The organism is Bradyrhizobium sp. UBA2491, assembly GCF_002341725.1.
GTDB lineage: Bacteria > Pseudomonadota > Alphaproteobacteria > Rhizobiales > Xanthobacteraceae > Bradyrhizobium.
Window position 1 is genome coordinate 219111 of record NZ_DDOP01000078.1, and the last position, 55996, is coordinate 275106.

At 65.3% G+C, this 55996-nt stretch carries 52 protein-coding genes and 1 other RNA gene (1 of these 53 running past the window's edge); 23 read left to right on the forward strand and 30 right to left on the reverse strand.

Annotated elements, in window-relative coordinates; translation table 11 throughout:
• A partial coding sequence (locus B2W55_RS26435) for a thioesterase family protein (protein ID WP_291532306.1) occupies positions 1-456 on the forward strand: 456 nt, incomplete at its 5' end.
• 54 nt (positions 457-510) lie between these two features.
• Here B2W55_RS26435 and B2W55_RS26440 read toward each other — a convergent pair.
• Positions 511-684, reverse strand: coding sequence for a DUF1328 domain-containing protein (locus B2W55_RS26440; RefSeq protein ID WP_024580088.1), 174 nt, complete (start codon positions 682-684; stop codon positions 511-513).
• A 281-nt stretch (positions 685-965) separates the two neighbouring features.
• Between B2W55_RS26440 and B2W55_RS26445 the strand changes: the two genes are divergently transcribed.
• From B2W55_RS26445 to B2W55_RS26475, 7 genes are all read left to right on the forward strand, one after another.
• Positions 966-3479, forward strand: coding sequence for an ATP-dependent helicase (locus tag B2W55_RS26445; protein WP_024580087.1), 2514 nt, complete (start codon positions 966-968; stop codon positions 3477-3479).
• Positions 3480-3542: 63 nt separating this feature from the next.
• The gene (locus tag B2W55_RS26450; protein WP_024580086.1) at positions 3543-3956 is read left to right on the forward strand and encodes a hypothetical protein; all 414 of its coding nucleotides are present in this window, start codon (positions 3543-3545) and stop codon (positions 3954-3956) included.
• On the forward strand, positions 3953-4633 hold the full coding sequence (locus tag B2W55_RS26455; protein WP_024580085.1) for an OmpA family protein: 681 nt from the start codon (positions 3953-3955) through the stop codon (positions 4631-4633). Before B2W55_RS26450 ends, B2W55_RS26455 begins: the two co-directional genes overlap by 4 nt.
• A gap of 78 nt (positions 4634-4711) precedes the next feature.
• On the forward strand, positions 4712-4906 hold the full coding sequence (locus B2W55_RS26460) for a type II toxin-antitoxin system HicA family toxin (RefSeq protein WP_024580084.1): 195 nt from the start codon (positions 4712-4714) through the stop codon (positions 4904-4906).
• 8 nt (positions 4907-4914) lie between these two features.
• Complete coding sequence (locus tag B2W55_RS26465) at positions 4915-5205, forward strand: type II toxin-antitoxin system HicB family antitoxin (RefSeq protein ID WP_024580083.1); 291 nt, start codon at positions 4915-4917, stop codon at positions 5203-5205.
• A 126-nt stretch (positions 5206-5331) separates the two neighbouring features.
• Positions 5332-6255, forward strand: coding sequence for an ABC transporter ATP-binding protein (locus tag B2W55_RS26470; protein WP_024580082.1), 924 nt, complete (start codon positions 5332-5334; stop codon positions 6253-6255).
• Positions 6252-7013 carry an ABC transporter permease gene (locus B2W55_RS26475; RefSeq protein WP_024580081.1) on the forward strand — a complete coding sequence of 254 codons (762 nt, stop codon included), beginning with the start codon at positions 6252-6254 and terminating at the stop codon, positions 7011-7013. The genes B2W55_RS26470 and B2W55_RS26475 overlap by 4 nt, the downstream gene beginning before the upstream one ends.
• Before the next feature lie 60 nt (positions 7014-7073).
• Here the strand turns inward: B2W55_RS26475 and B2W55_RS26480 are convergent, their stop codons facing one another.
• Positions 7074-7403 carry a hypothetical protein gene (locus tag B2W55_RS26480; RefSeq protein ID WP_024580080.1) on the reverse strand — a complete coding sequence of 110 codons (330 nt, stop codon included), beginning with the start codon at positions 7401-7403 and terminating at the stop codon, positions 7074-7076.
• A gap of 281 nt (positions 7404-7684) precedes the next feature.
• On the opposite strand from B2W55_RS26480, the gene B2W55_RS26485 reads away from it, so the two are divergent.
• Positions 7685-8464 (forward strand): L,D-transpeptidase, encoded by a 780-nt coding sequence (locus tag B2W55_RS26485; RefSeq protein WP_024580079.1) that lies wholly within the window; start codon positions 7685-7687, stop codon positions 8462-8464.
• Positions 8465-8476: 12 nt separating this feature from the next.
• On the opposite strand, the gene B2W55_RS26490 is transcribed toward B2W55_RS26485, so the two are convergent.
• Entirely contained in the window at positions 8477-9766 is a 1290-nt protein-coding gene (locus B2W55_RS26490; RefSeq protein WP_244442158.1) for a hypothetical protein, read from the reverse strand.
• Between the two features lie 268 nt (positions 9767-10034).
• Between B2W55_RS26490 and B2W55_RS26495 the strand changes: the two genes are divergently transcribed.
• Positions 10035-10871: an alpha/beta fold hydrolase gene (locus B2W55_RS26495; protein WP_024580077.1), complete on the forward strand. Its 837-nt coding sequence runs from the start codon at positions 10035-10037 to the stop codon at positions 10869-10871.
• Between the two features lie 144 nt (positions 10872-11015).
• On the opposite strand, the gene B2W55_RS26500 is transcribed toward B2W55_RS26495, so the two are convergent.
• Positions 11016-11573, reverse strand: a complete 558-nt coding sequence (locus B2W55_RS26500; RefSeq protein WP_024580076.1) for a DUF308 domain-containing protein — start codon at positions 11571-11573, stop codon at positions 11016-11018.
• A gap of 138 nt (positions 11574-11711) precedes the next feature.
• Here B2W55_RS26500 and B2W55_RS26505 point away from each other — a divergent pair, with 138 nt between their 5' ends.
• From B2W55_RS26505 to B2W55_RS26515, 3 genes are all read left to right on the forward strand, one after another.
• A complete protein-coding gene (locus B2W55_RS26505) occupies positions 11712-12290 on the forward strand; it encodes a TetR/AcrR family transcriptional regulator (protein WP_024580075.1) in 579 nt (192 codons plus the stop codon).
• Positions 12291-12381: 91 nt separating this feature from the next.
• Positions 12382-13482: a hypothetical protein gene (locus B2W55_RS26510; protein WP_145987253.1), complete on the forward strand. Its 1101-nt coding sequence runs from the start codon at positions 12382-12384 to the stop codon at positions 13480-13482.
• Positions 13479-14351 carry a M23 family metallopeptidase gene (locus B2W55_RS26515; protein WP_080891116.1) on the forward strand — a complete coding sequence of 291 codons (873 nt, stop codon included), beginning with the start codon at positions 13479-13481 and terminating at the stop codon, positions 14349-14351. Before B2W55_RS26510 ends, B2W55_RS26515 begins: the two co-directional genes overlap by 4 nt.
• A gap of 166 nt (positions 14352-14517) precedes the next feature.
• On the opposite strand, the gene B2W55_RS26520 is transcribed toward B2W55_RS26515, so the two are convergent.
• Positions 14518-16782 (reverse strand): spermidine synthase, encoded by a 2265-nt coding sequence (locus B2W55_RS26520; protein ID WP_024580072.1) that lies wholly within the window; start codon positions 16780-16782, stop codon positions 14518-14520.
• A gap of 177 nt (positions 16783-16959) precedes the next feature.
• On the opposite strand from B2W55_RS26520, the gene B2W55_RS26525 reads away from it, so the two are divergent.
• Entirely contained in the window at positions 16960-18561 is a 1602-nt protein-coding gene (locus B2W55_RS26525; RefSeq protein ID WP_024580071.1) for a phytoene desaturase family protein, read from the forward strand.
• Positions 18562-18817: 256 nt separating this feature from the next.
• Here the strand turns inward: B2W55_RS26525 and B2W55_RS26530 are convergent, their stop codons facing one another.
• Positions 18818-18982 carry a Flp family type IVb pilin gene (locus B2W55_RS26530; protein WP_024580070.1) on the reverse strand — a complete coding sequence of 55 codons (165 nt, stop codon included), beginning with the start codon at positions 18980-18982 and terminating at the stop codon, positions 18818-18820.
• A gap of 168 nt (positions 18983-19150) precedes the next feature.
• Between B2W55_RS26530 and B2W55_RS26535 the strand changes: the two genes are divergently transcribed.
• Positions 19151-20035 (forward strand): 50S ribosomal protein L11 methyltransferase, encoded by an 885-nt coding sequence (locus tag B2W55_RS26535; protein ID WP_024580069.1) that lies wholly within the window; start codon positions 19151-19153, stop codon positions 20033-20035.
• Positions 20032-20538 carry a hypothetical protein gene (locus tag B2W55_RS26540; RefSeq protein WP_024580068.1) on the forward strand — a complete coding sequence of 169 codons (507 nt, stop codon included), beginning with the start codon at positions 20032-20034 and terminating at the stop codon, positions 20536-20538. Before B2W55_RS26535 ends, B2W55_RS26540 begins: the two co-directional genes overlap by 4 nt.
• A gap of 5 nt (positions 20539-20543) precedes the next feature.
• Here the strand turns inward: B2W55_RS26540 and B2W55_RS26545 are convergent, their stop codons facing one another.
• Positions 20544-20732, reverse strand: coding sequence for a hypothetical protein (locus B2W55_RS26545; RefSeq protein WP_024580067.1), 189 nt, complete (start codon positions 20730-20732; stop codon positions 20544-20546).
• A 190-nt stretch (positions 20733-20922) separates the two neighbouring features.
• On the opposite strand from B2W55_RS26545, the gene B2W55_RS26550 reads away from it, so the two are divergent.
• Together B2W55_RS26550 and B2W55_RS26555 are read left to right on the forward strand one after the other, a co-directional pair.
• The gene (locus B2W55_RS26550) at positions 20923-22752 is read left to right on the forward strand and encodes an aminopeptidase P family protein (RefSeq protein ID WP_024580066.1); all 1830 of its coding nucleotides are present in this window, start codon (positions 20923-20925) and stop codon (positions 22750-22752) included.
• 275 nt (positions 22753-23027) lie between these two features.
• A complete protein-coding gene (locus tag B2W55_RS26555; RefSeq protein ID WP_024580065.1) occupies positions 23028-24308 on the forward strand; it encodes a multidrug effflux MFS transporter in 1281 nt (426 codons plus the stop codon).
• A gap of 145 nt (positions 24309-24453) precedes the next feature.
• On the opposite strand, the gene ligA is transcribed toward B2W55_RS26555, so the two are convergent.
• The 9 genes from ligA to murB form a co-directional block, all read right to left on the reverse strand.
• Positions 24454-26607, reverse strand: coding sequence for an NAD-dependent DNA ligase LigA (ligA, locus tag B2W55_RS26560; protein ID WP_024580064.1), 2154 nt, complete (start codon positions 26605-26607; stop codon positions 24454-24456).
• 7 nt (positions 26608-26614) lie between these two features.
• Positions 26615-28285 carry a DNA repair protein RecN gene (recN, locus tag B2W55_RS26565; protein ID WP_024580063.1) on the reverse strand — a complete coding sequence of 557 codons (1671 nt, stop codon included), beginning with the start codon at positions 28283-28285 and terminating at the stop codon, positions 26615-26617.
• A 13-nt stretch (positions 28286-28298) separates the two neighbouring features.
• Positions 28299-29207 (reverse strand): outer membrane protein assembly factor BamD, encoded by a 909-nt coding sequence (locus B2W55_RS26570; RefSeq protein WP_024580062.1) that lies wholly within the window; start codon positions 29205-29207, stop codon positions 28299-28301.
• Between the two features lie 245 nt (positions 29208-29452).
• Entirely contained in the window at positions 29453-30415 is a 963-nt protein-coding gene (gene lpxC, locus B2W55_RS26575) for a UDP-3-O-acyl-N-acetylglucosamine deacetylase (protein ID WP_024580061.1), read from the reverse strand.
• A 350-nt stretch (positions 30416-30765) separates the two neighbouring features.
• Entirely contained in the window at positions 30766-32544 is a 1779-nt protein-coding gene (gene ftsZ / locus B2W55_RS26580) for a cell division protein FtsZ (protein WP_024580060.1), read from the reverse strand.
• Positions 32545-32633: 89 nt separating this feature from the next.
• A complete protein-coding gene (gene ftsA / locus B2W55_RS26585) occupies positions 32634-33950 on the reverse strand; it encodes a cell division protein FtsA (protein ID WP_024580059.1) in 1317 nt (438 codons plus the stop codon).
• Positions 33947-34954 carry a cell division protein FtsQ/DivIB gene (locus B2W55_RS26590; protein ID WP_024580058.1) on the reverse strand — a complete coding sequence of 336 codons (1008 nt, stop codon included), beginning with the start codon at positions 34952-34954 and terminating at the stop codon, positions 33947-33949. The genes ftsA and B2W55_RS26590 overlap by 4 nt, the downstream gene beginning before the upstream one ends.
• Before the next feature lie 333 nt (positions 34955-35287).
• Positions 35288-36274, reverse strand: a complete 987-nt coding sequence (locus tag B2W55_RS26595) for a D-alanine--D-alanine ligase family protein (protein WP_024580057.1) — start codon at positions 36272-36274, stop codon at positions 35288-35290.
• 125 nt (positions 36275-36399) lie between these two features.
• Entirely contained in the window at positions 36400-37320 is a 921-nt protein-coding gene (gene murB / locus B2W55_RS26600) for a UDP-N-acetylmuramate dehydrogenase (RefSeq protein ID WP_024580056.1), read from the reverse strand.
• A 20-nt stretch (positions 37321-37340) separates the two neighbouring features.
• On the opposite strand from murB, the gene B2W55_RS26605 reads away from it, so the two are divergent.
• Positions 37341-37676, forward strand: coding sequence for a GIY-YIG nuclease family protein (locus B2W55_RS26605; RefSeq protein WP_024580055.1), 336 nt, complete (start codon positions 37341-37343; stop codon positions 37674-37676).
• A 56-nt stretch (positions 37677-37732) separates the two neighbouring features.
• Here B2W55_RS26605 and murC read toward each other — a convergent pair whose 3' ends face one another.
• The 12 genes from murC to rsmH all read right to left on the reverse strand — a co-directional run bounded on the left by murC (position 37733) and on the right by rsmH (position 51487).
• Positions 37733-39136, reverse strand: a complete 1404-nt coding sequence (murC, locus tag B2W55_RS26610; RefSeq protein WP_024580054.1) for a UDP-N-acetylmuramate--L-alanine ligase — start codon at positions 39134-39136, stop codon at positions 37733-37735.
• A gap of 16 nt (positions 39137-39152) precedes the next feature.
• Positions 39153-39335 carry a hypothetical protein gene (locus B2W55_RS26615; protein ID WP_145987254.1) on the reverse strand — a complete coding sequence of 61 codons (183 nt, stop codon included), beginning with the start codon at positions 39333-39335 and terminating at the stop codon, positions 39153-39155.
• 18 nt (positions 39336-39353) lie between these two features.
• Positions 39354-40193 carry a class I SAM-dependent methyltransferase gene (locus tag B2W55_RS26620; protein WP_024580053.1) on the reverse strand — a complete coding sequence of 280 codons (840 nt, stop codon included), beginning with the start codon at positions 40191-40193 and terminating at the stop codon, positions 39354-39356.
• Between the two features lie 37 nt (positions 40194-40230).
• Complete coding sequence (gene murG / locus B2W55_RS26625) at positions 40231-41331, reverse strand: undecaprenyldiphospho-muramoylpentapeptide beta-N-acetylglucosaminyltransferase (protein WP_024580052.1); 1101 nt, start codon at positions 41329-41331, stop codon at positions 40231-40233.
• 35 nt (positions 41332-41366) lie between these two features.
• Positions 41367-42518: a putative lipid II flippase FtsW gene (ftsW, locus tag B2W55_RS26630; protein ID WP_024580051.1), complete on the reverse strand. Its 1152-nt coding sequence runs from the start codon at positions 42516-42518 to the stop codon at positions 41367-41369.
• Between the two features lie 246 nt (positions 42519-42764).
• Complete coding sequence (murD, locus tag B2W55_RS26635) at positions 42765-44165, reverse strand: UDP-N-acetylmuramoyl-L-alanine--D-glutamate ligase (protein WP_024580050.1); 1401 nt, start codon at positions 44163-44165, stop codon at positions 42765-42767.
• Between the two features lie 8 nt (positions 44166-44173).
• The gene (gene mraY / locus B2W55_RS26640) at positions 44174-45280 is read right to left on the reverse strand and encodes a phospho-N-acetylmuramoyl-pentapeptide-transferase (RefSeq protein WP_024580049.1); all 1107 of its coding nucleotides are present in this window, start codon (positions 45278-45280) and stop codon (positions 44174-44176) included.
• Positions 45281-45290: 10 nt separating this feature from the next.
• Positions 45291-46721 carry a UDP-N-acetylmuramoylalanyl-D-glutamyl-2,6-diaminopimelate--D-alanyl-D-alanine ligase gene (locus B2W55_RS26645; protein ID WP_024580048.1) on the reverse strand — a complete coding sequence of 477 codons (1431 nt, stop codon included), beginning with the start codon at positions 46719-46721 and terminating at the stop codon, positions 45291-45293.
• Positions 46718-48175: a UDP-N-acetylmuramoyl-L-alanyl-D-glutamate--2,6-diaminopimelate ligase gene (locus tag B2W55_RS26650; protein ID WP_024580047.1), complete on the reverse strand. Its 1458-nt coding sequence runs from the start codon at positions 48173-48175 to the stop codon at positions 46718-46720. The genes B2W55_RS26645 and B2W55_RS26650 overlap by 4 nt, the downstream gene beginning before the upstream one ends.
• Before the next feature lie 92 nt (positions 48176-48267).
• Positions 48268-50043 (reverse strand): peptidoglycan D,D-transpeptidase FtsI family protein, encoded by a 1776-nt coding sequence (locus B2W55_RS26655; protein ID WP_029878919.1) that lies wholly within the window; start codon positions 50041-50043, stop codon positions 48268-48270.
• A complete protein-coding gene (ftsL, locus tag B2W55_RS26660; protein ID WP_024580045.1) occupies positions 50040-50489 on the reverse strand; it encodes a cell division protein FtsL in 450 nt (149 codons plus the stop codon). Before ftsL ends, B2W55_RS26655 begins: the two co-directional genes overlap by 4 nt.
• Before the next feature lie 2 nt (positions 50490-50491).
• Positions 50492-51487, reverse strand: coding sequence for a 16S rRNA (cytosine(1402)-N(4))-methyltransferase RsmH (gene rsmH / locus B2W55_RS26665; RefSeq protein ID WP_024580044.1), 996 nt, complete (start codon positions 51485-51487; stop codon positions 50492-50494).
• Between the two features lie 469 nt (positions 51488-51956).
• On the opposite strand from rsmH, the gene B2W55_RS26670 reads away from it, so the two are divergent.
• On the forward strand, positions 51957-52832 hold the full coding sequence (locus B2W55_RS26670; RefSeq protein ID WP_024580043.1) for an N-acetylmuramoyl-L-alanine amidase: 876 nt from the start codon (positions 51957-51959) through the stop codon (positions 52830-52832).
• Positions 52833-52946: 114 nt separating this feature from the next.
• On the opposite strand, the gene B2W55_RS26675 is transcribed toward B2W55_RS26670, so the two are convergent.
• Both B2W55_RS26675 and B2W55_RS26680 read right to left on the reverse strand, forming a co-directional pair.
• Positions 52947-54182: an RNA polymerase sigma factor gene (locus B2W55_RS26675; protein ID WP_024580042.1), complete on the reverse strand. Its 1236-nt coding sequence runs from the start codon at positions 54180-54182 to the stop codon at positions 52947-52949.
• 69 nt (positions 54183-54251) lie between these two features.
• The gene (locus tag B2W55_RS26680) at positions 54252-54605 is read right to left on the reverse strand and encodes a YciI family protein (protein ID WP_024580041.1); all 354 of its coding nucleotides are present in this window, start codon (positions 54603-54605) and stop codon (positions 54252-54254) included.
• 147 nt (positions 54606-54752) lie between these two features.
• Between B2W55_RS26680 and rnpB the strand changes: the two genes are divergently transcribed.
• From rnpB to B2W55_RS26695, 3 genes are all read left to right on the forward strand, one after another.
• An RNA gene (rnpB, locus tag B2W55_RS26685) (RNase P RNA component class A) lies at positions 54753-55167 on the forward strand.
• 162 nt (positions 55168-55329) lie between these two features.
• Positions 55330-55509, forward strand: a complete 180-nt coding sequence (locus B2W55_RS26690; RefSeq protein WP_024580040.1) for a hypothetical protein — start codon at positions 55330-55332, stop codon at positions 55507-55509.
• A 68-nt stretch (positions 55510-55577) separates the two neighbouring features.
• On the forward strand, positions 55578-55996 hold the 5' portion of the coding sequence (locus tag B2W55_RS26695; RefSeq protein ID WP_024580039.1) for a hypothetical protein. 103 nt of this gene lie beyond the right edge of the window; the window shows 419 of its 522 coding nt (coding positions 1-419); the start codon lies at positions 55578-55580; its stop codon lies off the right edge, out of view.

Here is a 55996-nt window from a genome sequence, read left to right on the forward strand (position 1 = left end):
GTGATGCAGATCGAGCCGCAATGGATCGACTATAACGGCCATCTCAACATGGCCTACTACAATGTGATGTTCGACCGCGCCATCGACGAGATGTGGCTGCAACTCGGCATTGGACCGGCCTACATGAAGGAGCGGAAGTGCTCGACCTTCACGGCCGAATGCCATGTCCGCTACCTGCGGGAAATCCATCTCGGCGATCCCGTGCAGGTTTCGGTGTTCCTGCTCGGCGCCGACGAAAAGCGGCTGCACACGTTCGAGGAGTTGCGCCATGCCGGCGAGGGCTGGCTGTCCGCGACCTCGGAGAACCTGACGCTGCACATCGATATGGAGGCGCGCAAGGTGGCGCCGTTTCCGCCCGATATCCGCGCCCGCACCCGCGCCATCGCGGAGAGTTATGCGGGTGTGCCGCGTCCCGAGGGCATCGGCCGCAACGTGGCGATGCCCTCGGCGAAGTAACATCACGCATTCAGGCGACGTGGCCGCCGGCTCGCGTGATGAAATCGCGCTTCGCTAGACCCGCGTGCGGCCGCGCGCCAGTCCGACCACCGCCGACACCAGGAACAGGATGATGGCGATGAAGAAGATCGCCTTGGCGATCTCGATCGACGCACCGGCGATGCCGCCGAAGCCCAAAACGCCCGCGATCAGCGCGATGACCAGGAAGGTGACGACCCAGCTCAACATGTTCAGAACCTCTGTCTCGTTTCTTCTCGCCGGCTCTCGGCCGACGCCATAACCGAGGAGACAATCCAGCGTGGGAACACAGGTTCCTGAGCGCGAAACCGCGAAATTTTCGCCGATTTCAGGAACCAAACCGGCTTCGGACTGCTGCCAAAACCGTGACGGCGGTCCGGGATAAAACCTGTCAAAACGGCCGATCAGGCCCTATATGGCCTTCAATCCCTGCTAAGAAAGCTCCCCTTCACCGTCCCACGGTGCCATCGTGGGGCCGAGACGATTCGCCAATGACCGAGCCGAGCAAATTGCCCCATCACGGCGTTCCCGAGCACCAGCCCGCGGCTGGCGGCATCGCCGCGCGTGCGCGGGCGGCCGCCGGTCCGCAATATCTCAATGGCCTCAATCCGGAGCAGCGCGAAGCGGTCGAGACGCTCGACGGTCCCGTGCTGGTGCTGGCCGGCGCCGGCACCGGCAAGACGCGGGTCTTGACCACGCGCATCGCGCATATCCTGAGCCAGGGCCGCGCCCGCCCACAGGAAATCCTGTCGGTGACCTTCACCAACAAGGCCGCGCGCGAGATGAAGCTGCGGCTCGGCCAGATGCTCGGCCAGGCGGTCGAGGGCATGCCGTGGCTCGGCACCTTCCACTCGATCGGCGGCCGCATCCTGCGCATCCATGCCGAGCTGGTGCAGCTCAAGTCCAACTTCACGGTGCTCGACGTCGACGACCAGGTGCGGCTGTTGAAGCAGCTCTTGCAGGCCGAGAACATCGACGACAAGCGCTGGCCGGCGCGGATGCTGGCCGGCCTGATCGACAGCTGGAAGAATCGCGGGCTGTCGCCGTCGCAGGTGCCGGCGGGCGAAGCCGCCTCGTTCGGCAACGGCAAGGGCGGCAAGATCTACGCGACCTATCAGGAGCGGCTGAAGATCCTCAACGCCGCCGATTTCGGCGACCTGCTGCTCGAGAACATCCGGCTGTTCCGCGAAAACCCCGACGTGCTGCGGCAATACCAGAGCCGCTTCAAGTTTATCCTGGTCGACGAATATCAGGACACCAACGTCGCGCAATATCTGTGGCTGCGCCTGCTGTCGCAGGCGCCGGCACGGCAGGGTCCTCCGATCTCGGCAATCATTCCCGGCGCGACCGATGCTGAACCGGCGAAGCAAGACGCCGCCGCGCAGCCGGCGCTGGCTCCGCCGTCCGCACCGCCGCGAAACATCTGCTGCGTCGGCGACGACGACCAGTCGATCTATGGTTGGCGCGGCGCCGAGGTCGACAACATCCTGCGCTTCGACCACGATTTCCCCGGCGCCAAGGTGATCCGGCTCGAGCGCAACTACCGCTCCACCGGCCACATCCTGGCCGCGGCCTCGCACCTGATCGCGCACAATGAAGGCCGGCTCGGCAAGACGCTGCGCACCGAGGATGTCGACGGCGAGAAGGTCACCGTCACCGGCTCCTGGGATTCGGAAGAGGAAGCGCGCGCGATCGGCGAGGAGCTCGAGGAGCTGCAACGCGCCGGCGAGAACCTCAACAACGTCGCCATCCTGGTCCGCGCCTCGTTCCAGATGCGCGAGTTCGAAGACCGCTTCGTCACGCTCGGCCTGCCCTACCGCGTGATCGGCGGTCCCCGCTTCTATGAGCGCGCCGAGATCCGCGATGCGCTGGCGTATTTGCGCACCATCAATTCGCCCGCCGACGATCTCGCCTTCGAGCGTATCGTCAACGTGCCCAAACGGGGACTCGGCGACGCCACCGTGCAGCTGCTGCACGACCACGCCCGCAAGCGCCGGATTCCGCTGTTCGAGGCGGCGCGCGCCGTGGTCGAGACCGACGAGCTGAAGCCGAAGGCGCGCGGCAGCTTGCGCGACCTCGTGATGCAGTTCGACCGCTGGCGCGCCCAGCGCGAGGTCACCTCTCACACGGAGCTCGCCGAGATCGTGCTCGACGAGAGCGGCTATACCGAGATGTGGCAGAAGGATCGCTCGGCGGACGCCGCGGGCCGGCTCGACAACCTCAAGGAACTGGTGCGTTCGATGGAGGAATTCGAGAACCTGCAAGGGTTTCTCGAACATATCTCGCTGGTGATGGACCGCGACGGCGAGGCCGGCGACGAGGCGGTGTCGCTGATGACGCTGCATTCGGCCAAGGGCCTGGAGTTCGACAATGTGTTCCTGCCGGGCTGGGAGGAAGGCCTGTTTCCGAGCCAGCGCACGCTGGACGAGCAGGGCCGCGCCGGGCTCGAGGAAGAGCGCCGTCTCGCCCATGTCGGCCTGACCCGCGCCCGCCGCCGCGCCAAGATCTATTTCGCCACCAACCGCCGCATCCATGGCACCTGGTCGACCACGATCCCCTCCCGCTTCCTCGACGAGTTGCCGGCGCACAATGTCGAGATCACCGAATCCAAGGGCGGATCGGGCTGGGGCGGCAGCGGCGGCTACGGTGCCTCGCGCTTCGACAACCTCGAATCATTCGGCTCGAGCTATTCGACCCCGGGCTGGCAGCGCGCCCAGGCCAACCGCAATCGCGGTGGCGGCGGCCGTAGCGGCGGATTCGAGGAGCGGCAGTCGTCGTTTTCCTCGGATAGCTTCAGCCGCAACAAGCGCGGCCCAATGGTGATCGAGGGCGAGCTGGTGGCGAAGTCCACCGGCACGACGTCGGAATTTTCGCTGGACGATCGGGTGTTTCACCAGAAATTCGGCTACGGCCATGTGGTGAAGATCGACGGCAACAAGCTGACCATCGCCTTCGAGAAGGCCGGCGAGAAGAAGGTCGTCGACAGCTTTGTGGAGCGGGCGTGACAGAACAGCCTTCGCTGTTCGTAGCCCTTGACCCCAATTGAATTCACGGGTTGAGATGGCTGCATGGTCCGGGGAGGTTTTTTCCTTTTTGTCATCGCGCTCACTGCGCCGTCGCTGGCGGTCGCGGAGACGATGAGCTTTGGCGATTCCGCGGCCCAGCTCGCCAAGGCCTGCGGCGCCGACATCACCGCCAACTGCCGCGGCGTCAACCTCGACTCCAACCGCCTCAAGGAATGCCTGTCGCGCAACCGCGACGTGATCTCGCCGACCTGTAAGGAGAGCTACTTCTCCACCCTCGATGCGATCCAGAAGCGGATCGCGGCGCGCGTGACCGTTGCCAACGCCTGCACCCGCGAGATCGTCAAGGTGTGCGGCGGCTCGACCAAGGAGACCAGCAAATCGGTGCCCTGCCTGGTCGCCGCCAAGGGCCTCAGCCGCAATTGCAGCCAGGCGATCAATGACGCGGGGTATCAATGATGCGCGCGTCGCCGCGGGGTTTGCGCGATCTCGGCGTGCTCGGCACGCTGGTGCTGCTGGCGATGCCGCTTGCGCCCGCGCGCGCACAGACCGCGATCACGCGCGACGACATCATCGCCAAGCTGGATCACTACGAGACGGATGCAACGGTCGACGTCCCCGCATTGCGCCAGCAAGTGCTCGAACGATCGCGGTTGCGATCGAAGAACGAGCCGCCGCCGCAAAAGCGGCCGCCGATCGCGCCCGACCTGACCAGCCTCCCGACGTTCAATGCCGACATCCAGTTCGACGTCGACACGCCGATCGTGCTGCCGGATTCCTATCAGACCGTCGGACGCATCGCCGACGCGCTGACCCAGTCGTCGCTATTGCCCTACACTTTCCTGATCGTCGGCCACATCGAATCGACCGGCCGGCGTGAAAACAACGCGCTGCTGAGCCAGCGGCGGGCCGACGCGATCCGCGACATCCTGGTCAACACCTTCAAGATCACGCCGAAGCGCCTGCAATCGGTCGGGCTTGGCGAGGAGCAATTGCTCGACCCCGCCCGTCCCAATGCGCCTGCCAACAACCAGTTGCAGATCATGCTGGTCGGCAAGCTCGCCGATACCGCACCGCCCGCACACCCTGCCCCGGCGGCGGCCAAGAAGCCGCCGAAATCAATGAAGAAGCGTTAGACGAAGGCCAATCCGAGCTCACTTAACGCGGTGCTACCCGGGGCATGTTGTCCGGATTGCTTGGTTCTGGAAATCGTCATGTTGACCAACAGCCGCGACATCATCCGACGCTTGGAACGGGAAGGATGGAGCCTCGTTCGGGTTACCGGCTCTCACCACGTCTTCAAGAGTGCCATGTCAGGGGAAACCTTGGTCATTCCGCACCCCAAGAAGGACTTGGGAAAAGGCTTGGTGCGTGCCATTTATAAGGGGGCGGGCTGGAAGCCCGATTGAGGTCCCCTTTGCCCCACTACGTTGCCATCATCGAGGACGCTGGACCGGACTACGCCGTGGGCGTTTGGTTTCCGGATCTTCCCGGCTGTACATCGGCCGGCGATGATATCGACGAAGCTTTGCGCAATGCGCCTGAGGCGCTGGAGCTCTATGCTGAGGGGTTGAAGAGCGATGGGCAGGAACTGCCACCTCCCCGAACATTGACTGAACTGAGGGCCGACCCTGAGGTTGCTGACGACCTGAAGTCCTACATGGTCGCCTTGGTCGAACTGCCCGTCCGAGCGCACGCCGCGGAATAGATTTCTGCCCGGCCGGGTGATTGCAGAACGGAATATGCGTCCCTATCTGCGGTTGACCCCGCATCTGGCCGCCGCCCGGGCCGCAATCCGCGCGCGTGCTCCCTTTTCTCACGCTTCCGATCCTCCATGTCGCCGATCATTTCCGTATCCAATCTTTCGAAGACCTATGGCTCCGGCTTCAAGGCGCTGAAGGGCATCAATCTGGACATCAATCGCGGCGAGATCTTCGCGCTGCTCGGGCCGAACGGCGCCGGCAAGACCACGCTGATCAGCATCATCTGCGGCATCGCCAATCCGAGCCAGGGCACGATCAAGATCGGCGGCCACGACATCATCAGGGATTATCGCGCGGCGCGCTCGATGATCGGACTGGTTCCCCAGGAACTGCACACCGACGCGTTCGAATCGGTGTGGGCCACCGTCAGCTTCAGCCGCGGCCTGTTCGGCAAGCCGAAGAACCCCGCCTATGTCGAGAAGGTGCTGCGCGACCTGTCGCTGTGGGACAAGAAGGACAACAAGATCATCACGCTGTCGGGCGGCATGAAGCGGCGCGTGATGATCGCGAAGGCGCTGTCGCACGAGCCGGAGATCCTGTTCCTCGACGAGCCGACCGCAGGCGTCGACGTCGAATTGCGCAAGGGCATGTGGGAAGTGGTGCGCACGCTACAGGCGTCCGGCGTCACCATCATCCTGACCACGCACTACATCGAGGAAGCCGAGGAGATGGCCGACCGCATCGGCGTCATCAATAAGGGCGAGATCATCCTGATCGAGGACAAGGCGACCTTGATGCAGAAGCTCGGCAAGAAAGAGCTGACGTTGCAATTGCAGAACAAGCTCGACGCCATCCCGGCCGAGCTGGCCGCCTACAACCTCGAACTGTCGGACGATGGCCGCACCGTGACCTATGACTACGACACCAAGGGCGATCGCACCGGGATCACCAGCCTGCTCAACGATCTGCGCAATGCGGGCATCCGCATCTCGGATCTGGATACAAGACAGAGCTCCCTCGAAGACATCTTCGTCAGCATCGTGAGGGCGCCATGAACACCCGCGCAATCCGGGCGATCTATCTGTTCGAAATGGCGCGCACCTGGCGCACGCTGCTACAGAGCATCGTCTCGCCGGTCGTCTCGACGTCGCTGTATTTCGTGGTGTTCGGCGCCGCGATCGGTTCGCGCATCACCGAGGTCGAGGGCGTCAGCTACGGCACCTTCATCGTGCCAGGTCTCGTGATGCTGTCAGTGCTGACGCAGAGCATCTCCAACGCCTCGTTCGGCATCTACTTCCCGAAATTCGCCGGCACGATCTACGAGATCCTGTCGGCGCCGATCTCCTATTTCGAGATCGTGATCGGCTATGTCGGGGCCGCCGCGACCAAGTCGATCATCCTCGGCCTGATCATCCTGGCGACCGCCGGACTGTTCGTGCCGCTACATATCCAGCATCCGATCTGGATGCTGACCTTCCTGGTGCTGACGGCCGTCACCTTCAGCCTGTTCGGCTTCATCATCGGCATCTGGGCCGACGGCTTCGAAAAGCTGCAAATGATCCCGATGCTGGTGGTGACGCCGCTGACCTTCCTCGGCGGCAGCTTCTACTCGGTGAACATGCTGCCGTCAGGCTGGCGCACCATCACCCTGTTCAATCCGGTGGTCTACCTGATCTCCGGCTTCCGCTGGAGCTTCTACGAGATCGCCGACGTCAGCGTCGGGCTCAGCCTCGGCATGACCGCAGCGTTCCTGATCGCCTGCATGGTGATCGTGGCGTGGATCTTCCGAACGGGATATCGGCTAAAGAACTGATTTGCGAAGGCAGGTCATTCCGGGGCGCGCCTGAGCGCGGACCCGGAATGACGATCCCGATCAGTAGCAGTGGAAATGGCCGTGGCGATAATAGCCGCGGCAGCGGTGGCCGCGGCGATAGCCGCGATCCGGGATGCCGAACACGCCCTTGACCGCACCCATGGCGCCACCGACGCCGGCGCCGACGGCGCCGCCAACCACGCCGCCCACCGGGCCGGCGACCCGGTTCCCCTCATAAGCGCCCTCATGGGCTCCGCGGACGATGCCCTGGGCATGGCCGGCGTGGGGAACAGCGGCCAACGCCAATGCGAGGCCAGCGGTCGCAAGCAGGAGCCGCGCGGAGAGGCCGGCTGGGATGACGGCCGCGATCTTAACCTGGGTGTTGTTCATCTTGGTTCCTTCAAGCGCGACGCGGTCGCGTCGCCGGGGCGGGATTGTGAAACGCCCATGCCGCCAAATGGTTGCGTTGTCGGCTGATGCGGACCGCCGTCGCACCCTGCTCGCGAAAAAGTCAGCGCTCCGTGACGGCCCAGCCCGGCTTCGGCCTTGTTTGCGCCGCGCGCGGGATTAACGATGCGTGGGTCCGCGACTGGAACCAAATTCGGATTCCGTGCATATTGGTTGCCGGGGACGGCGAGCCGCTGCGATTGGGCCCGGAGGCCAAAGGTAAAATGCGTTCGTTCCTTATTGCGTTCACTTCCGTGATGCTGTTCGCGGCCGGCGCCGCGCAGGCCAAGGTCGATATCACCGTCGACAAGGATAACCAGCAGATGACCGTCGCGGTCGACGGCGTCGCGCGTTATCACTGGCCGGTCTCGACCGGCATCCCCTCGCGCGAAACGCCGAACGGCAGCTTCCGCGCCTTCCGCATGGAAGAGGATCACTACTCCAAGGAATTCGACGACGCGCCGATGCCGCACTCGATCTTCTTCACCAAGATCGGACACGCGATCCACGGCACCGACTCCGTGGGCCGTCTCGGCACGCCGGCCTCGCATGGCTGCGTGCGGCTGTCGCGCGACAACGCCTCGACGCTCTACGCACTGGTCCAGAAGGAAGGCGTGCTCAACACCACGGTGACGCTGACCGGCTCGTCCCAGGTCGCGTTGGCGCGCAATCCGCGCGGGCGCAACGGCACCGCAGTCGCCCGCCGCGCACCGCAGGACGAGCAGTACGGCACCGCGGCGGCCGGCGACCCCGTCGTCCTGACCCCGCAGCCGCGCGAATATCCGGCGCAGGCTCGCGCCGACGACGGCTACATCTATCCGGCCGACGGCAGCTCGACCGACCGGCGTTATCCGGCGCCGCCGTCGAGCCGCCGCGTCTACGATGCGCAGGGCTACGGCCAGTACGGTAACCAGGGCTACGCGCCGGCCCCGCAGGGCTATTATCAGCCGCGGCCGTACTACCAGCAGCAGCGCAGCTTCTACGGCAACAGCTATCAGGACTGAGTGATCCGACCGTCATGGTGATCCGAACGCGTGCACACCGCGTTCGGAGACCTTGCGCACCGCGTCGACGAAGGCGCGTGCCACCGGCTCGAGTATTTCCGGGCCGGTCGAGGCGAGATCATCGGCCGGCGTATGAAAGCTGTGATGCCGTCCGGCAAGCCCGATGAAGTTCGGATAGCCCGCCGCGCGCACGTCGCGCAATTCGCCGACGGCCTCCTTCTCCGCCACCATCCGCTTCGCCTCGATGGCGCCCATCGTCTCGCCGGCCAGCGCCGCCATTGACGGGCTCAGCACCAGCACGCGTTCGCTGTCGACCCGAGCGGTCTTGACCGTGCCCTGCGCGCCCTCGGTGAAGGCGTAGCATGCGTTCGACGAGCCGAAATGGACCCAGGCCAAAGTGTCTTTGGGCGGCGGCGCACCGTGCTTGAGGAACAGCTCCATGCCGCCATGGCCGATCTCGTGGCCGACGGTCGCCACGAAGACGTACTGGCCCGGCCATTTTTGCGCGGCGACGGTGCGGGCGAGCGCCAGGAAATTGGCGATGCCCGGCCCGCGCTCGCAGACACAATCGTACCAGCCGGTCAGCGGCGTCGAGACCACGATCGCCGGGCCGCTTCCCTCGCCGATCCGCGCCACCACGTTGCGGCCCGAGACGTTGGTGTCATAGCGCCCGCTGACGTCGAAGGTCACCGGGAGACCCGATGCGACCGCGCGCTCGAACAGGTCCCTTTGCTTGCCGGCCACCACCACCGCCGGGACCGGCCAGGGCTTGTCGTCCTGCGTGACGTTGTAGGCGAAGCGCTCTTCGGCGGGATTGTCGATCATCAGGAGGATCGCCGCAGGCCCACGGGCAGCGGCCTGCGCGATTGCCGCGCGATGAGCCTCGCCGAGATAGGCGCCACGATCGAACGGCAGCGTGATCCAGAGGATCTTGCCGGCGGCATCACCGTCACGCACCAGCGGCGCGGTCAGGCGAAAACTGCTGCTCGCCTCCGGCGGCCACCAGAACGGCGTGGCGTCAACCCTTGCGCCGCCGACCTCCGCCGTCGCGCGCTCCACCGCATATTGCCGGCCGAGCACGACCGGCTGGAACTCGACGCGAAACCCCGCGGCTTGCAATTCGCGGGCGATCCAGTCGGTGGTGGCGCGGTCGCCCGGCGAGCCGAAGCGGTGCAGGCCGAACGAGGCATAGCGCGCCACGTCGCGAGCGAGACTGGCGCCGGACAGCACATCCTCTGCCGCGGCCGAATTTTGCAGCGTCATGGCAACCACCATCGCGATCGAGACACGCCATCCCGGCATTGCACAGCCTCCCGGCGGTTTCACCCTAGTGTGTCCCGGCCGGTCATTCATCACCGTTTTGGCAAACCTGCTCACCTGCTTGTGACCGGCTCGACGGGACCGCGCAAGCATGCGCCGTGGCTCGTCGCCGCGCTGTCATCGGATTGTAAAACTAGCCCGATATTCGGCGGCAAAAGCGCCCGCATGGCCTCGGAAGGCCGATTCACGCGGAATGGCCGGTGAAATCAGGCCCAGAGCGCGGGTCACGTACGCAAGATCAGAGGTCGAAATGAAACGGGGCATCATTGTCCTTTGCCTGTGCATGGTGGCGATGGCCGGCTACTTCACCACGGACAGATGGGCCATCAGTCACACGACGCTGACCTTCCACGACGTGCTGCGCGACGATCGCAACGTCACGGTCGAGGTCGCAGTCCGTCGCGACCGGCAAATGCAGGCGGCCGCCGACATGATCGAGCTGCCGGTCGCGATCCTGAGCCACGGCAACACCGTCAGGAACACCGAGTACTCGTTCCTCACCAACGTCTTCGCATCGCGCGGCTACCTCGTGGTCAGCATCCAGCATGATCTCGACACCGACGCGCCGATGGTGACGAAAGTCGGCGAGGAATATGTCGGCCGCCGCATGCAGTACAATCGCGGTGTGTTCAACATCATGTATGCGATCGATGAGCTCAAGAAACGCTATCCCAACGCCAACTACCGCCAGCTGACATTGATCGGCCACTCCAATGGCGGCGACATCTCGATGTTCTTCGCCAAGCAGCATCCCGACCTGGTCAAGAAGGTCGTGACGCTGGACAATCTGCGCGTCCCCTTCATCACCGACGGCAGGATCAAGATCCTCTCGTTCCGTTCCAAGGATCCGGTGTTCAAAGCGGATCCGGGCGTCGTGCCCGACGACGAGACCTGCGCGCGGCTCGGCATCAAGGTGGTCCGGACCGAATTCCACCACAACGATCTCAGCGACCGCGGCCCCGACAGCGCGAAGTCGTCGATCCAGGCCGGCGTCGAGCAGTTCCTCGACGAGGATGAGGGTGACAGAACGCCGACCATGCCACTGCTCGCCGCCTCGGCGAACGCGCAGCCGTCCGAGAAGAAGTAGTTGCCGCATTGAGGGGAGCTGACGCTCCCCGACGCAGGATCGACCAAAGCGAGATGAGACGAGGTTGAATCGTCATCTCGCTTGGCCTTCTTGTTTGCGCATGATCTTTTCGGAAAACCGCTTCGCGCTTTTCCGGATCATGCTTTAGGCGCGTGCGTTGCGATCGGCGAAGGCAACGAGCCAGATCGCGGACAGCAGGAAATAGAACGCGCCGAAGCCCGCATAGGGAGCGACGTCCAGGATCGTCGGCGCAACGGTGCCGATCGATCGGCTGATCATGTAGCCGCCCGCGAGTGCCGACTGCGCGCCACTCAGGATCATCGCCCATTGCGCGCCATAGTCACGCCAGCGCCTGACGCCGGTGACCAGTTGCAGCACGCCCGCAAGGATCGCCCAAACCCCGAACACGGCCAGAACGGCATAGCCGTCGCGGCCGATCGCAACGATCACGGCAAGCGTCGTGATCGTGCTGACCACCACATTGAGGGCCTGGGATGGATTGTCCCACAGCCCTCCGTTCACCCGGGCGTCAGCCAGATTGGCGATGGCATCCCATGCCGGATAGATCACCAGCAAGAACGCCACGGGGGTGGGTTGCGCGCTCAGCAGAACGGCGGCAGCAACCCAGGCGATCGAAAAGACGGCGCGCGAGACGTAGTAGGACCGCAGCCAGGTGGACTGGGCGGCAAGCAGGCTTTGCATTGATTGACTCCTTTATGCCATCTACCTACTAGTAGGTAGATTGCACGGGGTCAATTGGGCGCTCGAACACCTTGTTGTGTCAGCTTGAAGAGCGATGCTTGCCTTGACAGGCTTACCTATCGGAAGGTAGGCGCCGATATGAACTCGACCTCGGAACAGATCCTCGACGTCGCGCAGGCCCTCATCGTCGCGGGCGGCTACAATGGGTTCAGCTATGCCGACATCGCAGATGCCGTCGGCATCCGGAAGGCGAGCATCCATCACCACTTCCCGACCAAGGCCGAGCTGGTGGCCGCACTGGTGGATCGCTACCGGCAGCAGACAGCGTTGGGCTTGAAAGCCCTCCAGGCGCAGTCTCCAGCGCCGGCCGACCACCTGCGGTCTTACGTGAACTTCTGGCAGGCGTGCATCCAGGATGCCACGCTGCCCGTCTGTGTCTGCGCGATGCTTGCCGGCGAGATGCCGATGCTGCCAGAAGAGGTGGCAACTCGCGTCCGCGCCCATTTCCATGATCTCGCGGGATGGCTGACGTCGGTGCTGCAAGCTGGCGCAGAGCAGCGGCTGCTCCGGCTGGACAAGCGGCCGGAAGAGGAGGCCCAGATGCTGATGGCATCGGTCCATGGAGCGATGCTCTCAGCGCGGGCGTTCGACGATCCCGCCGCGTTTGCCGCCATCGTCAAACCGCAGATCGGGAAGCTGCTGGCACCGGACAGCTAGCAGCCAATCAGATCTGCATCTTCAGGGAGCCTTGACATTGTTCTTGATTTGTTCTATTCTGTCTTTCTTCCTTCCGTTGGTGTTGCTTTTGATGCCCGGTTCGTTTCCTCAAGTGCTGCGCGCTGCGTGTCTCGTCGCCTGCTTGACAGTGTTTGTGCCGCCGGCTTCAGCCGATCCTGCCGATGCCCAAGAGAGCCGTCAGTCGCCGCCCCGCGCGCTCGTGCCGACATTTGAATCGCTGCCACACACCCCATTTTCGAAGGCGGTTTTCAACGGCTGGTGCGGCCAACATGACCGATACCTGCTCGACGAAAACGGAGCGGTGAATGCCTATGAGGCCGGCACCAAGATCGCGGCAGTAGCGATTTCGCCTGGCAATCCATACCAATGTAGCAGCGACGGCCGGCAGTTGATCAACATCCATGGACGGCATGTGTTCATGGTTGATATTGCGAGCGGCAACAGTCAATGGATTGCGTCGAATGATCGCGCAATAGCGTTCTCCCCGGATTTTAAGAGCGTCGCGAGCTCCGGTCCGCTCGAACTAAAGCCGCAGGCACCCCAGCTCAGGGTTATTCTGGTCAAGGACAAGCGGACGGTAGGCAAGACGCAGCCGCCTGAGTGGATCAAATGGAGCGCGAATGGCTCAAGGATCGCCGTCGTCTATCCGACGTCCGTCGACATTCTGGACCGCGATGGCGTGAATATCGCCTCGATGACGAAATCAGATATCGGATGGGTCAAGGACGGTTGGTTCGAAGACGATCAACGAACACTGACACTCTTTATGGAAACAGAGCAACCGCCGGGATCCATTCTCAAGTGTAGCATCGCCGGAAAAAAATGCCTCGCGCGGCCGCGAATTGAGTCCATCTCGATCGGTGGGCAAGGAATTGTGGGCACGATCATCCCCTTGGGCAAGCCGCCGGTGCGGGTCGACGACTCGATCCTTCTCTCGAAGGAATACGCCGCCGAGATCAGAAGCGCCGATTCCAGACTTCTCGCGCGTCAGGTGTTTCCGATCAAGACCGGCCGCTGGTCATTTCAGATCGCTGTGTCCCCATCTGGAAAGCGGTCGATCCTGACGTGGGACGATGAAAATCAACCAGAATGCGTATCCAGCGAAGGCAGCGCCAGCACTTATAAATGCAAGCAGGGTATGCTCGTGGATTTAACCAAGGTGATTAAATGACTGATCGATATCGTTCCTACGTTCCTCCAAGGCCGCCGCGACCGTTCAAGCGGAACTCCGATTATGCGCCGCGGATACATCCCGTCACGCACGAGGAAACATTCCACTCTGGCGTCGACTACCGCGCGCCGCGGGGAACGCCCATTCCGGCTCAGACCCCCGGCGAAGTCGTTTATTCGGGATTCAATGCAGGTTACGGAAACACGGTCATCGTGAAGACGACGAACGGCTACGGGCTTTATGCGCACATGGATGAGCCCTCCCAAGCGCGCATGGGCGATCGGATCTGGCCTGGTGACATTATTGGCAATGTCGGCAGCACGGGTAGATTTTCGACGGGAAACCATCTGCACTATTCGATTATTACGTCGATGAGCGAGAAGGAGGAGAAAGCGCTCAGAAGGCGCGGAGGTACCGGGGAAATCGGGTTCAGTGTCAACAAGCCGCGCACCGAAAATCCGGACACGTTCGATACGGCTATCCACTACCCGAATGAGACGCTGGCGGCAGGCCGCGCAATGATCGGACCGAATGATACGAACGACGCCCTGGCTTTCGGTAGCCGCCGTGGTCCGCTCGTTTCCGCTTCTCCGCTGCATCAATTCGGACTGTCTGAACCGGATCGCGGGACGTCGTTCGCCGAACGCTTCGGCGACTGGCGACCGGCGTCGTCCGATGGTCCGGCGACCGCGCCCCGTGGACTGCCTGGCATGATCGAGGATTATCTGCGGCAGCAAGGCGTGCGAGGACCCGGCTCGCCCCAAGGCGCGCCGCCCGCTCCGTATTTGCCCGATGATGAGGCCGGCTCATTCGCGGATCGCTTCGGCGACAGGTCGGAGATTCGACGATTGTCGTCTCGGTGGGACTAGAGCGCTTTTCCGTCTCGATGGAATCGGAGCGTCGCTCCAAATTCTTGGTTGACACGTTTATTCGCCCGGACCGGTATCCGGTTCGTTCGAAAACGCGCTAGCATCACCGCTGCGAAAGCGGCAACGACGTTCGGCGCACGAATTGTGTGCGCCATTGTCGTTCATCCTACTGCTCGCCGTCGCGCAGACGCCGGTAGACCGCGCCCAGCACGTTGGAATAATCGTCGGTCCAGACCCGCTGCTTCTCGTCGACGTCGGTCTCGGTCCAGACATCCGACGACGCGAGCTTGCCGACGTCGGCATCCTCGCGCGCGGAGACCACGACCGAGGTCGAGAAGATGTATTCGTTGTCGCGGCCGGAATCCTCGCTGTAGACCCAGCTCTTCATCTCGTTGGCGTCCGCGATCCCGACCACGACGCTGGCCAATTCGAGATGGCGGTTGGAGACGTGCATCACGACCGCGCCCTGCGGCGCCAGCTTCGCCTTGTAGATCGCCATCGCCTCCTCGGTCGCGAGATGGATCGGGATCGCATCCGACGAATAGGCGTCGACGATGATGAGATCGTAGATCCCGTCCGGCTCCTTGGCGAAGGTGAGCCGCGCGTCGCCGATCACCGGCTTGAGGTCCGGCTCGCAGTTCTGGATGTAGGTGAAATACTTCGGGTCGCGCGCGGTGTCGACCATCGACTGGTCGATCTCGAAGAATTTCCAGTCCTCACCGGGCGCCGACGCGCAGGTCAGCGTGCCGGAGCCGAGCCCGATGACGGCGACTTTCAGCGGCGCGCCCTTGCGCTCGCGGATCGCGGTGATCGCCCGCCCGATCCCGCCATCCTTGTGGTAGTAGCTGATCGGCTCCGGCCGTCCGGTGACCGGCGTACCGTCGTCGTTCTTGAACTTCTCGGCGCCGTGGATCGTGGTGCCGTGCATCAGCACGTGATACTGCCCGTTCGGCGTCACCACGATCTTGTGCACGCCGAAGAAGCTGCGCACGGTTTCGACGCGACCGTCGTCCGACGGATAGGCGCGCAGCACCACCAGCGCGACGACGACGGTTGCGAAGATCTTCCAGCGATTGGCGTTCAGCGCCAGCGCGAGCAGCGCCGAGATCACGCCGACCGCGCCGATCACCCAGACCCGGTGGTCGTCGAACCAGTTGAAGATGTCGCCGGCCGAATAGCTCGGCGCGATCAGCGCCACCGCCAGCACCGCAAGGAACGGCCAGTACCACGCGCTCCAGCGCGGCAGCCGCTCGGCGCCGCCGGGCGGACGGCACAACGCCGCGAGCGCCAGCAGGATCGGATATTCGGCGACCCATGAGAAGGTGAACGGCGCGATCAGCCCTGCGAACAGCCCGCCGACCATGCCGCCGAACGACAGCGCGACGTAGAAGCCGGTGAGATATTTCGCGGCCGGACGGGTGCGCGCGAGCTCGCCATGACAGGCCATCGCGATGATGAAGAAGCAGAGCTGATGGCCGCCGAGCGTCAGCAGCAGGTTCTGCTCGCCGCCGACTGCGAGCAGGATGACGACGCCGGCAATCGCCAGCGGCTGCGCCAGCAGCATCCATTTGTGCGGCAGCAGCGGCCGCGACTGGAACACCAGCACCCAGGTCAAGAGATATAGCGACAGCGGCAGCACCCACAATAGGGGCGCCGCCGCGACGTCGGTCGAGATATGCGCGGTCACTGCGATCAGGAGCCCCGACGGCACCGCGGCCAGGAAGATCCAGCGCGCGCGCACGCCCCAGGTCGGCGCCGGCGCGTCGGCATCGTCGACCTGCATATTCAGTGCGGCGGCACCGGTCGGCGACCGCAACAGCAGCACACCACAGCCCGCGATCAGGATGATCAGGAGACCGTAACCCCCGGTCCAGATCAGGTTCTGGGTGCGCAGGGTGAACATCGGCTCCAGCAGCACCGGATAGGACAGCAGCGCCAGGAAGCTGCCGATGTTGGAGGATGCGTAGAGAAAATACGGATCGGGACCGTTGGGATGGCCGGTCCGCACGAACCAGGCCTGCAACAGCGGATTGTTGGCGGCGAGCGCGAAGAACGGCAGGCCGATCGAGACCGCGAACAGGCCGAGCAGCCAGACCGCATAACCCGAGGTCGGCGGCTCGCCCCAGCCGCTGCGGATCGCCAGCGGCAATGTCAGGATGGCGATGGCCAGCACCACCAGATGCACCACGACCGGCATGACGCGGCTGTTCAGCTTCATCAGGACATGCGCATAGGCGTAGCCTGCGAGCAGCAGCGACTGGAAGAACACCATCGCCACCGACCACACCGCCGGCGAGCCGCCGAGCCGCGGCAGCACCATCTTGGTGAACAGCGGCTGCACCGAGAACAGCAGCAAGGCGCTGACGAAGATCGCGGTCGTGTAGACAACCAGCACCAGCCGGTTTCGCGAGGCGGACGGCTCAGACGTCATGAAGGCTCCGGCAATGGACCCGGCGGGCGCCGGAGGCGGACGGCCCGGCAGCACCGCACCGGTGACTTGAATTGAGCATACGGCAGTATCACGGACAAGAAACCAAGGTCACGTGGACTTGACGACGCGGCGTGTTGGCCCCACAGCACGCTCTAATCACTGCTTGTTGAAGCTGACATGAACGAAGCAGACGTCGTCATCATCGGTGCCGGGCATAACGGCCTCACCTGCGCAGCCTATCTTGCGATGGCGGGGCTGCGGGTGAAGGTCGTCGAGCGCCGCAAAGTGGTCGGCGGCGCCGCCGTCACCGAAGAATTCTGTCCGGGCTTCCGCAATTCGGTCGCCGCCTACACGGTGAGCCTGCTCAACCCGCAAATCATTTCTGACCTGAAACTTGCCGACCACGGCTTGCGGATCGTCGAGCGCCGCGCGCAGAACTTCCTTCCCGCGCCGGACGGCAGTTACCTGCTGACCGGCGAGGGTCGCACCCAGCAGTCGGTCGCGAAACTGAGCCCGCGCGATGCCGCCGCGATCGGCGCGTTCTCGGCGGAACTCGAAGCCATCGCCGACGTGCTGCGCCAGTTCGTGCTGCGCGCGCCGCCGAACCTCGTCGAGGGCTTTGGCCTCGGTGCGATGAGCGAAGCCTTCAACGCGCTTGGCACCGCCAACATCCTGCGGCGGCTGTCGCTGGAGCAGCAGCGCAATCTGCTCGACCTGTTCACGCGCTCGGCCGGCGAGATTCTCGACGAGCGCTTCGAGAGCGATCTCGTCAAGGCGCTGTTCGGCTTCGACGCCATCGTCGGCAATTATGCCAGCCCCTACGCGGCGGGCTCGGCCTATGTGATGCTGCATCATGCGTTCGGCGAGGTGAACGGCAAGAAAGGCGTCTGGGGTCACGCGATCGGCGGCATGGGCGCGATCACCCAGGCGATGGCGCATGCCGCGCGCAGCCACGGCGTCGAGATCGAGACCGATGCCGGCGTCCGCGAGGTGATCGTCGAGAAGGATCGCGCGATCGGTGTCATCCTCGACACCGGCGAGACGGTTCGCGCCAAATATGTCGTCTCCAACGTCAATCCCAAGCTGCTCTACACGCGCCTGGTGCCGGAGGACGCATTGACCGGCGAATTCCGCGCGCGCATCTCACGATGGCAGAACGGCTCCGGCACGTTCAGAATGAACGTCGCGCTTGACACCCTGCCCTCGTTCACCGCGCTGCCCGGTCCCGGCGATCATCTCACCGCGGGCATCATCATCGCGCCAAGTCTCGGCTACATGGATCGCGCCTGGCGCGATGCGCGCGAATTCGGCTGGAGCCGCGCACCTGTGGTCGAGGTGCTGATCCCCTCGACGCTCGACGACAGCCTGAGCCCGCCGGGCCGGCACGTCGCGAGCCTGTTCTGCCAGCACGTCGCACCGCAACTGCCCGACGGCAAATCCTGGGACGAGCATCGCGACGAAGTCGCCGATCTGATGATCGCAACCGTCGACCGCTATGCCCCCGGCTTCGCCGCCAGCGTGGTGGGCCGCCAGATCCTGTCGCCGCTCGACCTCGAGCGGCAGTTCGGCCTCGTCGGCGGTGATATCTTCCACGGCGCGCTGACGCTGAACCAGTTGTTCTCGGCACGGCCGATGCTCGGCCACGCGGATTATCGCGGGCCGCTGCCGGGGCTCTACCATTGCGGTTCCGGAGCCCATCCCGGCGGCGGCGTCACCGGCGCGCCCGGCCACAATGCCGCGCGGGCGATCCTGGCGGATCATCGCAGGCTGTTCGCGTAACCTGGACGTTCGCGGCGCACTGTGGTCAAGCCTGTTGAGAAGCTGTGGATCGGCAGTGGACAGAGTTGGTGCGGGTGGCGTGTAAGCCGGTGGAGATCCGGTGGAGTTGCTGTGCAGCAGCGGCTGACAAGCTGGGGACGACGCTTGGCATATCCCTGTTGGCAAGTTGCGTGCGAACCTGTGGACGACCCGGACAAAAGAAAACACCGGACGACATCGTCGCCCGGTGTTCCATTTGAGACCGCCGCCTGAGCAATTACTTCAGTGAGCTGCTCACCGAGTTGAAGGTCGTGCTCAGCGCCGTGCCGACGCCATTCACCGCAGCGATGATGGCGATGGCAATTCCGGTGGCAATCAGTCCGTATTCGATGGCCGTTGCCCCGGATTCATCTTGCAAAAACCTAACCATAAAAGTCTTCATTGCAGCCCTGCCTTAGTTTGTGATGCCCTGGACCGGCATGTTCCGGTTCCGGAACTAGTACTACTACGGTGAAATCTAAAGTTGCCTGAATCGGGAACCTATCAATTCTCGCGATATTCAATGGAATCTGGCTTGAAATTTTAACAAAAACCGCGCTACCCGCCTGCGATGACCCCCTCCACACACCGCGCCAGCGTAACCCTGCCCGACGAAGCGACCGCAAAACGCGTGGTTGACGCGCTTTCCGAGGCGTTTTTCGAGGATCAGGCAGCCTATGCGGCGTTCGAGCGGCCAGACGGTCGCTGGGACGTCACCGTCCATTTCGCGGAGCCGCCGGAGCAAAACCTGCTGCGCGAGCTGGTCGGGCAGGCCACGCGGCAGGATGTCGCGTCGACTATAGTCTTTGACACGATCGAGGCGAAGGACTGGGTCAAGGCCAGCCTCGAGGATCTGGTCCCGGTCGCCGCCGGCCGCTTCATCGTCCATGGCCAACACGATCGGCACCGGATACCGCCCAACAAGCTCGGCATCGAGATCGAGGCGGCGCTCGCCTTCGGCACCGGCCATCACGGCACCACGCGCGGCTGCCTGCTGCTGCTCGACCACGTGCTGAAGGCCTATCAGCCCCGGCGCGTGCTTGATCTTGGCACCGGAACCGGCGTGCTGGGGATCGCCGCCGCCAAGGCCCTGCATGGCAAGGTGCTGGCCAGCGACATCGACCCGCCGTCGGTGCAGGTTGCCCAGGAGAACGCCCGGCTGAATGGCGCGGGGCATCTGGTGGACGTGATCTGCGCCACCGGCTTCGCTTCGCCGCGCTTCGCCGAAGACGGGCCGTTCGATCTGGTGCTCGCCAACATCCTCGCCAACCCGCTGCGGCACCTGTCCGGGCCGATGGCGCGCCACCTCGCCTCGTCGGCGCAGGTCATCCTCTCCGGGCTGCTGACCCACCAGGCGCCTGCGGTGATCGCCGCCTACCGCGCCCGCGGGCTGGTGCCGCTGCGGCATCTCAAGATCGAAGGCTGGAGCAGCCTGCTGTTACGTCGCGTGAAATGACGCTCCCCGGCAGACAGTGCGGCGACTGCACGCTCTGCTGCAAGGTGATGGCGATCGAGCAACTGGCGAAGCCCGCCAGCACATGGTGTCCGCACTGCAAGCCGGGCCGAGGCTGTCGCATCTATCCGGATCGGCCGGAGGAATGCGGCGCGTTCAGCTGCGTCTGGCTGGTCAACGAACTGCTGGAGGAGCACTGGAAGCCTTCCCGATCGAAGCTCGTTCTGACCACGTCGGACGACGGCCTCGAGGTCAGATGCGATCCGGGTTTTCCCGACGCCTGGCGCAAGGCGCCGTTTCGCGACGAACTGCGCGAATGGGTGCTGTCCGGCGAAGCCCTCGACATGACCGTCGTCGTCATCGTCGGTCAGCGCATGACGCTGCTGACGCGTGAGCGGGAATTCGATCTCGGCATCGTCGGCCCAGACGAGCGGATCGTGCGCGAACTCGAGGGCACCAGGGTCGTCAACGTGACCGTGGCGAAGGCGTCCGACCTGGAGCCGTAAGCAGATTATCTGGGAGCGGTGGAATCGCGGCCGGAGGTCTCGATCTTGTCCGAAGCGGCCATCATCCGCCGCGTACGCGCCTCGACGAGACGGTCGAGCATCTGGACGATGACGCCACGCTGCTTCTGCTCGACCGGCGCGACCGGGCCGCGGGGAATCGGCGGCGAGATCTTCTCAAACGTGAATGCAGGCATCGTGCATCTCCTCACCGTTGAGTTGAGACACTCCTGGACGCTCCCCATACGCTTGACCGGGACGTGCAGTGGACATCGTCCGGTCAGTTCGACTATGCCATGATTCAAGCATAAGTTATGCCAAAAATATGGGCATGCCTTGCCGCGCCGGCGCGACGATCATGCTCCACCTGAAGAGAGTGCGAAGGCGATGTTCGAAGCCCATTTCCAGACGTTCGAAGAGCCCGAAGGCGGCGTGGCGCTGACTGCACGGCTGAGCGCGCTACGCGAAGAACTGGCGCGGCGCAAACTGACGGGATTCGTGGTTCCCCGCGCCGACCAGCAGCAGAACGAGTATGTCGCAGCCTCCGAGGAACGGCTCGCCTGGCTGACCGGCTTCACCGGATCGGCCGGGCTCGCGATCGTGCTGAGCAAGGAAGCCGCCCTGTTCGTCGACGGCCGCTACACGCTGCAGGCCGGCAAGCAGGTCGACCGCAAGGCTTGGCAGATCGAGTCGCTGGTCGAACCGCCGCCGGAGCACTGGCTGACCCGGCACCTTTCGGCCGGCGACCGCCTAGGATTTGACCCCTGGCTGCACACTTCTGCGGCAGCCGAACGGCTGGCGGCGGCCTGCGCCAAGGCCGGCGCCGAGCTGGTCGCGGTCGAAGGCAACCCGGTCGATGCGGTCTGGCACGAACGGCCGGCCCCGCCGCTCGGCCCGGTTTCGATCCACGGCGCGCAATTCTCCGGCGAGATCGAGGCCGAGAAGCTGAAGCGCATCCGGCTCGAGATCAACAAGCTCGGCGTCGATGCGCTGGTGCTCTCCGACAGCCACGCGGTGGCCTGGACCTTCAACATCCGCGGCGCCGACGTCTCGCACACGCCGCTGCCTCTGTCCTATGCGCTGGTGCCGAAGGAAGGCCGGCCGCTGGTGTTCATCGACCATCGCAAGCTGTCCAACTCCGTGCGCGACCATCTCGAGCAATCCGCCGACGTCGAGGAGCCCGCGGCGCTGACGCCGAAGCTCACCGAGCTCGCCAAGCGCGGTGCCTCGATCGCGCTCGACAACGCGACCGCGGCCGATGCCCTGAGCCGACTGATCGCGGGCGCCGGGGGCAAGCCGGTGCGCGGCAACGATCCGGTCAGCCTGCTCAAGGCGGTCAAGAACCTCACCGAGATCGAGGGCACCCGCACCGCGCATCGGCGCGATGCGGTGGCATTGACGCGCTTCCTCGCCTGGATCGACCGCGAGGCGCCGGCGGGCCACCTCACCGAGATCGACACCGTCGAGGCACTGGAGACGTTCCGCCGCCAGACCGGCGCGCTGAAGGACGTCTCGTTCCCAACCATCGCCGGTACCGGCCCGAACGGGGCCATCGTGCACTACCGCGTGACGCGGAAGAGCAACCGCCGCATCGAACCCGGCGACCTCCTGCTGATCGATTCCGGCGCGCAATATCAGGACGGCACCACCGACGTCACTCGCACCATCGCGATCGGCCAGCCGACCGACGAGATGCGCGACCGCTTCACCCGCGTGCTGCGCGGCCACATCGCGATCGCCCGCGCGATCTTCCCCGACGGCACCACCGGCGCGCAGCTCGACACCCTGGCGCGGCAGTATCTCTGGCAGGCCGGGATCGATTTCGAGCACGGCACCGGCCACGGCGTCGGCAGCTATCTCAGCGTCCATGAAGGGCCGGCGCGGATTTCCAAGCTCGGCACCACGCCGCTGAAACGCGGCATGATCCTGTCCAACGAGCCCGGCTACTACAAGACCGACGCCTATGGCATCCGGATCGAGAACCTGGAGCTCGTGATCGGCACCGACATTGCCGGCGCCGAGAAGCCGGTCAACGCCTTCGAGACGCTGACGCTGGCGCCGATCGACCGCCGCCTGATCGAGGTGGCCATGCTAAGCGCGGACGAACTGGCCTGGCTCAACGACTACCACGCCCGCGTCGCACGCACCGTGCGTCCGCAGCTCGACGACAACGCCACCAAGCTGTGGCTCGACGAGGCGACGGCGGAGCTGAAGTAGGCGGCACATCGCTCCCCACATTCGGCGTCATCCCCCGCGAAAGCGGGGGAGCCAGTACGCCGCGGCTCCTCAGTGAAGCACAACCGCCTCTGGAATACTGGGTCCCCCGCTTTCGCGGAGGACGACGGCGGAATTTCGCGGCTCACGCTGCGTTGTTGCGCGAGGCGAAACATCACGGCCGCCTCTTCCCGAACCGCATGGGCGTATGCCGAAACACCCGTATTCCGCGCGAGGGAGCACGCTACAGTCGTTTCACAATGCGGAAACGGACCTGAATGCACGGCGTGATGGGCAAGCCGCCCGGCGCGGCACAAGACAACAACATCGCGACATCGAAGGTCATGCTGCTGATGCTCGTCGTGATGACGGGCGTCGCGCCGATCTCGCTCTACATGCTGGTTCCGGCACTGCCGGTGTTGGCGACCGATTTCGGCCGCGACATCTCGATCGCGCAGATGACCGTGTCGCTCTACATGGTCGGCATTGCGCTGTCGCAACTCATCATGGGCCCGCTGTCCGACAAGTTCGGCCGCCGGCCGGTGCTGCTCGCGGGCCTCGGCCTGATGGTCGTGGCGGGCATCGGCTCGGTGTTCGCCGAGACCCTGCCGCAGCTGATCGCGGCGCGCTTCTTCCAGGCGCTCGGCGGCGCCAGCGGCATGGTGATCAGCCGCGCCATCATCCGCGATCTCTATCCGCGCGAACGGGTCGGCGCGATGATCAGCCTGGTCGTGGCTGCGCTGATGATCGCGCAGATGGTGAGCCCGCTGACCGGCGGCCTGCTGGAGACCGCATTCGGCTGGCGCGCGATCCTCTATCTCATCACCGCGGCGTCGCTGACCGTCACCATCTTCATCGCGCTGGCGCTGCCCGAGACGCGGCGCGACCGCGCCGACAGCTCCAGCTTTCGCGGCGACCTCGGCAGACTGCTGCGGAGCCGCGCCTTCGTCGGCTATCTGCTGTGCCAGGTGCTGGCGTCACAGATCATCTTCGCCTTCGCCGGCGGCGGCCCCTATATCGTGGTGACCCAGATGGGCCGCAGCAGCGCCGAGTATGGCGCGTGGTTCGCGATGACCGGGTTCGGCTATTTCATCGGCAACCTGCTCTGCGTGCGCTTCTCGCCGCGGCACTCCCTCGAGAAGCTGATCTGGTTCGGTCTCGCGCTACAGGTCGGCGGCAGCCTGCTGAACCTGGTCTGGAGTTTCGCCGGGCTGAACCAGGCACCGCTCTGGCTGTTCGGCACCCAGATGATCGTGATGGTCGCCAATGCCTTCGTGATGGCCAATTCCGCCGCCGGCGCCATCAGCATCCGCCCCGAGGCCGCGGGCACCGCCTCCGGTGCCATGGGCTTCCTGCAACAGGGCATCGGCTCGCTGATCTCGCAGTTCGGCGCCTATCTCGGCGGCCACTCCACCACCACGCTGCCGCTGACCGCAGCGATCTTCGCGATCTCGATCGCCTGCGCCTGCACCATGATCTTCGTCGTGCCGCGGCGCAATGTTGTGGTCAGCGAAGCGCTGATCGCACAGGTTGAGGAGGATGAGCAGGGGATGATGTGAGGCGCGCGCCTTCAACTCGTCATCCCCCGCGAAAGCGGGGGATCCAGTACGCCGCGGCCTGTCGGGTGAACCACTGCGGCCTCTGGAATACTGGGTCCCCCGCTTTCGCGGAGGACGACAGCGGTAAGTGCGGCAGCGCTGCGCCTTACTCTCCGATCAGCTCCAGCCACTCGTCCTCGGTGAGCACCGCAACACCGAGCTCACGCGCCTTGGTGAGTTTCGAGCCTGCTTCCTCGCCGGCGACCACGTAGTCGGTCTTCTTTGAAACCGAGCCGGCAACCTTGGCGCCGAGACGCTCGGCCATCGCCTTGGCCTCGTCGCGGGTGAACTTGGTCAGGGAGCCCGTGAACACCACGGTCTTGTCCGAGACCGGCGAGCTCTTGCGCGGCTGCTCGGCCGGCTTGACCTCGATCTGGCGCAACAATTCGCCGAGCGCCTTGACATTGCGCGGCTCGGCAAAGAACTCGACGACGGCATCGGCGACGATCTCGCCGATGCCATCGATGTCGTTGAGGTGCTGGTAGGCTTCGGTGCCGTTCTCTTCGTCGCCGCTGCCCTTGGCGGCGGCCAGCATCGCGTCGCGGAAATTCTCGATCGTGTGGTAGTGCCGCGCCAGCAGCTTGGCATTGCCCTCGCCGACATGGCGGATGCCGAGCGCGAAGATCAGCCGGTGCAGCTCGATCTTGCGACGTGCGTCAATCGCGTCGAACAGGTTGCGCACCGAGGTCTCACCGTAGCCCTCGCGCTCCATCAGCTTACTGCTCGACCGCTCGTCCCGCTCCCGAAGGGTGAAGATATCGACCGGCGACTTCACCAGCCCGTCCTCGTAGAATTCCTGGATTTGCTTCTCGCCGAGACCATCGATATCGAAGGCCAGCCGCGACACGAAATGCTTGAGCCGCTCGACCGCCTGCGCCGGACAGATCAGCGCGCCGGTGCAGCGGCGCACCGCCTCGCCTTCCTCGCGGATCGCGTGGCTGCCGCACACCGGGCAGGTGTCCGGGAACTTGTAAGGCTTCGCACTCTTCGGCCGCTTGTCGAGCACGACGCTGACGACCTGGGGGATCACGTCGCCGGCGCGCTGCACCACGACGGTGTCATCGACGCGGAGATCAACGCCATCCCTGATCGGATTTCCGTCGTTGCCGATGCCCTTGATGTAGTCTTCGTTGTGCAACGTCGCATTCGACACGACGACGCCGCCGACTGTGACCGGCTCCAGCCGCGCGACCGGCGTCATCGCCCCGGTGCGCCCGACCTGGATATCGATCCCTTTGAGAATCGTCGTTGCCTGCTCGGCCGCGAATTTGTGCGCGATGGCCCAGCGCGGGCTGCGCGAGACGAAACCGAGCCGCTCCTGCCAGTCGAGGCGATCGACTTTGTAGACCACGCCGTCGATGTCGTAGCCGAGCGAAGCACGCTCCTCGCCGATCCTGGCGTAGAATTTCAGCACGTCATCGACGCTCTTGCATAGCGTGATCAGCGGATTGACCACGAAGCCGGCTCTGTCCATCCATTGCAGCATGCTGTGCTGGGTGTCGGCGGGCGGCTCGCTCATCTCGCCCCATGTATAGGCGAAGAATTTCAGCGGTCGCGATGCGGTGATCGAGACGTCCTTCTGGCGCAGCGAACCCGCCGCCGAATTGCGCGGATTGGCGAAGATCGTATCGTCGGCTTCGGCCTGCTTCTTGTTCAGCTCGAGGAAGTCCTTCTTGAGCATATAGACTTCGCCGCGCATTTCGCAGGCTGCCGGAACGTTGCGGCCTTTCAGCGTGTGCGGAATGTCCTTGATGGTGCGGACGTTGGCGGTCACGTCCTCGCCGGTGAAACCGTCGCCGCGCGTCGCGGCGCGGACCAGCTCGCCATTTTCATAGCGCAGCGAGAGCGACAGTCCGTCGATCTTGGGCTCAGCCACCAGCGCCGGCATCTGATCGGCATCCAGCTTGAGGAAGCGCCTGATGCGCTCGACGAACTCGGTGACGTCCTCGTCGCTGAATGCGTTGCCGAGCGACAGCATCGGAACGGCATGTTGCACCTTGGCGAAACCGCGGGCCGGCGCTGCGCCCACCGTCTGCGTCGGCGAATCCTTGGTGACGAGATCGGGAAATCTGGCCTCGATCGCCTCCAGGCGACGCCGCAGCGCATCGTAGGCCGCATCGGACACGGTCGGCGCATCGTTCTGGTAATAGCGCTCGTTGTGCGCCTCGATCTCGAGCGTAAGCCTCATGTGCTCGACCTTGGCCTGGGCCTTGGTGAGCTTGTCGACGTCGACCAGCGCCTTCTTCGCCTTGGTGGCCATGGACGACCTAACTCGCCGCCCTGAGCAGCCGTTCCGCGGCGGCCCTCGCCTCCGCGGTGATCTCGGCGCCGGCCAGCATGCGCGCGATCTCCTCGCGGCGATGATCCGCCGCCAGCGCGTTGACGCGGGTGGCGACGCGCTTGCCCTTGTCGAGCGCGTCCTTCGAGATCAGGAGATGTTGGCTGGCGCGGGCCGCGACCTGCGGCGCGTGCGTCACCGCCATCACCTGCACCTTGCCGGCGAGGCGCGCCAGCCGCGAGCCGATCGCGTCCGCCACCGCGCCACCGACGCCGGTGTCGATTTCGTCGAACACCAGGGTCGGTGCCGAGCCGCGATCGGCCAGCACCACCTTCAACGCCAGCAGGAAGCGCGACAGCTCGCCGCCGGAGGCGACCTTCATCATCGGACCCGGCTTGGTGCCCGGATTGGTCTGCACCCAGAACTCGACGCGGTCGATGCCCTGCGGCCCCGGCGCGGCCGCATTGCTCTCGACCTGGGTCATGAACTTGGCGCGCTCGAGCTTGAGCGGCGCGAGCTCGGCGTTGACGGCCTTGTTGAGCTTCTCGGCGGCCTTGCTGCGCGCCGCCGACAACTTCACGGCGGCCGCGGCATAGCGCTTGTCGGCCTCGGCGGCGGCCGCTTCGAGCTTCTTGAGCTGATCGGCGCCGGCATCGATCAGCGCCACGTCGCCGGCATATTGCGCGGCCAGCGCGGCCAGCAGATCCACCGGCGTCGAGTATTTGCGCGAGGCGGCGCGCAGCGCGAACAGCCGCTCCTCGATGCGTTCGAGCTCGGCCGGATCAAAATCGGTTGCCGCCAGCGCGGCGTGAAGGTGCTGGTCGGCCTCTTCCAGCGCATTGATCGCGATGTCGATCGCTTTCACCGCCGGCTCGATCAGTCCAGGAGCATTGGCGGCGCGTCGCTCCAGCCGGCGCACCGCGGCCGACAGCGCCGACAGCGGCGAGTGCGGGCCGCCGATTGCCTCCTGCGCCTCGCGCAGATCGGTCGCGACCTTCTCGCCTTGCATCATGGTGGTGCGGCGGTTGGCGAGCTCGGTCTCCTCGCCCTCCTTCGGCGCCAGCGCCTTCAGCTCCTGCGAGGCGTGACGCAGATAGTCGGCTTCGCGCGCGGCGCGCTCCATGCCGGCGCGATGCTCGTCGAGCGCGGTACCAGCGGTCCGCCTGACATCCCACAGCGCTTCCAGCGCCGCGACCTCCTTCTCGTGCCCTGCGAAGGCGTCGAGCAACTGGCGGTGGGTGGAAGCGTCGACCAAAGCGCGCTCGTCGTGCTGGCCGTGGATTTCGACCAGAACCGCGCCGACCGCCTTCAGGGTCTGCACGCTGATCGCTTGATCATTGATGAAGGCGCGGGTGCGGCCGTCGGCGAGTTGCACGCGGCGCAGGATCATCTCACCGGTGTCGTCGAGGCCGTTCTCGGCGAGGATCTTCGCCGCCGGGTGCCCTTTCGGCACATCGAACGTCGCAGTGACCTGGCCCTGCTCGGCGCCATGGCGCACGAGGTCCGCATCGCCGCGACCGCCGAGCGCCAGCGCAAAGGCATCGAGCAGGATCGACTTGCCGGCGCCGGTTTCACCGGTCAGCACCGCCAGGCCAGGGGAGAATTCGATATCGAGCCGTTCGATCAGGACGATGTCACGGATCGACAGACGGGCCAGCATGCGAGGACAATTCCTAGCCGAGACCTATCTTCTTGAAGGTCCTGCTGATCCAGGATCCCTGATTCTCGCTCGGCTCGAGACCGCCGGACTTTACTAGATTATACGCGTCCTTGTACCAGCGGCTGTCCGGAAAATTGTGGCCGAGCACCGCGGCGGCGGTCTGCGCCTCGCCGACAATGCCGATCGCCATATAGGCCTCGGTGAGCCGGTACAGCGCCTCTTCGACGTGGCGCGTGGTCTGGTACTGGGTGACGACGGTCTTGAAGCGGTTGATCGCGGCCGTGTAGTCGCGCTTCTCGACGTAGTAGCGTCCGACCGCCATTTCCTTGCCGGCGAGCTGGTCACGCGCGGCCTGGATCTTGTTCTTGGCCTGGGTGGCGTATTCGGAGGTCGGATATTTGCGCACCACCTCTTCGAGCGCAGCGATCGCCTTCTCGGTACGGCCCTGGTCGCGCGAGATGTCCGGGATCTGGTCGAAATGCGACGCCGCGATCAGGTACTGGGCGTAGGACGCGTCCGGGCTGCCGGGATGCAGCGTGACGTAGCGCGTCGCCGAGCCGATGCAGCTGTCATAGTCGCCGGCCTGGTAATACGAATAGGCCGACATCAGCAGCGACTTGCGGGCCCAGTCCGAATAGGGATGCTGACGGTCGACTTCCTCGAACTTCTTCGAGGCGGCCTTCAGGTCCTTCTTCTCGTTCATCATGTACAAGCCCTCATTGTAGAGCTTGTCCGCGGGCTCATCGACGAACGTGTCGTCCTTGGCCATGAACTTGTCCCACAGCGCGCCGGTGCCGCAGCCTGAGAGCGGCATGGCCAGCACGATGAGGCCCACCGCAAAACGCAGCGTGCGCGCGGCCCTGGTCAGGCCGGAGACGTCAGAAGAATAGCGTGGTTCGAGCGCCATACGCATTGCCGACATGAATTGTAAAACCTGACGCCTTTGATGCGGTTAACGGCGACCCCACTCCACCCATGAACCGCGATCATGGATGCAATATCTCTCACGCCGTTGGCGCCGTATCGAGGCAACCGCGGGCCTGTTTAACCGAAAAATGACCGTGGACCAACCGAATACGGAGCCAATCCGCCGGGAATAAGGCGACCCGGCGCAGCGCACAGTCTGCTGTGGTTATTACGGAAATTGGGCCCGACCGCCTGCGGCGATCAGGACACGTCCGGGCCGTAGGCCGGGGCGACGAGCCCGCCAGCCATGCCGGCACCGGCTTCGACATGGCCACGGACGGGCCGCCGAGCGGTTTCCGATTCGACCACGCGCCAAGCGCTGCGATCGGCCAGCAGCGCCTTCAGCACCGCGTTGTTGAGCTTGTGACCGCCCCGCACCGAACGATAGCTGCCGAGCAGCGGCAGGCCGGCCAGCGCGAGATCGCCGATCACGTCGAGCACCTTGTGGCGGGCGCATTCGTTGGCGTAGCGCAGGCCCTCGGCGTTAAGCAGGCGGGCCTCGTCGAACACCACGGTGTTGTCGAAGTTGGCGCCGAGCGCGAAGCCTGCGCCCCACAACCGCGCCACGTCATTCATGCAGCCGAAGGTGCGGGCACGTGCGACCTCGCGGCGGAAGCCTTCCGGCGAAAGATCAAAGGAGAAAGTCTGGTGGCCGATCACCTTGTTGGTGAAGTCGATCTCGACTTCGGCGCGGAACCCGCCGGCGAACGGACGCAACTCGCCGATCGCGTCGCCAATCTTGACCTGCACCGGCTTCAGCACCTGGATGAAGCGACGAACGGCAGGCTGGGTCACGATACCGGCCTGGTCGATGGCTGCGACGAACGCCGCAGCGCTGCCGTCCATGATCGGAACTTCCGCGCCGTCGATTTCGATCGTGGCGTTGTCGACGCCCATGCCGCGCAGCGCCGCGAGCACGTGCTCAGCGGTCGAGACCAGCGGCCCTTCGCGGTCACCCAGCACCGTCGCAAACTCGGTTGCGATCACAGCGTCAGCGGTCGCGGCGACTTCGCGGTCGGCACCATCGAGACCGGTGCGGACAAAAATAAAACCCGCATCAACAGGTGCAGGTCCCAATGTGAGATTGACAGGAAGACCAGAATGAACGCCTACGCCAGTCACGGTGGCTTGCGACCGAAGCGTTGTTTGACGGCTGAACTTCATTCGATAATGCCCACTACCCGACTTCACTCAATTCAAGTGGCCAAACTTCCCCAAGGCCGACTCGCTTGAGCTCCCCAAGTCACGGCAGACCATAGTCACTGCCCTAAACCGCGCCAACTCACGCTTCTTTACCGATTGTTACCCCATCTCCGCCGCATTCAGGCCCAAGGTTAACCAAATTGCGACAGCGAAAACGGTCTTCGGCGAGCGCGCATCTGACCACCGAAAGAATAATTAATCATTTAAAATCAGTTGGTTGTTGCCCCAACGAAACCGCCTCTGCGCCTAAAGGAGAAGGCCCCGGCGGTTCCCCGCCGAGGCCTTCTTCATCGCCAAGGTTGTAACAAACTTCAGTTGGCCTGACGGCGTAGGAAGGCCGGGATATCAAGATGGTCATCGCCCTGTGGCGCCGGGGCAACAGGTGCTGGACGGCCATGGGCGTCCAATCCCTGCGGAGCTGGGCGCTTCGCATATTCGGATACCGGCGATTCGTTCGCCGAGATCTGCTGAGCGACGCTGCGGGCCTGCTTGCGCTCGGGCAGCGGCGGCATCGAGGGCATCGCCGGGCCGGAAGCACGGGCCGCGATCGGCGGCTCGGTCTCCTCGTCACGACGGCCGAGACCGACATTGGCCAACCGCTGCAGCAGCGACAGCCGGGTCTTCTGCGGGTGCTCGGCCTCGCCGTCATGGGCCTGACGGATCTCGGCCTGCGCCGGCATCGGCAGGTCCTCGAATTTCGGCATCCGCGGGGCGCGCACCGGCGACCGCTCGGCTGCCTGCGGGATGAAGGTCTCGGGCGGCATCGGCTCGTGCTGCTCGGCCCGGGCTGCCTCGTGGTCCGGGAACAGCGTGGGCTTCTGGGCGATCGGCCGCACGGTGACGTCACCGTAGGAGGCCGGCTGCATCGACGCCTGAGCAACCGGTGCACTGTCCGGTGCAACGGCGGCGGCGATCGCGGCGAGCGCGGCGCGCTCGACGGCGGGACGCTGCTGGGGTGTGGCGGCAATCGGCGCAACCGTCACGCCGGTCGGCGGCTCGAGCTTCTGGGCACGCTCGGCCATGCGCTGGTTGTCGGCACGCAGGCGGGCGGTGAGATCGGCCAGCCGGCTCTCCGGCGAGCCGCCCTGTTGCTGGGCGGGCGCCTGGGCACGGGACGCGATCGCGGCCTGCTCGATGCCGGTTGCGACCACCGAGACGCGGATGATGCCGTCGAGCGATTCGTCGAAGGTGGCGCCAACGATGATGTTGGCGTCGGCATCGACCTCTTCACGGATGCGGGTCGCGGCTTCGTCGACCTCGAACAGGGTGAGGTCCTTGCCGCCGGTGATCGAGATCAGAAGGCCGCGGGCGCCCTTCATCGACGAGTCGTCGATCAGCGGGTTGGCGATCGCAGCTTCAGCGGCGGTCAGCGCGCGCTTCTCGCCGGTGGCCTCGCCGGTGCCCATCATCGCCTTGCCCATTTCCCGCATCACGGCGCGGACGTCGGCGAAGTCGAGGTTGATCAGGCCTTCCTTGACCATCAGGTCGGTGATGCAGGCAACGCCCGAGTAGAGCACCTGGTCGGCCATCGCGAACGCGTCGGCGAAGGTGGTCTTCTCGTTGGCGACCCGGAACAGGTTCTGGTTCGGGATGATCAGCAGCGTGTCGACCACCTTGTGGAGCTCGGAGATACCGTGCTCGGCGGTGCGCATCCGGCGCTGACCTTCGAAGTGGAACGGCTTGGTGACCACACCGACGGTGAGGATCCCCATCTCGCGGGCAGCCTTGGCGATCACGGGCGCAGCACCGGTGCCGGTGCCGCCGCCCATGCCGGCGGTGACGAACACCATGTTGGCGCCGGTGAGATGATCGCGCAGCTCGTCCATCACCTCCTGCGCGGCCGCGGCGCCGACATCGGGCTGCGAACCGGCGCCGAGGCCCTGGGTGACCTGGGTGCCCATCTGGATGATGCGCTGCGCCTTCGACATGGTCAGCGCCTGCGCGTCGGTGTTGGCGACGACGAAGTCGACGCCCTGCAACCCGGCGGTGATCATGTTGTTGACGGCATTACCACCCGCGCCGCCGACGCCGAAGACGGTGATCCGTGGTTTCAGCTCGCTGATGTCAGGGGGTGTCAGATTGAGTGCCATGGTTGCCTCTCTCGATTATGCGCGCGTTGGTTCGTCCCGGCCGCTGGCCGCGGGAGCTGGTGAAAATGCAGTGAGCCGGGGTGCGGTCATCAGAAGCCCTCGCGAAGCCATCGTCCGACCTTTCCGAAGTAACCGTCTGTCCCTGTCCTGAGCTGCCGCGTGCGCCGCGGTTCGACATGTTCAAGGTGAGCGTATTGCGGATAGACCAACAGGCCCGTGGGCACCGAGAACGAGGCGCCCTTCGCCTCGTTCGGCAGCCGGCCAAAGCCGAGCGGGCGGCCGATGCGGACCTGACGGTTCAGGATACGGGTGGCGAGCTCGACGGTGCCGGTGAGCTGCGAGGCGCCGCCGGTCAGCACGACGCGCGCCCTCGGCTCTGCCGCGAAGGGGGAATCCGCGAGCCGGTCACGGATCATTTCAAAAATCTCCTCGGCGCGATGCCGGACAATGTTCGCGATCGTGGCGCGGGACACGATTTGCGGAGTCTCCCGATCATCGCCTGCAGTGGGAACGGACATCAGCTCGCGCGAGTCCGAACCGCCGGTCAGCACCGTGCCATATAACGTCTTGATTCGCTCGGCATCCGCAATGCACGCGCCGATGCCGCGCGCAAGATCCATCGTGATGTGTTGCCCGCCGAGCGCAAATCCCGATGCGTGCACGAGACGGCCGCCGGAATAGGTCGCAAGCGTCGTCGATCCCGCGCCCATCTCGACGACGGCGGCGCCGAGATCGGCCTCGTCGTCGGTGAGCACCGACAGGCCGGCGACATAGGGGCTCGATGCCATGGCTTCGACGTTGAGATGGCAGCGCTCGACCACCAGCATCAAGTTCTTGGCGACCGTCGCGTCCGAGGTCACCACGTTCATGTCGACGCCGAATTGGCGCGCCACCATGCCCCGGGGATCGCGGATGCCCTTGACGCCGTCGAGCGCGTAGCCGACCGGCAATGCGTGCAACACGGTGCGGCCGGCGCCGGCAGCGTGGCGCATGCCGGCCGAGGTGACCCGGCTGATATCGTCGGAGGTGACCGAGCCGCCGCGGATATCGGCCGCGGCTTCAACCAGTTGACCGTGCTGCCTGCCGCCGGAGACCGACAACAGGACGGACTCGACACGGACCTTGGCCATGCGCTCGGCCAACGCCACGGCATGGCGTACGGCCTTCTCGCATTCGGCGAGATCGACCACCGAGCCGGCCTTGACGCCGCGCGACTGGATCTGGCTGTAGCCGATCAATTCCACCGCATGGGTGCGGCCGCGCAGCGCTTCGTTCGGCGGCGACGGCCTGAGCCGCGCGATCATGCAGGCGATCTTGCTGGAGCCGACGTCGAGCGAAGCCACCATCGCGGTGCGCTTCTGCATCGGGCGGGTCTTCGGGGTCAGGTTGCGATCAAGACCGGTCATGCGGCGTCCCCGGCCTTCTTCTTGGACTTCTTGTCCTTGAACTGCTCGTCGCGCGCCTTGCCGGCGTCCTCGGACAATTGCACGATCAGCCGATCGGGCAACCGCATGTCGACGGCGACGATGTCGCGCGAGAACAGCTTCTCGTCCTTGTCGAGCTTGGAGAGCGCGGCGAGCGCGTTGCCGACGTCGTTCTCGGGCAGGCGAACATCCAGGCCGTCCTTGAGCCGCAAATTCCAGCGCCGCTCACCGACGAAGATCGCGGCCTTGGTCACCGAACGCACCTGCGGGTAACGGTCGAGCAGCGCCAGGAAGTCGTGGGCGCGCGTATCGGCGCCCTTGCCCACCACCAGCGGCAGGCTGAGGAAGCGGCGCGACACGTAGGGCTCGAGCACCGCGCCGTCGGAGGCGATCACCGACAGGCGGCCGTCCTGCTGCCACAGCGCGAAGGCGGTGCGCTCGACGATGTCGATCTGCAATCGGCCCGGATAGAGCTTGAGGATCGTGGCATCCGCGATCCAGGGATTGGCCTTCAGCTTGGCGCGCACCGTGTCGGCGTCGAGGAACAGCAGCGAGGAGCGGCCATTGACGCCGCCGATCGCAAGCACCTCGTCCTGGCTCAGCTGCTTGCGGCCGTTGATGCCGACGGTGGTGATGCGGAAACCCGCGGTATTGGCGAGCGCGTTGCGGGTGTCGCTCAGTGCCGTGGTGAATTCCTCGACATGGCCGCCGCGGACGATGCCGAAGCCCAGGCTGCCGAACAGGATCGCGAGCGTCGCGACCAGGCCGATGCGGCGCGGCAGATAGCGCTCGACCATCAGGATGTAGCGGTTCGGCGGCTCGCGATCGATCACCGGCGGCCGCTTGGCGGGACGGCGGCGGCGGCGTGCGAGATGGGCGCCGACATACTCGCGCAACAGCACCGCCGCTCCAATAGCGGCTGCTTTCAGGTCAGCTTGAGGCCCCAGCGATCGCACCGATCGGGTGAGGCGTCCTGCACCGTCCATTGCACGAACTCGTCACATGTTGTGCCCGCGAAACCCCCGCGGGTCCCGGCACAATCACGTCTCGGCAAAACCGGGTGGGATTAGAGTGGCCCCCTGTTCCCTGGTTGCGATCCTCGAAGCGGTAATCCGCGACAGCTCACGCCCCGGCAGCCAAGCGCTACATGCGCCGCCAGCGTTAACCTTCGGGCTTCCTGGTAAACAAACGGTAAATGACTTCGGCCTGGAGCGTGTTTTGATCAACGCTGTGAGTACTTTGCCGCGAACTCGTTAGCATTTTAGCAACAGCGCCCGGGTTCCATCCGGCCGGGCCGGCCCGGTTCCCACCGCACCAGCCTACCGTCGGACACGGCGGCGAGCGAGCTCGATCTGGTCATTGAGGAAGTCGGCAAAGGCAATGCCCTGTGCTTTCAAGGCCTTAGGGTACAGTGATGCCGCGGTCAGCCCCGGCAGCGTGTTGGTCTCGAGATAGACCGGGCCATTGGCCGAGACGATGAAGTCGCTGCGCGAGTAGCCGCCGCACGACAACGCGCGGTGCGCCCGCAGCGCATGGTCCATGATCGCGGCGGTGATGTCGGGCGCGAAGCGGCCGGGGCAGATCTCCTGGGTCGACTTCAGAAGGTATTTGGCTGTGTAGTCGAACGCGCCTTCCCCCGGCACGATCTCGATCGGCGGCAGCGCGAACACCGCACCGTCGGATTGCTCGAGCACGCCGCAGGTCGCCTCCACGCCCGACACGAACGGCTCGATCAGATACTCCTCGTGCCTGGCGGCGTTGCGCACCGCGACGAGATCCTGCTTCGCGTTGACGAAGATCAGCCCGTAGCTCGATCCGTCCTTCGCGGGCTTTGCGATCAGCTTGCCGTGTCGAGCGAAGGCGTCGTCGATCTGCTCGATGCCGATGCCCTGCGGCGCGTTGAGGCCGGCGATCGCGGCGAAGCGCTTCGCCGACGGCTTGTCGAACGCCAGATGCGACGACGCCGAGCCGGAGCCGGTGAACGCGACGCCGCGCATCTCGCACATCGCCTGCAATTCGCCATTCTCGGCGCGGCCGCCATGCAGGCCGAACACCAGCACCCGCTGCTCGGCACCCGCCTTGTCGAGCGCCTGTTCGAGCGTGATGCCGCTTCCGGCCGGCTTGAAGTCGACCTCGAACGGCCGCGCATGGCCGAGCAACTTCTCCGACGTCACCGCGTGCACGGTGTCGTCGACGTCCCAGAACCAGAGCTCGGCGTCGGGCAGCGCGCGATGCAGCGCCTGCGTGCTCGCCACCGAGACCAGCCGCTCCTTGTTGGTGCCGCCGAACAGAATGGTCACCTGCATGTTCTTTTGCCTGTCTTCGCTATCTCCGTCATTCCGGGGCTCGCGAAGCGAGAGCCCGGAATCCATACTCACGATCGTGGTTATGGATTGCGGGCCTGGCCCTTCGGGCCATCCCGGAATGACGACTACGATGAATTCCCGATCCGCTTGATTTCCCAGTGCAGCTCGATGCCGCTGGTTTGCTTGACCCGTTCACGCACCGTCTCGCCAAGGGTTTCGATATCGTGCCCGGTGGCGTTGCCGGTGTTGATCAGGAAATTGCAGTGCAGCTCCGACACCTGCGCGCCGCCGACCTTGAGGCCGCGGCAGCCGGCGGCGTCGATCAGTTTCCAGGCGCTGTTGCCGGGCGGATTCTTGAAGGTCGAGCCGCCGGTCTTTTCGCGGATCGGCTGCGCGGTCTCGCGATGGGTCTGCACCTCGTTCATGCGGGCACGGATCGCATCCGGATCGGTGATGCTGCCGCGGAAGCGCGCCGACGTGAACACAACAGACGGATCGACGCCGCTGTTGCGATAAACGAACTTCATGTCGGCATTGCCGAACACATGCTTGGTGCCGTCGCGGCCGATGCCGGTCGCCTCCACCAGCACGTCCTTGGTCTCGCCACCATTGGCGCCGGCGTTCATGCGCAGCGCGCCGCCGACCGTGCCGGGAATGCCGAAGAAGAACTCCATGCCGCCGATGCCAGCGGCCGCCGCCGTTTCCGCGACGCGCTTGTCGAGCGCCGCAGCGCCGGCGCTGACGACCTCGCCGGCCGCGCTGGTCTCACCGAACGCGCGCGGCGCGAGCCGGATCACGACCCCAGGCATGCCGCCGTCGCGCACGATCAGATTGGAGCCGACGCCGACGACATAGACCGGCAGCTCCTGCGGCAGGCGCTTCAGGAAATAAGCGAGATCATCCTCATCGGCCGGCGTGAACAGCACCTGCGCCGGACCGCCGACGCGAAACCAGGTCAGTTCAGCCATCGACTGGTTGGCGAGCAACCGCCCGCGCAGCTCCGGCATCGCGGCTTTCAGGTCGGGCGTGATGTCGGGGAAGGTCATATATGACCTCTCCATCCGTCATGGCCGGGCTTGTCCCGGCCATCCACGTCTTGCAGTATCTCCGCATGACAGGTGGATACGTCTATTTTCTGACCAATCGTCCGAACGGCGTGCTGTACGTCGGAGTGACAAGCGATCTCGTCCGCCGGATATTCGAGCATCGTTCGGGCTTTGTTGATGGATTTACCAAACGCTACGGACTGAAACAGCTGGTCTACTTCGAGCAATTTGACGATATCCGCACTGCCATTCAGCGCGAACATACTATCAAGCATTGGCCTCGCGCTTGGAAAGTCCGCAAGATTATCGCGACAAACCCAAACTGGGACGACCTCTACGACTCGATAGTGCAGTGAAGACGTGGATGGCCGGGACAAGCCCGGCCATGACGGGGATGAACAGGAGACTTCCATCACCTCAAAGCCTTCAATTCGCCCGGCAAGGCGTAGGCCCATTGCGTGATGTTGCCGGCGCCGAGGCAGACCACGAGGTCGCCGGACTTGGCAAGGCCGTGCACGATCTTGGCGAGCTCGCCGGCGTTCGGCAGCGGGACAACGTTGCGATGGCCGTGGGCGCGCAGGCCGGCGGCGAAGTGGTCGCGGTCGATGCCCGGGATCGGCGCCTCGCCGGCCGCATAGACCTCCGCCACCACAACCGCATCGGCATCGTTGAAGCAGGTACAGAATTCCTCGAACAACGATTGCAGGCGGGTGTAGCGATGCGGCTGCACCACGGCGATGATCTTGCCGTTGGTGGATTCGCGGGCGGCCTTCAGCACGGCCGCGATCTCGACCGGGTGATGGCCGTAATCGTCGATCACGGTGACGCCGTTGGTCTCGCCGGTCTTGGTGAAGCGCCGCTTGACGCCGCCGAAGCCGGCCATCGCCTGGCGGATGATGTCGTCGGACACGCCAAGCTCATGCGCGACCGCGATCGCCGCGGTTGCGTTGGATGCATTGTGCCGTCCCGGCATCGGCAGCATGATGTCGGCAATCTCACGCGTCGCGCCGGTCTTGCGATCGCGGATCGCCACCTTGAATTTCGAGCCGCCGCCCATCGGCGTGAGGTCCAGCAGCTGCGCATCGGCCTGCGGGTTCTGCCCATAGGTGATGATGCGGCGATCCTCGATCCTGCCGACCAGCGCCTGCACCACGGGGTGATCGGTGCACATCACGGCGAAGCCGTAGAACGGAACGTTCTCGACGAAATTGCGGAATGCATCCTGGATCGCCTCGAAGGTCTTGAAGTGATCGAGGTGCTCGGGATCGATGTTGGTGACGATCACGACATCGGACGGCAGCTTCAGGAAGGTGCCGTCGCTCTCATCGGCTTCGACCACCATCCAGTCGCCGGCCCCGAGCCGCGCATTGGACCCATAGGCATTGATGATGCCGCCATTGATCACGGTCGGATCGAGCCCGCCGGCGTCGAGCAAGGTCGCCACCATCGTCGTCGTCGTGGTCTTGCCATGGGTGCCGGCGATCGCGACGCAGCTTTTCAGCCGCATCAATTCCGCCAGCATCTCGGCGCGCCGCACCACCGGAACGCGCCGCGCGCGCGCCGCCATCAATTCGGGATTGTCGCGCTTGATCGCGGTCGAGACCACGACGACCGCGGCGCCGTCGACATTCTCGGCGGCGTGGCCGACCGAAACCTTGGCGCCCCTCTTGCGCAGCCGGTCGAGATTGTAATTGTCCGACGCGTCCGAGCCCTGCACGGTGTAGCCGAGATTGATCAGCACCTCGGCGATGCCGCTCATGCCGATGCCGCCGATCCCGACGAAATGAATGGGTCCGATCTCGCGCGGCAGTCTCATGATCCGGTTCCTGATCTCATCGTCTGCCCAATGCGGGCTCGCCACGGGGCGATCGATCCAGCTTCTTCGCGCGGCTCAAATCGGCAGCGCAGACCACTGGATGCCCCGCTTTTCCCATGCGTGACAAGGGCTTTTTCCGGTCTTCGGCCGCGGAAATGTCGCTGTTGTCAGCTACCGGCCAATGGTCGCGATCCGACATCAGGAGCATCCTCGCCGCCTATGCCGCTCCCGGCCGCGCAGCGCGCGCCGCGGCCTCGTCCTGCATCTCGATGACGCGAAGATAGTTGCGCAGCCGGTTGGTCTCGAGCACGCGCAGCAGCTTGTTCTGGTGATAGGGCAGCACGAGTTCGGCGAGCGGCCCACTCCAGGCGGCGTTCATGTCGAACAGCACGCCGAGACCGAACACGGCCGGGATCTCGGCGAAGCCGAACTCCCTGCCCTGCGCGAGCTGCTCGGCCAGGAAGTCGTCGATCGCCGTCATCACGCCATTACGCGCGCCGCCGGAGACGTTGGCGAATGCGGCAAGGCCCCCGCCGCGAAATCCGCGGCCCTCGACCAGCGCGGGGCGGTCCAGCACTGCACCCGCATCGAAACTGTGCGGATGGCGATACTCAGCCGGAATCTGTTCGGGCGCATAATACATGTCGCGCCGCCCGCAGGGCCAGCCGACATCGTGCAGGAACGCCAGCACCGGCTTGCCGACGCGGCGGCTGATCGCCTCGATCTGCCCGAGCTCGTGATAGACGGTGTACCAGTTGTGGTCGCCATCGACGATCCAGGCATCGGGTGCGTCCAGTTCGCAGAATGCTTCGAGGCTGGTCTTTGCAACGTGACGCACATCCGGACTGGTCGCCACCCAATCGAGGAATTCGCGCTTCGGCGCGGGATCGACGCTGGTGAGCTGGCCGCCGCGGATGCGGCAGTGATCGGCGAGCAGCGCCGACATGCCGCCATACTCCGCACCGATCTCGACGATGTCGCGCGCATCCGCGAGGCGCAACGCCTCAAGGATCAGGTCCGAGAATTCAGAGACGGAGTGAATCAACAGACCCGTCATGCTCAAGTCTCCCCCGGCGTCCTGCCGGATTGGCACATCAAATCCCGGCCACCTTCGCGACCAGATCGGCGAGCCGCTCGGCGGCGTCGAGCCGTCCGACACCGCGCGCGGCCTCCGCCATCGCGGTCAGCCTCTGGGGCTCGGCGGCGAAGGCCGAGATCTCGCGCGCCAGCCGTTCCGGCGTGAAGTCGCTCTGCTTGATACGCAGCGCGCCATTCGCCTGCGACAGCACGCCGGCATTGGCGAACTGGTCCTGATCGATCGCACCCGGCAGCGGCACCAGGATCGACGGACGCCCGATCGAGGCGAGCTCGGCGACGGTGCCGGCGCCGGAGCGCGAGATCACGAGCTGGCTCGAGGCCAGCCGCGCCGGCAGATCGGCGAAGAACGGCGCGAGCTCGGCGTTGATCTTGAGGCGGTCGTAGACCGCGCGCACCCGCGCCATGTCCTCTTCGCGCACCTGCTGGGTGACGATCAGCCGGCTCCATAATGCAGGTTCGAGCTGCTCGATCGCAGGCGGCACGATATCGCTCATCACCCGCGCGCCCTGGCTGCCGCCGACGACGAGCAGGCGCAACGGCCCGTCGACCTCGGGCGGCGTGTATTTCACTGCGGCGGCGGCCAGGATCGCCGGCCGCATCGGCGTGCCGACGGTGGTCGCCTTGCCGGCCAGCGCCGGATCGCGATCGAGCACGCCGGGCAGCGAGGTCGCGATCGCATTGACGCGGCCGGAGAGGAAGCGGTTGGCGCGGCCGAGCACCGCATTGGCATCATGGATGATGCAGGGCACGCCGAGCAGACGCGCCGCCATCAGCGGCGGCAGGGTCGGGTAGCCGCCGAAGCCGACGACGGCCGCAGGCTTCAGCCGACGCACCAGGTTGGCGGCCACCAGCGTGCCGTAGCCGAGCATCAGCACGGTTTGTGCAAGCGAGATCGGGTTGCGGCTGCGCACGGTGGCGCTCGGCACCAGATCGATGCTGTCCCGGCCGAACAGGCCGGAATAGCGCAGCGCGCGGCCGTCGGTCGCGAGCCGGACACGCAGGCCGCGCCTGATCAGCTCCACGGCGAGCGCTTCGGCCGGGAACAAATGGCCGCCGGTGCCGCCGGCCGCCAGCAGAATCAGGGGCGCGTTGTCCATGGTTTCCAGATAACCGACGCCGCAGTCACAGTCACCTACGCGTAGGCGCGCTGCGTGCTGGCACCCTCCATCGATTCGATCTCGGTGCGCGGCCGCTGCCGCGTCAGCGCCAGCATCATGCCGACGCCATAGGCGAGCGAGACGAATGACGAGCCGCCATAGGAGATGAACGGCAGCGTCATGCCCTTGGCCGGGATCAGTTGCAGATTGACCGCCATGTTGATCGTCGCCTGCACACCGAACAGGATCGCAAGCCCCGAAGCCGCGAAGCGCGAGAACATGTCCTCGGTGGCGTAGGCGCGGGTCAGCGTGCGGATCACGATGAAGCCGAACAGCGCGACCAGCATCAGGCAGAGGATGATGCCGAACTCCTCCGCCGCGACCGCGAACACGAAGTCGGTGTGGCTGTCCGGCAGGCTGCGTTTGGCGATGCCCTCGCCCGGCCCGAGCCCGAACCAGCCGCCGTTCCAGAACGCCTCCATCGCGGTGTCGACCTGGAAGGTGTCGCCGGAGGCGGGATTCATGAAGCGCTTGATGCGGCCGGCAACGTGCGGCACCAGCAGATAGGCGCCGAACAGTCCGGCGCCGGCGGCGCCGGCGAGCCCGAACACCCAGATCATCCGCATGCCCGCGATGAAGAACAGCGCGCCCCACACGGTGAGGATCAGCATGGTCTGGCCGAAGTCGGGCTCCATCACCAGCAGCGTCACCAGCATCATCAGCAGCACCAGCGCCATCGAGGTCGCCGGCATTTCCGGCCGCTTGGTCGATTCCGCGAACAGCCAGGCCGCCACGATGACGAAGGACGGCTTGGCGGCTTCGGAGGCCTGGATGTTGACGCCGAGCAGCGTGATCCAACGACGCGAGCCCTTGACCTCGGGCCCGACCAGGAGCGTCAGCACGATCAGCGCGATCGAGATCGCGAACACGATCAGCGCGGTGCGCCGGATCTGCCGCGGCGTCATGAACGACACCCCGATCAGCACGATCAGCGACGGCACCAGGAACATGACGTGGCGGTTGAAGAAATGGAACGGATCGAGCCCGATCCGGGTCGCGACCGGCGGGCTCGCCGCCAGCGACAGGATGACGCCAGCCAGCATCAACGCGGCGATCGCCAACAGCAGCAGTTTGTCGACGGTCCACCACCAGTCCGAGAACGGGGTGCGTTGGTCACGGGCGAGCATGGGCGTCCCCAGATGGCAGAGATAACGTCCATTCGTGGCGCAGGATGGTTTCCAAGGGGTTAACGGGTTGGGTAACTTTTGAGGGAGAGCTTTGGAAGTCGCGGCGCGCGACATCGCCGTCATTCCGGGGCTCGCGAAGCGGGAGCCCGCAATCCGTTCGGCCGCAGGATGTGTGGTTCAATGGATTCCGGGCTCGTGCTGCGCACGCCCCGGAATGACGGCGGCGCGACATTGGCGCAACGCCGGTCACACCACCGGCTTGACGCCGGGCAGCGCCTGGACGATGTCGCGGAAGGCGGTGCCGCGGATTTCGAAATTGCGGTACTGGTCGAACGAGGCGCAGGCCGGTGACAGCAGCACGACGGCTTCCGCGAGCCCCGATGCTTCGGCATCGCGCGCGGCGCTGGCGATCGCGACGTCGAGCGTGCCGGACATCTCATGCGGGACGCGCTCTCCGAGCGTGCCGGAGAATTCAGCCGCCGCCTCACCGATCAGATAGGCCTTGCGGATACGCGGGAAATATTCCGATAGGCCGGTGATGCCGCCGGCCTTCGGCTTGCCGCCGGCGATCCAGTAGATGTCGGCAAACGACGACAGCGCATGCGCGGCCGCGTCCGCGTTGGTGCCCTTGGAGTCGTTGACGAACAGCACGTGGCCACGACGGCCGACCTGCTCCATGCGATGCGCCAGGCCCGGGAAGCTGCGCAGGCCGTTCTGCAACACGTCGGTGGCGATGCCCATCGCCAGCGCGCAGGCCGCGGCGCAGGCAGCATTCTGCGCATTATGCAGGCCGCGCAACGAGCCGATGCCGCCGAGACGCGCGATCTCGCTGCGCGCCGCGCCCTGTGCGCGCACGATCGTCTCGTGCTCGACATAGAGACCGTCCGGCAGCGGGTTTTTCACGGAGATGCGCACCACGCGCTTGCCGGCGCGATCCAACCGGTCGGCGATGTTCCGGCACCAGATGTCGTCGACGCCGGTGATCGCAGTGCCGCCCTGCTGGACGCCCGCGACCAGCCGCTCCTTGACGGCCGCGTAATGCTCCAGCGTGCCGTGGCGATCGATGTGATCCTCGCTGATGTTGATCAGGATGCCGACCGAGGGATCGAGCGACGGCGCGAGGTCGATCTGGTAGGACGACATCTCGATGACGTGGACCCGGCCCATCCGCGGCGGCTCCAGCGACAGGATCGCGGTGCCGATATTGCCGCCCATCTGGGTATCGTAGCCGGCCACCTTCATCAGATGCGCGATCAAGGCCGTCGTGGTCGACTTGCCGTTGGTGCCGGTGATGGCGACGAACGGCGCGTTCGGCGCGTGACGGCGCCGCTCGCGGCAGAACAGTTCGACGTCACCGATCACCTCGCATCCCACCTCGCGCGCTTTCAGCACGCTCCAGTGCGGCGCCGGATGGGTCAGTGGCGCGCCCGGAGTCAGGATCAGCGCGGCGAAATTCACCCATGACACGGTGCGCAGGTCGGCGGTGGTGAAGCCGGCCTGCGCCGCCCTGGCGACATTATCCGCATTGTCGTCGGCGGCGATTACTTCCGCGCCGCCGGCCTTCAGCGCACGGCAGCTCGCGAGGCCGGAACCACCGAGCCCGAACACCGCGACCGTCTTGCCAGCGAAGGAGGTGACCGGGATCATGATCGAGCTCAACGCAGCTTGAGGGTGGAGAGGCCGGCCAGCGCCAGCATCACCGAGATGATCCAGAACCGGATCACGATCTGCGGCTCGGTCCAGCCCTTCTGCTCGAAATGATGGTGCAGCGGCGCCATCCGAAACACGCGTTTTCCGGTGAGCTTGAACGAGGCGACCTGCACGATCACCGACACGGCCTCCAGCACGAACAGGCCGCCGATCACCGCGAGCACGATCTCGTGCTTCACCGCAACCGCGGTGGCGCCCAGCATGCCGCCGAGCGCGAGCGAGCCGGTGTCGCCCATGAAGATCGAGGCAGGCGGCGCGTTGAACCAGAGGAAGCCCAAGCCTGCCCCCAACACCGCGCCGCACAGCACCGCCAGTTCGCCAGTGCCGGCGACGTAATTGATCTGGAGATAGTCTGAAAACACCGCGTTGCCGGTGAGATACGAGATCATGCCGAAGCTCGCGGCAGCGATCATGACGGGCACGATCGCAAGACCGTCGAGGCCGTCGGTCAGGTTCACGGCGTTGCCGGCGCCGACCATCACGAAGGCGCCGAAGATCACGAAGAACCAGCCGAAGTTGATGACGAGATCCTTGAAGAAGGGAATCACGAGCGAGGTCGAGGACACGTCGCGGCCGAGCCGGACCAGCGCGTAGGTGGCGGCGAGCCCGATCGCCGCCTCGATCAGCAGGCGGAGCTTGCCGGCGAAGCCGGAGTGTGACTGCTTTGTGACCTTCAGATAATCGTCATAGAAGCCGACGAAGCCGAAGCCGAGCGTCACCGCCAGCACGATCCAGACATAGGGATTGAGCGGATTGGCCCACAGCAGCGTCGAGACCACGAGGCCGGACAGGATCATCAGGCCGCCCATGGTGGGCGTGCCCTTCTTGGAAATCAGATGCGACTGCGGCCCGTCGGCGCGGATCGGCTGGCCCTTGCCCTGCCGAAGCCGCAGGTGATCGATGATCCAGGGCCCGAACAGGAACACGAACAGCGCGCCGGTCACCATCGCGCCGCCGGTGCGGAAGGTGATGTAGCGGAACACGTTCAGCGCGCTGCGGAATGCCCCAAACCCCGGAACGGTGTTGGACAGTTCGATCAACCAGTAGAACATTCAAAGGGTCCTATACCGCTTCGTGCGCGGCCTTGTCGGGGAAGCGTTTTTCCAGCGCGCTGACAATGAGCTTCATCTTCGATCCCAGCGAGCCCTTCACCATGATCACGTCACCGGCACGGACCGCGGCGACCGCCTGCGCTTCGAGCGCCGCCGAACTCTCGGCATAGCCTCCCCGCTTGCCGGTGGAAAGGGCATCCCACAGATTCCGCATCAGCGGACCACAACAATATACGAGGTCGATGCGGTTGGCGGTCACGGCTTCGTTGAGGCCGCGGTGCAGGTCGGGCCCGGTCGGCCCGAGCTCGAGCATGTCGCCGAGCACGGCGATCCGGCGGCCATGCGGCCCGACCTTGGCCTGGCCGAGCACGTTGAGCGCGGCCGCCATCGAGGCCGGATTGGCGTTGTAGCTCTCGTCGATCAGCGTCGCCTCACCATGGCCGACCTCGACCGTGCGGCGGAGGCCGCGGCCAGTCGGTGCCTCGAGCAGCGACAGCGACAGCGCCGCGCGCGCGAGATCGGCGCCGAGCAGCGAAGCGCCGGCCAGCACCGCGAGCGAGTTCATCGCCATGTGGCGGCCGGGCATGCCGATCTTGTAGGTGATGTCGTGGTCCAGAATATCCGCATGCACCGCCGAGCAGGTCGCGTGCAGCGAGAGGTCGAGCAGCCGTGCCTCGGCGCGCTTGTCGGTGCCGAAAGAGACGATGCGCGAGATGCCGGCTTTCCTGGCCTTCTTTTGCAGCCGCGCGAACTGGCCGTTGTCGCGGTTGAGCACGACGGCGCCATCGGGCTCGAGCCCTGCGAAGATCTCCGCCTTGGCGTCGGCGATCGCCTCGATGCCGGAGAAGAACTCCAGATGCACCGGCTCGATCGTGGTGATGATGGCGACATGCGGCCGCACCATCTTCACCAGTGGCGTGATCTCGCCGGCATGGTTCATGCCGATCTCGAACACCGCGAAACGCGTGCTCGCCGGGCAGCGCGCCAGCGACAGCGGCACGCCCCAATGATTGTTGAACGACGCCACCGAGGCATGGGTTTCGCCCTGCGCCGACAGCACGCGGCGCAGCGCCTCCTTGGTCGAGGTCTTGCCGACCGAGCCGGTGACCGCGATGATCTGGGCCTTGAGCCGCGCACGCGAGGCATGGGCGAGTTCGACCAGGCCGGCGAGCACGTCGTCGACCACCAGCAGCGGCGCGTCGGCGGGAAACTTTTCACGTTGCGCGGTCTCGACCACGGCGAGGCCAGCCCCGGCTTTCAGCGCGGCCTCGACGAAGGCGTGGCCGTCATGGACGTCGCCCTTGATCGCAAAATACGCTTCGCCCGCGGCGATGGTGCGGCTGTCGATCGAAAGACCGGTGACGCCATCCGGCAGCGCGCCTTGCGGCGCGGCGCGCATTGCGGTCGCCATCGCATCCGAGGTCCACAACATCGTGCTCATGCGCCCTCCTCGGCCAATGCTTTCGCGACTGCTTCGTGATCGCTGAACGGCAGCGTCGTGCCGCCGACGATCTGCCCGACCTCGTGGCCCTTGCCGGCCACGACCAGCGCATCGCCCGGTGCAAGGCCGGCGATGCCGACGCGGATTGCCTCGGCGCGGTCGCCGATCTCGCGCGCGCCCTTCGCGGTGGCCATGATCGCGGCGCGGATCACCTCGGGCTTCTCGCTGCGCGGATTGTCGTCGGTGACGATGATGTGATCGGCATTCTCGGCGGCAATCGCGCCCATGATCGGGCGCTTGCCGGCGTCGCGGTCGCCGCCAGCGCCGAAGATCACGACCAGCCTGCGCTTCGCATAGGGCCGCAGCGCCTGCAACGCCTTGGCGAGCGCATCGGGCTTGTGGGCGTAGTCGACGAAGATCGGCGCGCCATTGTGCTCGCCGACCAGTTCGAGCCGGCCCTTGGCGCCTTCGAGATGTTCGAGACAGCCGAAAACGTCTTCGGCGGCGCTGCCGGTGCCGATCGTGAGCCCCGCCGCGACCAGCGCGTTCTCGATCTGGAATTCGCCGACCAACGGCAGCCGGATCGCATGATTGCATCCGCGATGCGCGATTGCGAGCTTCTGCGCGAAACCCTCGATGGTGGCCTCAGTGAGCTTGATGCCCTCGCTCGCATCGGCGTTGCGGCCGACCGTGATGATCCGCAGGCCGCGGGCGCGCGCCGCATCGATCACTTCAGCCGAGCAATCATGATCCGCCGAAATCACCGCCGCGCCACCGGGCGCGACGAGGTCGCGGAACAGGCGGAGCTTGGCGTTGAGATAGTGCGCGACGTCGGGATGATAATCCATGTGATCGCGCGACAGGTTGGTGAAGCCGCCGGCCTGGATGCGCACGCCATCGAGACGATATTGGTCGAGGCCGTGCGAGGAGGCCTCGAACGCCAGATGGGTGACGCCATCGCCCGCGATCTCGTCGAGTTGGCGATGCAGCGCAATCGGATCCGGCGTGGTCAGCGAACCGTAGACGGTGCGCTTGTCCGAGACCAGACCGATGGTACCGATGCTCGCGGAAGCATGGCCGAGCCGTTGCCAGATCTGACGCGTGAAGGCCGCGACCGAGGTCTTGCCGCTGGTGCCGGTCACCGCCGCGATCGTCGCGGGCTGGCGCGGGTAGAATGTCGCGGCCGCGAGCGCCAGCGCACGGCGCGGATTGGGCGTGACGACGAATGGAACGCGAAGCGGCGCCTGCGGCGGATGGTCACCCGCGACTGCGACCGCGCCGGCATCGATCGCCGCGTCGACGAAGCGCGCGCCGTCGGTCTTGCTGCCGGTCAATGCGAAGAACAGGTCGCCCGGCTTCACCGCACGGCTGTCGACCGCAAGCCCGCCGACCACAACGGTGTCGGCATTTGGATCGATCGTGGCGTCAGCGCCGAAGAGGTCGCGAAGTCTCATGATCTTCCAGTCTGGCCGGCGCCGTTCTGGCGCCGCACGATCTATCCGGAAAACCGCTGCACACTTTCCGGATCCTGCTGTGAACATACGCCTTACTGGGTTGTTCTGGATGCCGCAAGAATAAGGCGGTCGGACGGCGGCAGATCGAATCGCGGCTCGACGCCCAAAAGCGGCGCAATTCGGGCGATCACGTTGCCGCCGGTCGGCACCGCGTTCCAACCCGAAGTGATGAAACCGTAGGTCTCCTTCAGGGGCTGCGGTTCGTCCAGCATGATCAGGAGCTGGTATTTCGGATTGTCGGCAGGCAGGATCGCGGTGAACGCGTTCAACACGCGCTTCTTGGCGTAGCGGCCGTTGACCACCTTTTCGGCGGTGCCGGTCTTGCCGCCGATATAGTAGCCCTTGACGTCGGCCTTCTTGGCGGTGCCGACCTCGGCATTGAGCCGCATCAGGTAGCGCATCTTGTCCGAGGTCTCGGGCTTGATGACGCGCTTGGCCAGCGCCATCGCCTCCTGCTCGGTACGTTTCAGGAAGGTCGGCGGGATCAGGTAGCCGCCATTGACCAGCGCGTCGATGCCCATCACCGCCTGCAACGGCGCGACTGCGATGCCGTGGCCGAACGAGATGGTGACGGTGTTCAGTTCGCCCCACCTCTTCGGCACGATCGGCGAAGCGCTCTCCGGCAATTCGGTACGCAGCCGCTCGAGCTGCCCCATCTTGCGCAGGAAGGCCTTGTGCGCGTCGACGCCCATCGCCAGCGCAATGCGCCCGGCGCCGATGTTGGAGGAATAGTAGAACACCTCCTTCATGTTGATCATGCGGCCGAGATTGTGATCGTCATGGATCGCGAACTTGCCGTAATGCAGCGGGCCTCGCGCGTCCCACATCGAGTTGAGGTCGAACCGGCCGCTATCCAGCGCCATCGCCAGCGTGAATGCCTTGAAGGTCGAGCCCATCTCGTAGACGCCGGTGGTCAGGCGGTTGATGCGGTCCGGATCGTGCGCTTCCTTCGGATTGTTCGGATCGAAATCCGGCAGCGACACCATCGCGACGATCTCGCCGGTGCGCACATTGGAGACGAGACCCGAAGCCGCTTTGGCCTTGAACTTCTCCTTCGCCTTGATCAGTTCGTCGCGCAGTGCATGCTCGACGCGGAGATCGACCGACAGCTCCACCGGCTTCTGAAGGCGGTCGGTGGCGAAGCCCGCGCGATGCAGATCGGCCAGACCGTTATTGTCCAGCCACTTCTCCATGCCGGCGATGCCCTGGTTGTCGATGTTGACCAGGCCGATCAGGTGGGCGACCTCGTTGCCGGTCGGATAGACGCGCTTGTTCTCGCGCAGGAAGCCAACGCCGGGCAGGCCGAGGCGGTGGATGTCGAGCTGCTGCTTCGGCGTGATCTCGCGCTTCAGCCAGACGAAGCCTTTGCGCGACGACAGCCGGTCGCGCACCTCGCTGGTGTCGAGATCGGGCAACGCCCCGGTCAAAAGCTCGATCGCTTCGTCCTTGTCGATCAGGCGGCGCGGCTCGGCGAACAGGCTCGGCGCCTTGACGTCGGTGGCGAGGATCGCGCCGTTGCGGTCGGTGATGTCGGGCCGCGCGGTCGCGATGGCGTCCTGCGACGCGGCGCGCCGCGCGCTATGGCTGTCGGCACCGATGGCGAACAGCACCAGCCGCCCGGCCAGCACGCAATAGACCGCCGCGAAGGCAAGGATCGCAAGCCCGACGCGCGCGCGCGCCTTGGCCGCACGGTCGACATTGCTGCCGTACAGCAGCGTGCGGATCAGCCGCTGGCTCCAGGGCTCGATCGGTTTCGCGGCCGGATTGTTGGCGGGGGCCGCCGGATCGGTTATGGCTGGTCCCGTCATTGCTGATCTCCCCCGCCCTGTTCGGATTCGTCGGGCGCAGGCTGCTCGGCGGCCGGCTGATCGGTCGGCGCCTTGTCGATCGATCCTGTCGTGCTGTCGGGCGCGGCGGCGGCCTCGATGGTGTCGATCATCGCGCCGATCGGATCACGCGAGCCCGGCCGCGTGAAGCTCGGCGGCCGTTCGGGCAGGTTCTTCAGGGAATCGTACTGGTTGGCGTTGATCGGCTTCAGCGGCAGATGCCGCTCGGCAAGTCCTTGCAACCTGAGCGGCGCATCGAGCTTGGCCCATTCAGCGCGCAGGGTGGCGATCGCGTTGCGCTGCTCGCGGATCTCGGCATTGAGTTGCAGCACGCGTTCGACGCGCGCGGTCGATTCCATCTTGATGCGATAGACATAGGACGCCGCGAAGATCAGCATGCCGATGACGAGGAGATGGAGAAGGCGCATCGTCAGCCTCCCCGCTTCAGGTCGGAGAGCCGCGGCCACGACGGCAAGTCGTCGTCCGCATGCATCGGCGCTGCGGTGCGTTCGGCGGCACGCAGTTTTGCGGAGCGCGCGCGCGGATTGGCCGCGATCTCGGCGTCGCCGGGCACGACCGGGCGCTTGGTCAGGATCTGGAAACTCGGGGCGGACTGTGCGACCTCGGGCAGATGCCGCGAGCCGCCGGCAACCTTGCCGCGCTCGGCGAGGAAATTCTTGACGATGCGGTCTTCCAGCGAATGGAACGAGACCACGACGAGCCGGCCGCCCGGCTTCAGCACGCGCTCGGCGGCGGCCAGCGCCAGATAGAGCTCGTCGAGTTCCTCATTGACGAAGATGCGCAGCGCCTGAAAGGTCCTGGTCGCCGGATGGATCTCGTTCGGCTTGGCGCGCACCACTTTCGCGACGAGTTCGGCCAACGCCTCCGTCGTCGTGATCGGCGCATCCTTGCGTGCGGCGACGATGGCGCGGGCGACGCCGCGCGAGTGGCGCTCCTCGCCGAAGATATAGATGATGTCGGCGAGTTCCTTCTCGGAGGCGGTCGCGACCACATCGGCCGCGGTCGGGCCGCTCTGCCCCATTCGCATGTCGAGCGGTCCACCCAGCCGAAACGAAAAGCCGCGCTCGCCCTGATCAAGTTGCATCGAGGAGACGCCGACATCCATCACGACGCCGTCGACCGCATCCGCGCCCTGCGCGGCACAGACCTCGGCAAGATTGGAGAAGCGGTCCTCGACCAGCGTAAGCCGGCCGCCCGCGCCGTCGACCAGATCGAAGCCGCCCGTGATCGCGGTGCGGTCGCGGTCGATGCCGATCACGCGGGTATCGGCGACGTCGAGAATCATCCGGCTGTAGCCGCCGGCACCGAAGGTGGCATCGACATAAATGCCGCCGGCGCGCGGCGCGAGATATGCCACCGCCTCGTGGCCGAGCACCGAAATGTGACGCGACGCACGCTCGTTCATGCGCCGTCCCCGGGCGGGACCGCGTGACTGGTATGCAAGCTGGCTGCGCGCCGACTCATTGCGCCTCGAATCCTCGCGCCTTGCCCGACCATTGCTGCGAAAGCGTTGCTGCGTGATGCCAGCGCCAACTCCCGTCCCCGGTCGCAAATCCTGATATCCGACCGGAATTGGGAGGGTTTCCATGGGATTTCGCGCAAGCAGCGGAGCCTTGGCCGTCCCCCGAAACCGGTTCGGCACTTCACCCTCAGTAACGGCACTTAGCGTTAAGAAAACGTTGATGATCGGTTAGCGCGATGGCGCGCCTTTGATGCGTATTCGAGTGATGCTCCGGGCGCACAGTCCGGGCATAATGCGTCCCCCGGAACCGGCAGCCCGATTGCCCGACCCGCAGGGTAAAGGAATAGTAAATGCCTATTTGGCTTATCCATATGTCAAAATGCTGGTCTCTCGTCGGGTTTGAGTGATTCGTATGGCTTCTGGTTCGTCCTCGTCTGGCAACGCTGATTCGAAGCGTCAGCGCGTCCTTCCCGTTCCGAAGGGCGTGGCCGACGCGAAGATGTTCACGCCGGACTCATCGATCGCCTCCGACGTGATCCCGTCGGTGAATTTCGGCGAACGCGCGGGCGGCCGGCAACCCGACATGATCGTGCTGCACTACACCGGCATGCCCGACGTCGAAGGCGCGATCGCGCAGCTCTGCACGGCGGGCACCGAGGTTTCCGCGCATTACATCGTGCTGGAGGACGGACGCATCGTGCAATGCGTGCCGGAGAGCATGCGTGCCTGGCACGCCGGCGTGTCCGCATGGGCGGGCGAGGACGACATCAATTCCTGCTCGATCGGTGTCGAGATCGTCAATCGCGGCCACGATTGGGGTTATCCCGATTTTCCGCTGCGCCAGATCGCGGCCGTGATCGCGCTGTGCCGCGGCATCATGCTTCGCCGCAAGGTACCCTCGCATCGCGTGCTCGGCCATTCCGACGTCGCGCCGGGGCGCAAGAAGGATCCCGGCGAGAAATTCCCGTGGCACTCGCTGGCCAATTCCGGCGTCGGGCACTGGGTGCAGCCGGCGCGGATCGTGCGCGGCGATGCGCTGCAACTGGGCGCGATCAGCGACAGCGTCTCCAACATGCAGGCCGCATTCCGACGTTACGGCTACAACATCCCGACCAACGGCAAGTTCGACGGGCCGACCATGGAGGTCGTCACCGCCTTCCAGCGTCACTTCCGCCCCGAACGTGTCGACGGGATCGCCGACCGCTCCACCATGGCGACGCTGCACGCGTTGCTGGAGAGCCTGCCGCCGGATGCGGTGGTGCAAGCTACGGTGGCGAAGGCGAAGTAGGCTCGGTCTCTGCCCAGCGTCATTGCGAGCGAAGCGAAGCAATCCATGCCTCCACTCGGGGATAAGTGAATTGCCTCGTCGCTTCGCTCCTCGCAAATGACGTGGAGACGTCAATCACCCCAGTTCGGCAATCCGCCGCGCATAAAGCCGCCGCAGCGGCTCGAGCTGGGTTGCGGCCGAGGCGGCGAGATAGGCCTGCCGCGCCTCGTCGTTGCGGCCGAGACGGCGCAGCAGATCGGCACGCACTGCGGGCAGCTGGTCGTATCCCCTCAAGCTGCCGCGCGCGTCCAGCGCATCGATCAGATCGAGCGCGCGCGCCGGGCCGTCGACCATCGACACCGCGGCGGCGTGGTTGAGCTCGATCACCGGCGACGGGCTGATGCGCAGCAGCACCTCATAGAGACCGGCGATCTGCGGCCAGTCGGTATCCGCGAAGCTCGGTGCGCGGGCGTGCAAGGCGGCGATCGCGGCCTGCACCGCGTAGGATTGCGGGCGGCCCGGCATTCGCAGCGCCTCCTCGACCAGCTTCACGCCCTCGGTGATCTGCCCGACATCCCACAGCGAACGGTCCTGCTGCTCGAGCAGCACGATGTCGCCGGTCGCAGTTTGGCGGCCGGCGCGGCGCGCATCGTGCAGCAGCATCAAGGCCAGCAGGCCCTTGATCTCGCCGCGCGCCGGGATCAGCGCATCGATCAGCCGCGCCAGCCGGATCGCCTCGCGCGCGAGATCGGGCCGCATCAAATCCTCGCCGGCGGTCGCGGCATAACCTTCGGTGAACACCAGGTAGATCACCGCGAGCACGCCAGAGAGCCGCGGCTCCAGCGCCTCGCGCTCCGGCACCTGATAGGGAATGCCGGCGAGCTTGATCTTCTGCTTGGCACGCAGCAGGCGCTGCGCCATCGCGTCCTCGCTGACCAGAAACGCCCGCGCCACTTGTGCGGTCGTCAGACCGCACACCGTGCGCAAGGTCAACGCGACCTGAACTTCGGCGGCAAAGGACGGATGGCAGCAGGTGAAGATCAGCCGCAGCATGTCGTCATCGAGGCTCGCATCGGCCGGCTCGGGCGGCGCTTCCGCATCGAGCAGCAGTTGATGCGTCAATTGCTGCTGCTTGCCGCGAAAGCTGGCGGCGCGGCGCACCCGGTCGATCGCCTTGTTGCGGCCGACATTGACCAGCCAGGCGCGCGGATTGGCGGGAAATTCACCGATCGGCCAGCGTTGCAGCGCCACCGCGAACGCATCCTGCAACGCATCCTCGGCCAGATCGAAATCGCCGACGAGACGGATCAACGTGGCGAGCGCCCGCCCCGCCTCGTCGCGAAACACCTTTTCGATCTGGCTCGGGGTCATCGCACCACTCGATGAGAAATCGTCGTTCCGGAGCGATGTAAGCGCATCGCCCCGAAACGTTGGCCGGACTTAATTGTCGTAGATCATCACCGGGCGCACCTCGATCGAACCATCCCGGGCACCTGGAATCCGCGCGGCGAGGCCGAGCGCGGTGTCGAGGTCCTTGGCATCGACCAGATAGTAGCCGCCGAGTTGCTCGCGGGTTTCCGCAAACGGCCCATCGGTCGTCAGCGTCTTGCCGTCGCGAACCCGCACCGTGGTCGCGGTGGATACCGGCTGCAAGCCATCGCCGGCCTTGAAGTGCCCGCTCTGGATGATCGATTGGGTGTAGGCCGCATACTCCGACGTCAGCTTCTTGCGGTCGTCGGCGGTCATGTGGGCATAGGTCGCGTCGCTCCGGTAGATCAGCAGCAGGTATTGCATCTCGTCTCTCCTCTTGATCGGCTGGATCGCCGACACCCAGTCGAACGGGCGACAGGCCAAACGACATCTTCAGGATAATTTATTTTGGCCGCCTTGGCGGGCGTAATCCGCTTGACGGGACCGGCGGAAGCGCCCATGCCATGGCCGTCAGTCGGCCGGACGGCCGCTCCCGCAAGTGTCGAAAGGCCGCGGGGGAGGAAAGTCCGGGCTCCATCGACATGCGGTGCCGGATAACATCCGGCGGGGGCGACCCCAGGGAAAGTGCCACAGAGAACGAACCGCTCCCTCTCCGGAGGAAGCAAGGGTGAAAAGGTGCGGTAAGAGCGCACCGCGTTGCCGGCAACGGCGACGGCATGGCAAACCACACCGGGAGCAAAACCGAATAGGGACGGCAACGCGGTTAGTTCGCGCACGCGCGATAACACCGCAGGGCGATGTCAGGCCCGCTGTCCGGGTAGGTTGCTCGAGGCAAGGTGCAAACCTTGTCCCAGAGGAATGGCCGTCACGTACCATTCGAAAGAATGGTGCCCTACAGAACCCGGCTTACAGGCCGGCTGATGCTCTAAAGCGTTTTCGAGCGAAGTGGGTTTCCGGTTCGCGTGAAGAAAACGCGTCTTGAAGATGGTCCATGAGGGGCTCGGCGCAACACGCCGGGCCCCTCGCCATATCCTCCACCACAATCGCGCCTCATCTGCTAGACTGGCCGCTTCGCGGAGGATCGCAGATGGATCTTCAGAAGATCATGGCGAAGGCCCGAGACGTCGCCAAGAGCAGCGGCACGATCACGACCGAACAGCTCAACGGGATGTGCCCCAACAATATGGAGCCCGAAGATATCGCGGCTCTCCTTACGGCTTTGCGGACCGAGGGGATTCGCCTCAAGGACGACGAAACAGGAAAGTAAGAGCCCGCTCGCTGGAGCTGGACGTGTCCTTCTGCCGGAGATTCAAGCAATCAAGAGGAGGAGTGAAGATGTCGGTCGCCTGCAAATACGAACGCAGCATTCTCAGCCACGAGGAATATGAGACGATCCGCGTGACGCATCATCCCGCCATCTACGACGTGGCAGTGGCCGATCTCGAGGCGTTGCGCCCCCGCCTGCGCCAGATGCGCGCGAAAGAGCGCACGGTCAGCCGGCACAAGCAGCGCGAGAGCCGCGGCAAGGGCGAGCCGCGCGGAGCAAGCTTTCCAGGAACCGCCGCGCATGCCTCCGAACGCAAGCAGGTGTTCGCTGCGGCGCTGAAGCGGGTCAACACCGAGCTCAAGCGTCAGCACGATCTGGCAGCGCGGACCGCGCATATCGAGGCCGCTCGAAAGGCCCTCGCGATGCACCGGGCCGCGAACTTCACGTCCCGTCCGCCAGCCGGAGCAACCGCGAGCGCAGGCATGAC

What these genes read in the sequence shown, in the direction of transcription:
- B2W55_RS26440 (WP_024580088.1), bottom strand. Translation starts at nt 684, where the DNA reads ATGTTGAGCTGGGTCGTCACCTTCCTGGTCATCGCGCTGATCGCGGGC.
- B2W55_RS26445 (WP_024580087.1), top strand. Translation starts at nt 966, where the DNA reads ATGACCGAGCCGAGCAAATTGCCCCATCACGGCGTTCCCGAGCACCAG.
- B2W55_RS26450 (WP_024580086.1), top strand. Translation starts at nt 3,543, where the DNA reads ATGGTCCGGGGAGGTTTTTTCCTTTTTGTCATCGCGCTCACTGCGCCG.
- B2W55_RS26455 (WP_024580085.1), top strand. Translation starts at nt 3,953, where the DNA reads ATGATGCGCGCGTCGCCGCGGGGTTTGCGCGATCTCGGCGTGCTCGGC.
- B2W55_RS26460 (WP_024580084.1), top strand. Translation starts at nt 4,712, where the DNA reads ATGTTGACCAACAGCCGCGACATCATCCGACGCTTGGAACGGGAAGGA.
- B2W55_RS26470 (WP_024580082.1), top strand. Translation starts at nt 5,332, where the DNA reads ATGTCGCCGATCATTTCCGTATCCAATCTTTCGAAGACCTATGGCTCC.
- B2W55_RS26475 (WP_024580081.1), top strand. Translation starts at nt 6,252, where the DNA reads ATGAACACCCGCGCAATCCGGGCGATCTATCTGTTCGAAATGGCGCGC.
- B2W55_RS26480 (WP_024580080.1), bottom strand. Translation starts at nt 7,403, where the DNA reads ATGAACAACACCCAGGTTAAGATCGCGGCCGTCATCCCAGCCGGCCTC.
- B2W55_RS26485 (WP_024580079.1), top strand. Translation starts at nt 7,685, where the DNA reads ATGCGTTCGTTCCTTATTGCGTTCACTTCCGTGATGCTGTTCGCGGCC.
- B2W55_RS26490 (WP_244442158.1), bottom strand. Translation starts at nt 9,766, where the DNA reads ATGCCGGGATGGCGTGTCTCGATCGCGATGGTGGTTGCCATGACGCTG.
- B2W55_RS26495 (WP_024580077.1), top strand. Translation starts at nt 10,035, where the DNA reads ATGAAACGGGGCATCATTGTCCTTTGCCTGTGCATGGTGGCGATGGCC.
- B2W55_RS26500 (WP_024580076.1), bottom strand. Translation starts at nt 11,573, where the DNA reads ATGCAAAGCCTGCTTGCCGCCCAGTCCACCTGGCTGCGGTCCTACTAC.
- B2W55_RS26505 (WP_024580075.1), top strand. Translation starts at nt 11,712, where the DNA reads ATGAACTCGACCTCGGAACAGATCCTCGACGTCGCGCAGGCCCTCATC.
- B2W55_RS26510 (WP_145987253.1), top strand. Translation starts at nt 12,382, where the DNA reads ATGCCCGGTTCGTTTCCTCAAGTGCTGCGCGCTGCGTGTCTCGTCGCC.
- B2W55_RS26515 (WP_080891116.1), top strand. Translation starts at nt 13,479, where the DNA reads ATGACTGATCGATATCGTTCCTACGTTCCTCCAAGGCCGCCGCGACCG.
- B2W55_RS26520 (WP_024580072.1), bottom strand. Translation starts at nt 16,782, where the DNA reads ATGACGTCTGAGCCGTCCGCCTCGCGAAACCGGCTGGTGCTGGTTGTC.
- B2W55_RS26525 (WP_024580071.1), top strand. Translation starts at nt 16,960, where the DNA reads ATGAACGAAGCAGACGTCGTCATCATCGGTGCCGGGCATAACGGCCTC.
- B2W55_RS26530 (WP_024580070.1), bottom strand. Translation starts at nt 18,982, where the DNA reads ATGAAGACTTTTATGGTTAGGTTTTTGCAAGATGAATCCGGGGCAACG.
- B2W55_RS26535 (WP_024580069.1), top strand. Translation starts at nt 19,151, where the DNA reads ATGACCCCCTCCACACACCGCGCCAGCGTAACCCTGCCCGACGAAGCG.
- B2W55_RS26540 (WP_024580068.1), top strand. Translation starts at nt 20,032, where the DNA reads ATGACGCTCCCCGGCAGACAGTGCGGCGACTGCACGCTCTGCTGCAAG.
- B2W55_RS26545 (WP_024580067.1), bottom strand. Translation starts at nt 20,732, where the DNA reads ATGCCTGCATTCACGTTTGAGAAGATCTCGCCGCCGATTCCCCGCGGC.
- B2W55_RS26550 (WP_024580066.1), top strand. Translation starts at nt 20,923, where the DNA reads ATGTTCGAAGCCCATTTCCAGACGTTCGAAGAGCCCGAAGGCGGCGTG.
- B2W55_RS26555 (WP_024580065.1), top strand. Translation starts at nt 23,028, where the DNA reads ATGCACGGCGTGATGGGCAAGCCGCCCGGCGCGGCACAAGACAACAAC.
- ligA (WP_024580064.1), bottom strand. Translation starts at nt 26,607, where the DNA reads ATGGCCACCAAGGCGAAGAAGGCGCTGGTCGACGTCGACAAGCTCACC.
- recN (WP_024580063.1), bottom strand. Translation starts at nt 28,285, where the DNA reads ATGCTGGCCCGTCTGTCGATCCGTGACATCGTCCTGATCGAACGGCTC.
- B2W55_RS26570 (WP_024580062.1), bottom strand. Translation starts at nt 29,207, where the DNA reads ATGTCGGCAATGCGTATGGCGCTCGAACCACGCTATTCTTCTGACGTC.
- lpxC (WP_024580061.1), bottom strand. Translation starts at nt 30,415, where the DNA reads ATGAAGTTCAGCCGTCAAACAACGCTTCGGTCGCAAGCCACCGTGACT.
- ftsZ (WP_024580060.1), bottom strand. Translation starts at nt 32,544, where the DNA reads ATGGCACTCAATCTGACACCCCCTGACATCAGCGAGCTGAAACCACGG.
- ftsA (WP_024580059.1), bottom strand. Translation starts at nt 33,950, where the DNA reads ATGACCGGTCTTGATCGCAACCTGACCCCGAAGACCCGCCCGATGCAG.
- B2W55_RS26590 (WP_024580058.1), bottom strand. Translation starts at nt 34,954, where the DNA reads ATGGACGGTGCAGGACGCCTCACCCGATCGGTGCGATCGCTGGGGCCT.
- B2W55_RS26595 (WP_024580057.1), bottom strand. Translation starts at nt 36,274, where the DNA reads ATGCAGGTGACCATTCTGTTCGGCGGCACCAACAAGGAGCGGCTGGTC.
- murB (WP_024580056.1), bottom strand. Translation starts at nt 37,320, where the DNA reads ATGACCTTCCCCGACATCACGCCCGACCTGAAAGCCGCGATGCCGGAG.
- B2W55_RS26605 (WP_024580055.1), top strand. Translation starts at nt 37,341, where the DNA reads ATGGCCGGGCTTGTCCCGGCCATCCACGTCTTGCAGTATCTCCGCATG.
- murC (WP_024580054.1), bottom strand. Translation starts at nt 39,136, where the DNA reads ATGAGACTGCCGCGCGAGATCGGACCCATTCATTTCGTCGGGATCGGC.
- B2W55_RS26615 (WP_145987254.1), bottom strand. Translation starts at nt 39,335, where the DNA reads ATGTCGGATCGCGACCATTGGCCGGTAGCTGACAACAGCGACATTTCC.
- B2W55_RS26620 (WP_024580053.1), bottom strand. Translation starts at nt 40,193, where the DNA reads ATGACGGGTCTGTTGATTCACTCCGTCTCTGAATTCTCGGACCTGATC.
- murG (WP_024580052.1), bottom strand. Translation starts at nt 41,331, where the DNA reads ATGGACAACGCGCCCCTGATTCTGCTGGCGGCCGGCGGCACCGGCGGC.
- ftsW (WP_024580051.1), bottom strand. Translation starts at nt 42,518, where the DNA reads ATGCTCGCCCGTGACCAACGCACCCCGTTCTCGGACTGGTGGTGGACC.
- murD (WP_024580050.1), bottom strand. Translation starts at nt 44,165, where the DNA reads ATGATCCCGGTCACCTCCTTCGCTGGCAAGACGGTCGCGGTGTTCGGG.
- mraY (WP_024580049.1), bottom strand. Translation starts at nt 45,280, where the DNA reads ATGTTCTACTGGTTGATCGAACTGTCCAACACCGTTCCGGGGTTTGGG.
- B2W55_RS26645 (WP_024580048.1), bottom strand. Translation starts at nt 46,721, where the DNA reads ATGAGCACGATGTTGTGGACCTCGGATGCGATGGCGACCGCAATGCGC.
- B2W55_RS26650 (WP_024580047.1), bottom strand. Translation starts at nt 48,175, where the DNA reads ATGAGACTTCGCGACCTCTTCGGCGCTGACGCCACGATCGATCCAAAT.
- B2W55_RS26655 (WP_029878919.1), bottom strand. Translation starts at nt 50,043, where the DNA reads ATGACGGGACCAGCCATAACCGATCCGGCGGCCCCCGCCAACAATCCG.
- ftsL (WP_024580045.1), bottom strand. Translation starts at nt 50,489, where the DNA reads ATGCGCCTTCTCCATCTCCTCGTCATCGGCATGCTGATCTTCGCGGCG.
- rsmH (WP_024580044.1), bottom strand. Translation starts at nt 51,487, where the DNA reads ATGAACGAGCGTGCGTCGCGTCACATTTCGGTGCTCGGCCACGAGGCG.
- B2W55_RS26670 (WP_024580043.1), top strand. Translation starts at nt 51,957, where the DNA reads ATGGCTTCTGGTTCGTCCTCGTCTGGCAACGCTGATTCGAAGCGTCAG.
- B2W55_RS26675 (WP_024580042.1), bottom strand. Translation starts at nt 54,182, where the DNA reads ATGACCCCGAGCCAGATCGAAAAGGTGTTTCGCGACGAGGCGGGGCGG.
- B2W55_RS26680 (WP_024580041.1), bottom strand. Translation starts at nt 54,605, where the DNA reads ATGCAATACCTGCTGCTGATCTACCGGAGCGACGCGACCTATGCCCAC.
- B2W55_RS26690 (WP_024580040.1), top strand. Translation starts at nt 55,330, where the DNA reads ATGGATCTTCAGAAGATCATGGCGAAGGCCCGAGACGTCGCCAAGAGC.